This window comes from Bacillus sp. FJAT-29937, from assembly GCF_001509555.1.
Taxonomy (GTDB): domain Bacteria; phylum Bacillota; class Bacilli; order Bacillales; family Cytobacillaceae; genus Cytobacillus.
On the sequence record NZ_LMAS01000015.1, the window covers coordinates 1 to 57671 of the forward strand.

The 57671-nt window shown below is 40.6% G+C and carries 50 protein-coding genes and 1 riboswitch (1 of these 51 running past the window's edge); of the genes, 15 read left to right on the forward strand and 35 right to left on the reverse strand.

Features of this window, described 5'->3' with window-relative positions; translation table 11 throughout:
• Positions 1 to 52: 52 nt before the first annotated feature.
• The 3 genes from AR328_RS23205 to AR328_RS20460 form a co-directional block, all read right to left on the reverse strand.
• Complete coding sequence (locus tag AR328_RS23205; RefSeq protein WP_231735058.1) at positions 53 to 265, reverse strand: hypothetical protein; 213 nt, start codon at positions 263 to 265, stop codon at positions 53 to 55.
• Between the two features lie 119 nt (positions 266 to 384).
• Positions 385 to 1464: a hypothetical protein gene (locus tag AR328_RS20455; protein WP_066301133.1), complete on the reverse strand. Its 1080-nt coding sequence runs from the start codon at positions 1462 to 1464 to the stop codon at positions 385 to 387.
• A gap of 369 nt (positions 1465 to 1833) precedes the next feature.
• A complete protein-coding gene (locus tag AR328_RS20460) occupies positions 1834 to 2055 on the reverse strand; it encodes a hypothetical protein (RefSeq protein ID WP_066301141.1) in 222 nt (73 codons plus the stop codon).
• A gap of 384 nt (positions 2056 to 2439) precedes the next feature.
• A riboswitch (SAM riboswitch) is annotated at positions 2440 to 2546 on the forward strand.
• A gap of 120 nt (positions 2547 to 2666) precedes the next feature.
• Here AR328_RS20460 and AR328_RS20465 point away from each other — a divergent pair.
• Entirely contained in the window at positions 2667 to 3872 is a 1206-nt protein-coding gene (locus AR328_RS20465; RefSeq protein ID WP_066301150.1) for a homoserine dehydrogenase, read from the forward strand.
• Positions 3873 to 3880: 8 nt separating this feature from the next.
• Here AR328_RS20465 and AR328_RS20470 read toward each other — a convergent pair whose 3' ends face one another.
• The 6 genes from AR328_RS20470 to AR328_RS20490 all read right to left on the reverse strand — a co-directional run bounded on the left by AR328_RS20470 (position 3881) and on the right by AR328_RS20490 (position 10624).
• Positions 3881 to 4243 (reverse strand): hypothetical protein, encoded by a 363-nt coding sequence (locus AR328_RS20470; RefSeq protein WP_066301158.1) that lies wholly within the window; start codon positions 4241 to 4243, stop codon positions 3881 to 3883.
• A 60-nt stretch (positions 4244 to 4303) separates the two neighbouring features.
• On the reverse strand, positions 4304 to 5434 hold the full coding sequence (locus tag AR328_RS20475) for a plasmid pRiA4b ORF-3 family protein (protein WP_066301162.1): 1131 nt from the start codon (positions 5432 to 5434) through the stop codon (positions 4304 to 4306).
• A gap of 157 nt (positions 5435 to 5591) precedes the next feature.
• The gene (locus AR328_RS22720; protein WP_156422761.1) at positions 5592 to 5735 is read right to left on the reverse strand and encodes a hypothetical protein; all 144 of its coding nucleotides are present in this window, start codon (positions 5733 to 5735) and stop codon (positions 5592 to 5594) included.
• 63 nt (positions 5736 to 5798) lie between these two features.
• Positions 5799 to 7613, reverse strand: coding sequence for an ABC transporter substrate-binding protein (locus AR328_RS20480; RefSeq protein WP_082677341.1), 1815 nt, complete (start codon positions 7611 to 7613; stop codon positions 5799 to 5801).
• Positions 7614 to 7641: 28 nt separating this feature from the next.
• On the reverse strand, positions 7642 to 9156 hold the full coding sequence (locus AR328_RS20485) for an ABC transporter permease (protein ID WP_066301175.1): 1515 nt from the start codon (positions 9154 to 9156) through the stop codon (positions 7642 to 7644).
• Positions 9157 to 9172: 16 nt separating this feature from the next.
• A complete protein-coding gene (locus tag AR328_RS20490) occupies positions 9173 to 10624 on the reverse strand; it encodes an ABC transporter permease (protein WP_066301178.1) in 1452 nt (483 codons plus the stop codon).
• A gap of 231 nt (positions 10625 to 10855) precedes the next feature.
• Here AR328_RS20490 and AR328_RS23365 point away from each other — a divergent pair, with 231 nt between their 5' ends.
• A complete protein-coding gene (locus tag AR328_RS23365) occupies positions 10856 to 12562 on the forward strand; it encodes an ABC transporter ATP-binding protein (RefSeq protein WP_442854474.1) in 1707 nt (568 codons plus the stop codon).
• Positions 12563 to 12968: 406 nt separating this feature from the next.
• On the opposite strand, the gene AR328_RS20500 is transcribed toward AR328_RS23365, so the two are convergent.
• Positions 12969 to 13496 carry a hypothetical protein gene (locus tag AR328_RS20500; protein WP_066301183.1) on the reverse strand — a complete coding sequence of 176 codons (528 nt, stop codon included), beginning with the start codon at positions 13494 to 13496 and terminating at the stop codon, positions 12969 to 12971.
• Between the two features lie 92 nt (positions 13497 to 13588).
• On the opposite strand from AR328_RS20500, the gene AR328_RS20505 reads away from it, so the two are divergent.
• The 3 genes from AR328_RS20505 to AR328_RS20515 all read left to right on the forward strand — a co-directional run bounded on the left by AR328_RS20505 (position 13589) and on the right by AR328_RS20515 (position 18118).
• The gene (locus AR328_RS20505) at positions 13589 to 13804 is read left to right on the forward strand and encodes a hypothetical protein (RefSeq protein ID WP_066301190.1); all 216 of its coding nucleotides are present in this window, start codon (positions 13589 to 13591) and stop codon (positions 13802 to 13804) included.
• Between the two features lie 267 nt (positions 13805 to 14071).
• A complete protein-coding gene (locus tag AR328_RS20510; protein ID WP_066301198.1) occupies positions 14072 to 16633 on the forward strand; it encodes an Ig-like domain-containing protein in 2562 nt (853 codons plus the stop codon).
• 213 nt (positions 16634 to 16846) lie between these two features.
• A complete protein-coding gene (locus AR328_RS20515) occupies positions 16847 to 18118 on the forward strand; it encodes an erythromycin esterase family protein (RefSeq protein WP_156422762.1) in 1272 nt (423 codons plus the stop codon).
• A 250-nt stretch (positions 18119 to 18368) separates the two neighbouring features.
• Here AR328_RS20515 and AR328_RS20520 read toward each other — a convergent pair whose 3' ends face one another.
• Complete coding sequence (locus tag AR328_RS20520) at positions 18369 to 18563, reverse strand: hypothetical protein (RefSeq protein ID WP_156422763.1); 195 nt, start codon at positions 18561 to 18563, stop codon at positions 18369 to 18371.
• 90 nt (positions 18564 to 18653) lie between these two features.
• Here AR328_RS20520 and AR328_RS20525 point away from each other — a divergent pair, with 90 nt between their 5' ends.
• Positions 18654 to 19409, forward strand: a complete 756-nt coding sequence (locus tag AR328_RS20525) for an IclR family transcriptional regulator (RefSeq protein WP_066301221.1) — start codon at positions 18654 to 18656, stop codon at positions 19407 to 19409.
• Positions 19410 to 19447: 38 nt separating this feature from the next.
• Here AR328_RS20525 and accC read toward each other — a convergent pair whose 3' ends face one another.
• The 4 genes from accC to pxpB are packed head-to-tail and all read right to left on the reverse strand — an operon-like array spanning position 19448 to position 22999.
• Positions 19448 to 20791 carry an acetyl-CoA carboxylase biotin carboxylase subunit gene (gene accC / locus AR328_RS20530; RefSeq protein ID WP_066301228.1) on the reverse strand — a complete coding sequence of 448 codons (1344 nt, stop codon included), beginning with the start codon at positions 20789 to 20791 and terminating at the stop codon, positions 19448 to 19450.
• On the reverse strand, positions 20792 to 21259 hold the full coding sequence (gene accB, locus AR328_RS20535; protein ID WP_066301239.1) for an acetyl-CoA carboxylase biotin carboxyl carrier protein: 468 nt from the start codon (positions 21257 to 21259) through the stop codon (positions 20792 to 20794).
• Between the two features lie 4 nt (positions 21260 to 21263).
• Positions 21264 to 22268: a biotin-dependent carboxyltransferase family protein gene (locus tag AR328_RS20540; protein ID WP_066301244.1), complete on the reverse strand. Its 1005-nt coding sequence runs from the start codon at positions 22266 to 22268 to the stop codon at positions 21264 to 21266.
• On the reverse strand, positions 22265 to 22999 hold the full coding sequence (pxpB, locus tag AR328_RS20545) for a 5-oxoprolinase subunit PxpB (RefSeq protein WP_066301247.1): 735 nt from the start codon (positions 22997 to 22999) through the stop codon (positions 22265 to 22267). Before pxpB ends, AR328_RS20540 begins: the two co-directional genes overlap by 4 nt.
• Before the next feature lie 256 nt (positions 23000 to 23255).
• Here pxpB and AR328_RS20550 point away from each other — a divergent pair, with 256 nt between their 5' ends.
• The 4 genes from AR328_RS20550 to AR328_RS20565 all read left to right on the forward strand — a co-directional run bounded on the left by AR328_RS20550 (position 23256) and on the right by AR328_RS20565 (position 27476).
• A complete protein-coding gene (locus tag AR328_RS20550) occupies positions 23256 to 24026 on the forward strand; it encodes a LamB/YcsF family protein (protein ID WP_066301250.1) in 771 nt (256 codons plus the stop codon).
• Positions 24027 to 24042: 16 nt separating this feature from the next.
• Positions 24043 to 25257, forward strand: a complete 1215-nt coding sequence (locus tag AR328_RS20555; protein ID WP_231735069.1) for an NRAMP family divalent metal transporter — start codon at positions 24043 to 24045, stop codon at positions 25255 to 25257.
• Positions 25258 to 25286: 29 nt separating this feature from the next.
• Entirely contained in the window at positions 25287 to 26078 is a 792-nt protein-coding gene (locus AR328_RS20560; RefSeq protein WP_066301256.1) for a putative hydro-lyase, read from the forward strand.
• A gap of 483 nt (positions 26079 to 26561) precedes the next feature.
• Complete coding sequence (locus AR328_RS20565; RefSeq protein WP_066301258.1) at positions 26562 to 27476, forward strand: DMT family transporter; 915 nt, start codon at positions 26562 to 26564, stop codon at positions 27474 to 27476.
• 445 nt (positions 27477 to 27921) lie between these two features.
• Here AR328_RS20565 and AR328_RS20570 read toward each other — a convergent pair whose 3' ends face one another.
• On the reverse strand, positions 27922 to 29292 hold the full coding sequence (locus AR328_RS20570; protein WP_442854475.1) for a sigma-54 interaction domain-containing protein: 1371 nt from the start codon (positions 29290 to 29292) through the stop codon (positions 27922 to 27924).
• 184 nt (positions 29293 to 29476) lie between these two features.
• On the opposite strand from AR328_RS20570, the gene AR328_RS20575 reads away from it, so the two are divergent.
• The 3 genes from AR328_RS20575 (at position 29477) to brnQ (ending at position 32937) form a co-directional block, all read left to right on the forward strand.
• Complete coding sequence (locus AR328_RS20575) at positions 29477 to 30463, forward strand: proline racemase family protein (protein ID WP_231735060.1); 987 nt, start codon at positions 29477 to 29479, stop codon at positions 30461 to 30463.
• 50 nt (positions 30464 to 30513) lie between these two features.
• On the forward strand, positions 30514 to 31461 hold the full coding sequence (locus tag AR328_RS20580) for a proline dehydrogenase family protein (protein WP_066301392.1): 948 nt from the start codon (positions 30514 to 30516) through the stop codon (positions 31459 to 31461).
• 129 nt (positions 31462 to 31590) lie between these two features.
• Positions 31591 to 32937, forward strand: a complete 1347-nt coding sequence (brnQ, locus tag AR328_RS20585; protein WP_066301262.1) for a branched-chain amino acid transport system II carrier protein — start codon at positions 31591 to 31593, stop codon at positions 32935 to 32937.
• Positions 32938 to 33885: 948 nt separating this feature from the next.
• Here brnQ and AR328_RS20590 read toward each other — a convergent pair.
• The 19 genes from AR328_RS20590 to AR328_RS20680 all read right to left on the reverse strand — a co-directional run bounded on the left by AR328_RS20590 (position 33886) and on the right by AR328_RS20680 (position 54734).
• Positions 33886 to 34671, reverse strand: a complete 786-nt coding sequence (locus AR328_RS20590; protein WP_066301267.1) for an SDR family oxidoreductase — start codon at positions 34669 to 34671, stop codon at positions 33886 to 33888.
• Positions 34672 to 34734: 63 nt separating this feature from the next.
• Positions 34735 to 35154 carry a hypothetical protein gene (locus tag AR328_RS20595; RefSeq protein ID WP_066301277.1) on the reverse strand — a complete coding sequence of 140 codons (420 nt, stop codon included), beginning with the start codon at positions 35152 to 35154 and terminating at the stop codon, positions 34735 to 34737.
• Between the two features lie 383 nt (positions 35155 to 35537).
• Positions 35538 to 35696: a hypothetical protein gene (locus AR328_RS22725; RefSeq protein WP_156422764.1), complete on the reverse strand. Its 159-nt coding sequence runs from the start codon at positions 35694 to 35696 to the stop codon at positions 35538 to 35540.
• Positions 35697 to 36334: 638 nt separating this feature from the next.
• Positions 36335 to 37027 (reverse strand): SDR family oxidoreductase, encoded by a 693-nt coding sequence (locus tag AR328_RS20605; protein ID WP_066301289.1) that lies wholly within the window; start codon positions 37025 to 37027, stop codon positions 36335 to 36337.
• 18 nt (positions 37028 to 37045) lie between these two features.
• Positions 37046 to 38263: a M20 family metallopeptidase gene (locus AR328_RS20610; protein WP_066301293.1), complete on the reverse strand. Its 1218-nt coding sequence runs from the start codon at positions 38261 to 38263 to the stop codon at positions 37046 to 37048.
• Positions 38264 to 38268: 5 nt separating this feature from the next.
• Positions 38269 to 39174: a carbohydrate kinase family protein gene (locus tag AR328_RS20615; RefSeq protein ID WP_066301296.1), complete on the reverse strand. Its 906-nt coding sequence runs from the start codon at positions 39172 to 39174 to the stop codon at positions 38269 to 38271.
• A 17-nt stretch (positions 39175 to 39191) separates the two neighbouring features.
• Complete coding sequence (locus AR328_RS20620) at positions 39192 to 40031, reverse strand: BtpA/SgcQ family protein (protein WP_066301299.1); 840 nt, start codon at positions 40029 to 40031, stop codon at positions 39192 to 39194.
• Between the two features lie 9 nt (positions 40032 to 40040).
• Positions 40041 to 41045: an ABC transporter permease gene (locus tag AR328_RS20625; RefSeq protein ID WP_156422765.1), complete on the reverse strand. Its 1005-nt coding sequence runs from the start codon at positions 41043 to 41045 to the stop codon at positions 40041 to 40043.
• Positions 41038 to 42540 carry a sugar ABC transporter ATP-binding protein gene (locus AR328_RS20630; protein WP_066301398.1) on the reverse strand — a complete coding sequence of 501 codons (1503 nt, stop codon included), beginning with the start codon at positions 42538 to 42540 and terminating at the stop codon, positions 41038 to 41040. Before AR328_RS20630 ends, AR328_RS20625 begins: the two co-directional genes overlap by 8 nt.
• A gap of 59 nt (positions 42541 to 42599) precedes the next feature.
• A complete protein-coding gene (locus tag AR328_RS20635) occupies positions 42600 to 43538 on the reverse strand; it encodes a substrate-binding domain-containing protein (RefSeq protein ID WP_066301303.1) in 939 nt (312 codons plus the stop codon).
• A gap of 33 nt (positions 43539 to 43571) precedes the next feature.
• A complete protein-coding gene (locus AR328_RS20640; RefSeq protein ID WP_066301311.1) occupies positions 43572 to 44852 on the reverse strand; it encodes a M20 family metallopeptidase in 1281 nt (426 codons plus the stop codon).
• A gap of 22 nt (positions 44853 to 44874) precedes the next feature.
• Positions 44875 to 45609 carry a glutamine amidotransferase gene (locus AR328_RS20645; protein ID WP_066301318.1) on the reverse strand — a complete coding sequence of 245 codons (735 nt, stop codon included), beginning with the start codon at positions 45607 to 45609 and terminating at the stop codon, positions 44875 to 44877.
• Between the two features lie 55 nt (positions 45610 to 45664).
• Entirely contained in the window at positions 45665 to 46594 is a 930-nt protein-coding gene (rbsK, locus tag AR328_RS20650; protein ID WP_066301319.1) for a ribokinase, read from the reverse strand.
• Entirely contained in the window at positions 46584 to 47603 is a 1020-nt protein-coding gene (locus tag AR328_RS20655) for a LacI family DNA-binding transcriptional regulator (protein ID WP_066301320.1), read from the reverse strand. The genes rbsK and AR328_RS20655 overlap by 11 nt, the downstream gene beginning before the upstream one ends.
• 845 nt (positions 47604 to 48448) lie before the next feature.
• Complete coding sequence (locus AR328_RS20660) at positions 48449 to 49147, reverse strand: type 1 glutamine amidotransferase (protein ID WP_066301321.1); 699 nt, start codon at positions 49145 to 49147, stop codon at positions 48449 to 48451.
• Positions 49148 to 49635: 488 nt separating this feature from the next.
• Positions 49636 to 51003, reverse strand: coding sequence for a glutamine synthetase family protein (locus AR328_RS20665; RefSeq protein WP_231735061.1), 1368 nt, complete (start codon positions 51001 to 51003; stop codon positions 49636 to 49638).
• A 6-nt stretch (positions 51004 to 51009) separates the two neighbouring features.
• A complete protein-coding gene (locus AR328_RS20670; RefSeq protein WP_066301330.1) occupies positions 51010 to 52197 on the reverse strand; it encodes a M20 metallopeptidase family protein in 1188 nt (395 codons plus the stop codon).
• A 15-nt stretch (positions 52198 to 52212) separates the two neighbouring features.
• Positions 52213 to 53568: an APC family permease gene (locus AR328_RS20675; protein ID WP_066301332.1), complete on the reverse strand. Its 1356-nt coding sequence runs from the start codon at positions 53566 to 53568 to the stop codon at positions 52213 to 52215.
• On the reverse strand, positions 53553 to 54734 hold the full coding sequence (locus AR328_RS20680; RefSeq protein WP_066301334.1) for an amidohydrolase family protein: 1182 nt from the start codon (positions 54732 to 54734) through the stop codon (positions 53553 to 53555). Before AR328_RS20680 ends, AR328_RS20675 begins: the two co-directional genes overlap by 16 nt.
• Before the next feature lie 323 nt (positions 54735 to 55057).
• Between AR328_RS20680 and AR328_RS20685 the strand changes: the two genes are divergently transcribed.
• Positions 55058 to 56815: a sigma 54-interacting transcriptional regulator gene (locus AR328_RS20685; RefSeq protein ID WP_066301341.1), complete on the forward strand. Its 1758-nt coding sequence runs from the start codon at positions 55058 to 55060 to the stop codon at positions 56813 to 56815.
• A 636-nt stretch (positions 56816 to 57451) separates the two neighbouring features.
• Positions 57452 to 57671, forward strand: partial view of an aspartate aminotransferase family protein gene (locus AR328_RS20690; RefSeq protein ID WP_066301346.1) — the 5' end (the start) only. It continues 1109 nt past the right edge of the window; only the first 220 of its 1329 coding nucleotides appear in the window; it begins with the start codon at positions 57452 to 57454; the stop codon falls past the right edge of the window.

Sequence of the window (57671 nt, forward strand, 5' to 3'; positions counted from 1 at the left end):
GTACCCCCTTCCCCCAGAAAAAAATCAAACAGAGGTATCAACTATACTAAGGTTAGCATTGTTGATTTGATTTTACACAAAAATAAGGACTTGACTCACTTTCATAGATTCCTGTCCAATAAACTACTTTTCTGAACAACTTTTCCATACTCTTTTCTATGCCGAGATATTTATCAGCCAAATTTATTGATTTGTCAGCCAATTTGGATGGTTTGTCAGCCAAATCTAATGGTTTGTCAGCCAAATTGGATAGTTTGTCAGCCAATTCTAGATTTTCGCCCAGCAAGCACCCAATAAAAGGCCCCCCCGAATAGATTCCTCTCTACAAGGATAAGCCTGAACCAAAAAAAACGGGTAATGACATAAAGTCACCACCCGCCTACATTATTGCACATCTAAAATATCAGCTAATTTCCAGTTTCCACTTTCATCTTTTTCTAAATAATAGACATACGTATTTTCAAGTTCATCCACTTGATCGATATTTGCCTTTTGATCTAGGATAACGATGGCTGTTCCATCAATAATATATTGAACTTCAAGCCCTGTCGTTTCATATTTAACATCAAAATCTTTAAATGTCGTTTCGATTTCATCTTTTAGATTTGCATATTCAGGGAATTCTTCGCTGTATAAGCTCATCATCCCTTCTACATCTTCAGCATTTGCATAGTCATCTGCTTTTTTGAAGAACTCAATAATTTCCTTTTCTTGTGCTAGGAAGTTCGCATCTTTTCTGATACTTTCTTGGTAAGCAGCGTACAGTTCACTTGTGATTTCTTCATCTTCAATGACGTCAAGCAAGTCGAAGAAGCCAGCAACATGTGCCTCTACTGCTTTTTGATCCGCATTTTTAGTAATCATCTCGTCAAGTTTATCTAATGACATCTTTGCAGTGATGACATATTTTGCAGATTGAAGCGCCTTTTCACCAGGAGTTTTGTATTTGGCAAGGATTGCATCACGTGTCGACTTACCGTACACACGATATAATAAAATGGCTTGTTTGCGGATTTCACTTGATAATTCATGATAACTTTTTTCAGTTACATCTGATGTTGGATTTTCTGAGTATAAAGCATTGAATTGATTTGCTTTATCTACAATTTTCTTTCCGGAAGTAATCGCATCAATATATCCCATTGCACGGCTATAATGAATGCCAACATTGTCTTCCAGACGCTTTTCTAAAATAACTTTATCCTTCACACTTACTTTAGCAATCTCTTTTTTTGCATTAAAATAAGCATCTTTTGTTAAATTAAAAATCTTCATATCCGGATTTTTAATTTCTTTCGTCAACTCATAAGAAATTTGCCATTTTAATGATCCAGCATATTGTTCTGCTGTTTTCACTAAAGATTCAGCTTTAGTGGTTGATGCCGCTTCTGCAGTACTAAAAGGCGTAAGAGCACCAGTCCCAGCAATCCCAGCCGCTAATAAAATAGATAATAATTTCTTCATACAGATTCTCCTGCAAATCATTAGTCTTATAAAAGTAATCTTTACATAAGCCATATTTAGAATATGGTATATTAAAATTTTCATCTAGTATTATATTATGGATGGATATCCATAATTTGGATTACTGTGTTAGGTCTAAAATAAAGGAATATATTAGTAATAAGTGAGTCTATCTATTTCTTTATATTATTGGTTTATTTGCGAAAGTAATGGGTTTATTTGTAATCTATTTGCGACAAGTGTGATGATTGCTTTTTTATAGGATCCCGCAGTATGATCCAACTATCAAGCTTTAATTTTCTATATGGTCAACCAAAACGAAATATGACTATGAAATAAGTTTATTCGAGGGTGATGGGCACGAAGAGTTTATGTGGATTCATTGCTGGTGTTGAAGTACACTTTATAGTTATCGACTAGAATTCGATAGTTTCCTTGCCATTCAGATTCATTGGCAGGCATTGATTCCATAATCGCAAGAATTTTTATCAGCAATCTTTTTTTATATTCCTTTGTTTCACTGGGACTAAAATAGGGGCTAATTATTCGAGTGAAGCTGCTCCTTGCTTCCGCTGTCCATTTCAATTCCATTTAAAAATCACCCCTCTCAATTGCTTCCAATAACTCATCAGAGGAATAAAGTCTCCCATTCACAATATCTTTATCTGCTCTTTCAAGCATTTCTTTTAACTCAATATCTGTTTCAATATCCGATAAAATCGTATCTTCTTTTAATTTCTGAATAACAAAAACTTCCCCTTCAATATCAATTACTGCTTTTGACTTTTGATTTAGTATTTTTTTTATGATTACAGCTTCAATACCCTCAATTTTTTAATTACCTCCTTTTATTTACCTATTATACATGGAAAACAAGGAAATTCTACAACCCATTCCAGCATGTGCCCAACTCATTTGTATTGACGCAGCCCCCAGAAACCGATATGATTATTAATAATTTCATAATTGCTAATCTTCTTATCAAGAGAGGTGGAGGGACTGACCCTGCGAAGCCTCGGCAACCAGCATACTTGTGCACGGTGCCAATTTCAGAGGAATGATCACCATTCCGAAGATGAGAAGGTGGAACGGATTTTGTTAGGTCATTCGTGTCCCCTTCTGTCTTTATATGCAGAGGGGGTTTTTTATTTTTACACGAAGCCAATCGACCTAAAACATAAGATAACAGGAGGAATGCATGCATGTCAGCCATTCATATTGCATTATTAGGATTTGGTACCGTTGGGAAGGGCGTCTATCAGACTGTCCAATCACATCAAAAAAAGCTTCAGGCTCTACTTGGAAAAGAAGTGAAAATCGTTGGCATTCTTGTGAAAAATTTAAATAAGCACAATAAACCGGATGAAGAGGTTCTTTTAACCGATGATTTTGAAAAAATTCTTTCACTGGAACCATTGGATGTTGTAATAGATGCCATTGTTGGTAAAGATCCGTGCTTCTCCTACTTGCAGCAAGCAATTAAACGGGGCTGCCATGTGATTACGGCGAACAAGGAAATGTTTGCCCATCACGGCGCACAATTAAAACAATTAGCAAGTGAGAATGGTGTTTCTCTCGGCTTTGAAGCAACGGCTGCTGGTGGAATTCCTGTAATCCAAACAATAAACCAATTGCTGAATGTCAATAATATCGAAAAAGTTCAGGGCATACTTAACGGAACCTCTAATTTTATTTTGACGAAAATGAGAGAAGAAAACCTACCATTTGTGTCAGCCTTGAAGCTAGCTCAGGAAAAAGGCTATGCCGAAGCTGATCCGACTAATGATGTTGACGGCTATGATGCCTTCTACAAAGCGGTGATCCTAAGTGAGCTTGCATTTGGGGAGGCGCCAAACTGGGATGACTCGATCAGGGAAGGTATTCGGAGAATCACCCCTGAACAAATTGAAATTTTTACATCATTAGGGCTTCGGTTTAAGCATATCGCTTCGATCGAACGCACTGCTAGTGGAATTCTTTGCAGCGTAAAACCTGTGCTTGTGAATGAGCAGCACCCCTTTTACCATGTAGAAGGTGTCCAAAATGCGGTTTCCATTGACGGGGATATTGTTGGGAATATCAGCCTTCAAGGTCCAGGGGCGGGAATGCTTCCAACAGCAAGCGCGATAATCGAGGACTTGGCACACATTAATCGAAAAAGTGTGCCTCGGGCATTCACCGAAAAAAAGCTAGAAGAAAATGAGGCATCTACTCACTCCTTTTGGGCAATCGGTGGTGATATCAATGCCTCGATTCTGCCTACCCCTATTGAAGTGATTGAAAGAGTTCATCCGAATGTGTTAATCGTTCGAGCACCGGAAGAGACCATGTACGCGATTCATTTACCGAATGTGCGTGTTTATCAAATTCTTGGAGATGTGGCGTTCAAGGGAGTGGTTGTAAGTTAGCAATAAAATCAGGAGGAACAATACCATTCTTGCCTAACCCCTCCTCTTACAAAAAATGTACTTTTGTTGGATAGTTTTTGAATTTGCTTTTTCCTGTTCAGTAAATCGCTTTGCCGGACAGGTTTTTCTGATTTCACAGATTCCTGTCCAATAAAGCTACTTTGTTGGACAGGTTTCTCCGATTTCATAGATTCCTGTCCAATAAAACTACTTTGCCGGACAGGTTTCTCCGATTTCACAGATTCCTGTCCAATAAAACTGCTTTGTTGGACAGGTTTCTCCGATTTCATAGATTCCTGTCCAATAAAACCATTTTGATGGACAAGTTTTTCCGGTTTCGCAGTTTCCTGTCCAATATAACCACATTCCAAGAATAACCCTAGCTACCCTTCGAATTAGCCAGCAAGCCCATAAAGGATGCTAATAACCCATCATTTATTTTTAAGGTCTCTATTTACTCCCTTAATATCAAATTCCTTATAGCCTTGCATTCTTCCCCACTCGACCATATGCTTGTGCTCAGGGTGCATAGGATCAGCAAGGATTTTTAAAAACTCCTCAAAGCCATAGGTCCCCCCAACATCTTCCGGAGGTGTATTGCCTCCTCCTTCAAGGCAAACAGGATAGTTGGCATCATAATTGTCAATTACTTCCTCCACCTCGATATCATGCTGCCAGTTATCACCGAAGTCGTAATTATATTTCAGCCTCTTGTATGCGGGGATATATTCTGATAACTTAATATCGGTATCGAGCTTCATCTCCACGTCATTCGGATAGGAAAAAGCTTCTTCGTGACTAACCAGATTCACCATTGGTTTAAGCCCGTCCTTATGATAAGCCGAATGATTTGGCGATAAGACTTGTTTAGATAGTGCATTGTCATAAATATAAAATTCATGGAGATGATAGTTCCGCCATCCGAAAGCTATCTGAAGAATATCATGCAAATGATTAAAGGTCCTATTTATCGGAACAAGTATACGTCGCCAAGTATTACTTTTTTCCAGCCTTAGTGTGACTTTCAGTTGTACCGCCTTCGTCATAAAAATTGGTTCACCAGCAAATTCTTCGAGATCCTTATACATCTCTTCATTCGGCAAAATATAATCATTTTTCCCATTCCCTACAAGAAAGCGACTGACCCGCATACTCATCCTTGTATTGAAGATAGAATCGTTTTCCAATAGTTCCTCGAAAAAATAAACATTTTCACAAGCCTTATTCATTCTTGCTACAGAGGTGCGGTCTTTTGTTTTGGTATAGCTTATTTCATTAGATTGGGAGAGAAATTTTTCTATTACCTCATCCTTCATTCCCTCTTCCATAAAAGTCTCACGTATTCCTTGTAGTAACACTCTATCGAGATTTTTAAAATCCTTCGCTTTTAGTCCATGCAAAACGACCACATACCTATTTTGATCATTTACAAGTACAATCGTTTTTCTACGGTTTAGGGTAATCAAATTGGCATGCCATGAAAAAAGCGGTTCTTCCTTTTCCTCTGTTGCAGGTTTGATTCCAAACTGATCTAATAGTTTTTTTGTACATTGAATGAGCATTTATTGGACTCTCCCTTACAGATTTCTGCAATTATTAACTTTGATTATACAGGAATCTATTCATTTAATAAAAAACGGAAACATTGTAGCCTTTCTCAATCTTATTTAATGATAAAAAGTAGTTTGTCAGCCAAACTGTGGCGGCCATCAACCCAATTTAACGCTTTATTCGCGAATCATGGGGTTTGTCAGCCAATTTCAACACTTTGTCAGCCAAATCATGCGGTTTGTCAGCCAATTTCATCACTTTGTCAGCCAAATCATGCACTTTGTCAGCCAAATCATGCACTTTGTCAGCCAATTAGCTTTTGTCCCTCAAAAAAAACGGATCAGCGCCCACGCACCGATCCGTTCTCTCTACTAATTATTTACTAGACTGATATTTTTCCAAGAACTCTTTCACTTTAGCTGGATCTGCTTTCAGCTCGAGTCCAGTTTTGACAAGCGGGCTGACAGTGGATACCGCTTTGACTTTCTTGCCATGGTAGTAGCTTAGAATTTCATCTTGGTTGATCGAGTGCAGGACGGCTTTTCTTAGGTCTTCACTCTTAGCGATTTCACGATTAGCTGTGTTGAAAAGCAAGTAAGATACGCCATTGCTTTCCATGCTTTGAAGTTTTAATTTGCTGTCGCTCTCAACGGTTTCTTGTTTGTTTTCCGGAATACCGTATAATACGTAAGTTTCACCGTTACGCAGGGCAGATAGTGAGCTATCCATATCTTTGATGAAGCGAAGTTTAAGAGTTTCAATTTTAGCCTCGTGCTCTGTTCCCTTCATGTAGCCAGGGTTTTTGTAGAAAATGGCTTCATAATCGTTCTTGTGTGAAAGGATGTATGGGCCGCTTGCGAATAAAGTGTTGTTGTATTTGTCGCCTTCCGTTACTGTGTTTTGGTCACCGTACGGAATGTCTTTGTTTACATCAAAAGTGGCTACATCGTAAGTGTTAATGCTTTCGACTTGCTTTTTAGAAACAATCCCAGCTGATTGGTGTGCTAAATAGTTAAGCACTTGCGGGAAAGGTTCAGTTGTTGTTACTTTTACAACTTGGTATTTACCTTCTTTATTGTTCGCTTGTGTTTTATCAGCAACAAGTTCAGAGATTTTCGTATCTAGACCATTTTCAAGTGCAGCTTTAACAGAATCGCTGCCGCTAGATTGTTTTACTTGGTCAAGTGCATTTAAATCAGTTACAACTTCAATATTCTTAATATGCTCGTGTAAGCTGTATGTGCGGTGATCAGGCACGGAATCTTTATTTTTCGCACGGTCTAAAGAGAAAATAACATCATCTGCACCAACGCGTTCGCCTGTATCCACTGCTTTTTTATCAGTGATTTTTGCAAAATTAATATCATCTCTTAAGATGAAATAATACTCTTCATTTCCTTCTGCAATACTATGGTTAAGAGACAGTGAACCGTCAGATGTAATTTTGTCATCATCTGTTAAGTTAATTAAACGGACATACATATTTGTATTAATCTGATTGATGGAACCATCATTTCCCTTGATTGGGTCAAGTGATGTTAAAGTCGACATCGTTTGAGACAAAATTAGCGGCTCTGTTGCACGCTTTGATTCGTCAATAAAATCAATCGGCTCCCATGCAAGGGCACGAGATTTAGAAAGTCTAACAGATTCAGGCTTTAAGACATCTTTGTTTACAGCCTGTGATTTTAAAGAAATGTACAATGGTGCTATATAAGCCTTGTCAAATACTAGACGCTGTTCTAATTGCTTATAAGTGTCTGCGTATTCTTCAGGTGTTTGCGTGCTTGCTTTGTCAATTAGGTCATCAATTTCAGAATCAGCCAAAATGCTGTAATCTCCACCTGTTTTAAATAGTGAGCGGACAGCGTAATCTGGATTTCCTGTTACTGTTGTCCAGCTGGATAATGCCGCATCAAAGTTGCCGGCATCTTGTTGAGCTTTAAAGCTGCCATAGTCAGGTTGAATATTAAGCTTTACTTTGAAGCCATTTTTTACAAGCTGGTCGCGAAGAATGTTAAGATCTTCCTCCCCGCTAGTCATTCCAAGCAATTCAATTTCAACTTGCTCACTTGCTGTACCGCCGGATTTAGAATCAGATCCAGCTTTTTCATTCACATCTGATTTAGTTTTCACACATCCTGCCAGCATTAAAACGAAGGCAAGGAGCAGTGGAATCATTTTTTTCATCATCTTTCCTCCTAAAAATTTTATTATATTAATCAAGCTTCGGGTCAAGAGCATCCCTAAGCCCATCTCCCAAAAAGTTAAAGGATAAAACGAGGGCAATAATAGCCAGCCCCGGATAAATGGCTAAATACGAATGGGATTCAAGATAGGTACTGCCAATCTTCAATATATTTCCCCATTCCGGAATATGCGGCTCAACACCTAGTCCCAGATAGCTTAAGCTGCTTGTAGCAATGACTGCGCCGCCGATCGTTAGTGTAGATTTCACAATCATCGGAGCAAGTGAATTTGGAACGACATGCTTAAAGATAATCGCTAGATTGCTAGTTCCGAGCGCTCGTGCAGATTCCACATATTCAAGGTTCGAAACCATCAGAACGTTGGCACGCATCGTCCTCGCGTACGTTGGAATGGACCCAACACTCAGAGCAATTACTAGAGTTACCGCATTAGAACCAAACGCAGCGATGATAACAATCGCCAGCAAAATACCCGGAATCGCGTACAATATATCAAGCAAACGCATAATAATATTGTCCGTGCGGTTTCCATAATAGCCAGAAATCGCTCCCAAGAATCCCCCGATCAAAAACGGAATTGCGGTTGATAATACCCCGACAATAAGAGAAATCCTTGCCCCGAAAACAATCCGAGAAAATAAATCCCTGCCAAAATTGTCTGTTCCAAGCGGATAAGAAATACTCGGAGTCTGCAGGATCGCACTATAATCGTTATCCACTGCCATGCTGTAATCGAATGTCAAATAGCTGCAGATCGAGATCGAAAATATAAATGTGATAAAAAACAACCCTAGCATGGAAGTCGTATTCACTGATATTTTCTCCCAAATTTTAACCCACTTACCTATGCTAGTTTCATTGTTTCTCCATTTTTCTCTTATATAATGAATGCCAATTACGAGTGCAAAAAGATTGCCCGTAACAGCAGTCAATACTAATGGGATGCCCAAAAAGAATTTCAATTTTTCCTTTCCACTGCCTCCCTGGTCCTTTGCGGTAAAAATAAGGACTGCCAAATAGAAAACCGCCGCAATCATTAGGAAGCCCATGGATGGCAGAAAGGTATCAGAGACATATGGTTTGAATAGATTAAGTGCGGACACCGCAATAATGAAGAATTGAGTGATCAGCATGTAAACAGCAAATATATATTCGGGTGATTTTTCTTTTTTAATGAGTTGAAAGGCAAAAGTCGCCACGAATACATTTGCCGTTAAAATACTTAAAACTTGAAAATATCCTAGAACTCTAGTTGACTTTCGTATTTCGCCAGACTTCTTAAGATCCTGCTTAATTTTCAACGTAATGGCGATTTGTACAAGCGTAAACAGCGCATATGCGATGAAAACGCCAAACACAAACGGCTTGATCGTATTTGTCGCAAAGTTCAAGCTGCTATATAGAAATATGACAGTCAAGGCAAGCGAAGTGATCGACGTAAAACTTGCCTGCCTGTATTCCGGCGAAATTTTCAGTGCGTACTGCTTAAAATAGCTTTCATTTTCCCTCATATGAGTAGACATCTTCTATACACCTGCTTTAATATTGTTTCATTTTTGATCGGATCCGCGGGTCAAAAAACGCATACAGAATATCGATCAATAAATTAATTAAAGAAATGGTAATCGCAATATAGACAACTCCACCCATAATACTCGGGATATCAGGTATAAATTGCTTATCAACAATATAGCTTCCAATTCCGCTAATATTAAATACCTTTTCTGTAACGGCCGCTCCGCCAAGCATGCCGCCAAACATGAGGCCAATAACTGTAATAACAGGAATCATCGCATTGCCCACTGCATGCTTCCATAATACTTGGCGCTTGTTTAGCCCTTTGGCTTTCGCCGTAATAATATAATCTTCATTAATCACTTCGAGTGTAGCCGAGCGGGTCATCCTAGCGATGGAGGCAGTTAAGCCCGTTCCTAGAACAACGGCAGGCATAATAATGGACAGCCAGTTTTGCGGATTGAAGGTGGCTGGCAGCCATTGTAATTTAATCGAGAAATTCAAGATAAAGATAAGCCCTTGCCAAAAGTTAGGGATGGATAATCCGATAAGGGCAATAAACATAAACGTATAATCAAAGAAAGAATTCGGTCTTGTTGCTGAAATAATTCCGATTGGAATGGAAATCACAATCGCCATGATCAAGGCTATGAGCGTCAGCGTTAACGTGATTGGGAATTTTCTAGCAATACTTGCAGCGACCTCTTCATTACCAGAATAAGAGGCTCCTAAATCAAAGGTGAATATCCCTTTCATCGCATTCCATAATTGTGTCAGATAAGGCTGATCAAGACCGTAAATCTGATTAAAGGCTGCAATTTGTTCCTTTGTAGCGGTCTCTCCGAGTATGTTAGCTGCCGGATCGAAAGGCGAAATATACAAAATAGTAAATACGAAAAACGCGACCCCCACAATAACGAATATACTCATGACCAATCTTTCAAATATATATTTCAAGTATGGGTTGCTATGTATTAAAATTAATAGATACATAGGCAATCCGGGTAAAAACGTTAATAATAGAAACAGCGGATGGTTGATGAGCGATTGAAAAGTCGATTCATAAGACAATCTTTCATGCCCTTTTTGTTTTAAGAGCTCAACGGTTTTTTCATCAGCTATTTTTCGAAACTGTTCTTCAGCCCAAATTGCCGCAAGCTGATCCGTTTTGGCTTCCTCTTGCTTTTGTCCAAAAAACGCTTGTTTCCGTAATATCTGTTCCTTATACTGCTGCTTTAACTGTTCCTTAAGGCCGGATTGGGCAAGTTCGTTTTCTATTTCCTTAAGCAGGGAGGAATAGGAATCTATTTTTCTACTGTTAAGGTAAATAATAAAAACAATGAGATGCACCGGAAGGCCCAGAATATATATAAGCCATTTATAGGCTGGATGTGGCTGCATTTTCTTATAGGATTGGCTTAAGGTTTCTGAAAAACTCAAGCTTTTATTTGCGTTCGCACCCTTGCTCACTTCCATGGGGATTTCCTCCTCCCGTTTATATTGCATTATTCCGACCAGTATAGTATATTTTAATTCGAATAGTAAAGTCAACATTAAGTTATTATGCAAAAATAGCTATTCTCACTAGAAGAAGACAGAATATATTTATTTTACTAAAAACATTCATTTATATAAATAGCAATTTAAAATGGGCAGGTGTGAAGTGTGGAACAAATATTGAAGATTAACAACTTAAGAGTATCCTTCATGTCCCGAGATCATGAGTTTGAAGCAGTAAAAGGCGTGAGCTTTGAAGTCAGAAAAGGTGAGACTTTAGGAATTGTAGGGGAATCTGGTAGCGGAAAAAGTGTAACAGCAAGGTCCATAATGCGACTGCTCCCTTCTCCGCCCTCATTTATGAAAGAGGGAGAGATCTTTTTTCAAGGAGAAAATCTTGCGCACAAAACAGAAAAGGAAATGGAACAAATTCGCGGCCGCGACATCAGTATGATTTTTCAAGACCCAATGACTTCCTTAAATCCAACCATTCGTGTTGGCAAGCAAATAGCCGAAAGCCTGATCAAACATCAGAAGTTATCAAAAAAAGAAGCGAAGAATCAAGCAATCGAATTATTAAAATTAGTGGGCATTCGCGATAGTGAAACACGCTATAACCAGTACCCGCACGAGTTTTCAGGAGGAATGCGGCAAAGGGTTATGATTGCGATTGCACTCGCCTGCCAACCAACGCTGTTAATCGCGGATGAACCGACGACCGCGCTAGATGTAACCATTCAGGCGCAAATCTTAAATCTGATGAAAAATATGCAAGAACGATTTGGCACATCCATCATCTTAATTACTCATGATCTTGGTGTCGTTGCGGGCATGTGTGATCGTGTTGTCGTCATGAAAAACGGAGAAATTGTTGAGACCGGAACAACTGAGGAAATCTTTGAATCGCCAAAGCATCCTTATACACTGAAACTGCTAAATGCATTGCCTAGACTGAATGAAAAAAAGAAACCAAAGCCTGCTCCGCTCATCTTGCCTGGCATTGATTCTAGTAAATCATTACTGGAAGTAGATGGCCTGAAGCAATACTTCGATTTAGGCAAAGGAAATGTTCTGAAAGCTGTAGATAATATTAGCTTTAAAATTAAACCAGGGGAAACGTTGGGGCTTGTAGGGGAGTCCGGATCTGGCAAGTCAACAACAGGCCGAGCGATTTTGCGGCTTCATGAGCCTACTGGCGGCGAGGTGTTATACCAAGGGATTCCCGTTAATCGGCTAACTCAGGGTGAAATGAAAACCATGCGCCGGCATATGCAAATGATTTTTCAGGATCCATATGCGTCATTGAATCCACGCTTTAAAGTTCTGGATATTATCGGGCAGGCATTGGATATTCATAAACTGGCGCCTAGTAAAGAAGCAAGGAAGAAAAGAGTGGAAGAGCTGCTTGATATGGTGGGGCTGGAGCCGTCACACGCTTTGCGCTATCCTCATGAATTTTCAGGCGGTCAGCGGCAGCGGATTGGTATAGCCCGAGCACTGGCTGTAGAGCCGAAGTTCATCGTATGCGACGAACCACTTTCTGCACTCGATGTGTCCATTCAATCACAAGTCGTCACCTTGTTAGAAGATTTACAGCATCGACTGGGCTTAACCTATTTATTTATTGCTCACGACCTTTCAATGGTCAAGCATATTAGTGACCGCGTTGCCGTTATGTATCGAGGAAAAATTGTTGAGTTAGCTGAAAGTGAGGAGCTCTACTCCAATCCTCAGCACGCCTATACAAAGTCCCTGCTCTTTGCCATTCCGATTCCGGATCCGAAAATCGAAAGGCAGAAAAAGAGAGTATTGATGGAAGAGCAAACTGAGGAAGATAAATATCAATTAAGCACATCGGAGCTTGTTGAGGTATCAGATGGCCATTGGGTGGCTATGCCGAAAGTTCCGGTTATATAGTAGAGAAACATTATGAATAGGATAGTAATTAGGAGACCAAATCGTTATTTTGATTTGGTTTTTTTATATGTGGTGATTATTCCTATTGTTTTTCGGGTTGGAGAAATTTGCGGACTGTGGATCCGTTATTTCTCGAAATAGCCCTCATTTCTAGTCTGATCGGACTTAGGTTCCGCTAACAGGGGTTAAAAGGGTTATTTTAGGATGAATTTCATCGATTAACGGAACCCGTGTCCTCAAACATTGGAAAGTGGGGGGATTTTAAGCCAATAGCGGAATGTGAGTCCGTTGAGTGGACGACAATCCTTTTAAAATAATGATGCTCAGAACCATTTCTGCTAATAAAGGATTCAAAGCAATGAAATAGGAAAGAGCAAGAATTCACCTTCCCTTCTTGCTCCTGAATTTACTTATTTGCGCTAACTTTATATTCAGATCCAACGATTAAATGAATGTTTACTATATCTTCGGCCAAATTTGAAAAAGCAGCATGGTCATCCACTAAAGCTTCACGGCCATCAGCTGATATGAGCATGACCCAATTCCCCGCTAATACACTGAAAAGAACTTCGGCCCGCTCAACGGATAATTTCAATTGAGTAAAATTTCCGGGGCTAAAGAGATAATCACGTTCAGCCTCTAGACCAAATCTCTCTTTCAGCCAAGTCTGGATGCCGCCATTTGTATTAAACTTCATGATGTAGCCATTTTTTATAGCGGACTCTAGATCCTCCCCATGATTTTCCGCATAGGTAAAGAAATCATCATAATGATAATACTCTTCCTCGGCCACTTTTAACGGAGTGGGGTCTCCTTTTGCCTTACTGGCGAGCAACACATCATCAGCCACACCAAGTCTCCGTGCACGTTCTAGTAAAATAGCCGTTTTTTGTGAAATTTTTGCCCGTTCACTCATAAGATTACCTTCTTTCATTCCATTTTATATACTCCTAGTAAATTATAAAGCAAATATTGAAGTTTTTTCACTATTTTCACCTGATTTTAAGGGCGCGGGAGTCTGATTAATTGTTAAAAGTGAATTTGTCAGCCAAATTGATTGGTTTATCAGCCAGTTTGGGTAGTTTGTCAGCCAATTCTGGTGGTTTGTCAGCCAATTTTAGCACTTTGTCAGCCAAATGGAGGTTTACCAGCAACAATGCAATTTACCAGCCAAATGAAAATTTACCAGCAACAATGCAATTTACCAGCCAAATGAAAATTTATCAGCCACAATGCAATTAACCAGCCAAATGAAAATTTATCAGCCACAATGCAATTTTTCAGCCAAATGAACGTTTATCAGCCACAATGCAATTTTTCAGCCAAATGAAGTTTATCAGCCAAATGAAGTTTATCAGCCAATCCACCACTTCCCCTCTAATTATGGTGATCTGCCAACATACAAAAATTCACATCTAAATTCCCCCTCCCATCATGCCTTTTTATCTATTTATCTATCATTAATAATCTTTTAAAATAGGAATATATTTACAAGAAGGGGGCAAATGAATGAGGAAAAAGAAAGTTATCTATACAGGAAGTGCTTCTATATTAGCTGTTTCTGCGATCATCACGACAAACCCAGCGGAGGCAGCATCCGTTAGCGAAGTGGAAAAGCTCGTGAAGGTGGCGAGGGATGCGGGGACGATTTTAAAATGGGCGATTTCGATTGAAGGAAGTGCAGATGGGAAAACCCGGCCATGGGCAGCCTATAATAATGCAAAAGCTGCTTATGATCAAGCAGTCAAAGCCGCAAACACATTACCGACAGCACAGAAAAATCGATTCCTCGCTGAGCTTGACGAACATGTCAAACTCCATATTAACCGGACGATGTATTATATTGATGCCATTACAGCCGGTGAAAAAATTAAGGCCAAGCAGCAGGCATTAACCCATCAACTAAATATGAACCTGATTAATGATCAAACAGAATTGGCCTATCATGAGCTTTCAAGAGAGATCCGCAAGCAAGCGATTATGTTAGACCGTGTTTACGGAAAATCCACCCGTGACCTGATCCGCTCCCACTACAAGCAATCTGCTGAGAAGGTGCGGGATAGCGCGATATATGCGGTTACGGTGAAAATTGAACTCGATTTAGCACAAAGATCTATCGCCAGCGGTAATTTTTCAAAAGCAGAAATTCACCTCAGTGAGGCTCGAACCTACCTGCCATTTGTCAGCAATCCAGTGATTAAAAAAACATTAACCGATCGCCTAAATTCCATCTCTGCCACATTCACGCCAAAAGTCGATAAAGTCAGTGCCGCCGAGCCAAAGCGGATTAAGGTCACCTTCAGCAAAGCGATGTTAGCTGGAACAGGATCAAACGGAGCAGAAAATTTGTCTAACTACTTCGTTTCTGGCAGAGCGATTAAAAGCGTCAACCTTTCTGCTGATAAAAAAACAGCCGTTATCGAACTTCATGAACCACTCTATCCTAATTCTTCTTATACGGTAACAGTGAAGAAAAATATCCAAACAACCAACTACGAATCTCTAGGGCAAAACGATTATGTCACGACTTTCACATTCTCTGACAAAATTAAACCAACCATCACGACAGTGAAAACCCAATCTAACGGGAATGTCGAACTAACTTTTTCCGAGCTAATTGCCTATAATTCACCTGTTTCGATTACAATTGACGGCAAAGCAGTTAAATACAATCAGCTGAATAGTGATACAGACACGATCGTGGTCCCTAAATCTGAGCTTGACCGGATCAGCCTGCGAAAAGGGCGCTCCTATTCGTTGGTAGTAACCGGCGCAAGAGATTTAGTGATCAATACCCCAAATACAATGGACACCTATAGAAGCAGCTTCCTTTATAACCCAGCAGCCGACACCACACCACCAGAAGTGAAATCTCTACAAGTAAAAGACGAAAAAACATTCACCGTTGAATTTACTGAAACACTTGCAAGCTTCACAGCGTCAAGTCATCTCACCATCAAAAAAGGCAACACAACGATTAAACCTGCTTCTGTAAAAGATATTTCAGACGGCAGCAAGACTAAATTTGACGTTGAATTGCAGGCATCTGTTTATGGAACGAATGAAATATCAGCCAGACTAAACATCTCGGTCAAAGGCTATAAGGATCTAGAGGATAATACCGGAAAAACATATGACCGAACGATTACGATCAACAAGGATCTATCACCGCCGCAATTTGTTCAAGCCGCTTACGATAAAAACAAAGATGAAATCCATATCACTTTTAATAAAACGTTACTAACAGGGCTTCCAACTGCCAGCAAAATTAAAGTAACCGACCAAAACAATAAAACCGTTCAGGCAACAGTCAGATCAAACATTGATAACAAAATGATTTTGGATGCAAATGGGCTGCTAGACGGAATCCTAACCATTTCAGTCGCAGAAGGAGCTGTTAAAGACAATACCATTTCCCAGAATAACAATCGCGCTTTTACTACATCTATTACGAAAAAGTCCGATGAAGATAAGCCAACTGTCACTTTTATTGAAACATCTGCAAATGGGCAATTCAAGGCGTCATTTAATGAACGTGTCCAAGCACAGTCAGCCACTTCTGCAGCAAATTACTTGTTGAATGGCAGACCGATTCCGCTTCAATCTGTGTTAACGATAAGCAATGATCTTACGCAAGTCACCATAACATTCCCGGAAGGCACAATCCCTTCCACAACGAAATACAATATTACAGCAAGCGGCATAAAAGATTTATCTGATAACACGATGAATCCTTATACAGCCACAATCACCATTGGAGATAATACAGAACCCGTCTTAACCGGAGCCGTCAAAAAGAAGGACAATAAAATTTATCTTAGCTTCTCTGAATCCATTTACTTAGAAAACAGCCATTCGGATTTCATTATTATGTTAGATAAAAAGCAGGTTCCATTAGAAAAATACTCAATTACTAGAGGGGACAATCAAAAAGAACTAATCATTCTTCCGAAAAAAGAAACAACATTTGCAGGTGACAACCTCACTATTCAAACAGCTGCCAGAACGACAATTAGAGATGAAGCCTTTAATACACTTAAATCCGGTACAACAATTACTGTGAGTCAGTAAATAGATAAAGGGTTTGTTCATTATGATGAGCAAGCCCCTTTTTTTTTTCGCAAAAATACAAGAAGAGGAACGGCACCTTCGAATCAAAGGTAGTGTGAACGAAATTCAAAACGTTTGATTTAACCTTTTCAGCCTTTATTCCCCTCCCCTCAACGTAATAGATCTTAACTTTTAGGAAACAATATCCCTATCATTAGATATCGAGGGATGAAAATGAATGAACAACTAATTAAAGCCATTCAAGAGCACGCACGTCCATTTAGTGAGCTAGGGGATTTAGATATTTTTTTAAAAAGAGTCAACGATGAAAAGTATGTCCTGCTTGGGGAATCGTCACATGGAACGTCAGAGTTTTATAAAATTCGGGCTGAGCTTACAAAGAGACTTATTGTGGAAAAAGGATTTACTTTTATTGCCGTTGAGGGTGACTGGCCGGCATGTCAGCGGGTGAATGAGTATATTAAAGGCTGGGACAACACCTATTCCCGTGCGATAGACGTTTTGCAATCCTTTAACCGTTGGCCGACCTGGATGTGGGCGAATGAGGAAATGATCGATCTCATCGAATGGGTAAAGGACTACAATCGAAAGCAGCCTCGGGAGAAGCAAGTCGGTTTTTATGGCATTGACCTGTACAGCCTTTGGGAATCGATGGATGAAATGATGAAGTATTTAAAGGAAACGAACTCCTCGGATCTTGAAGCTGCGCGGGAGACTTTCGCCTGCTTCGAGCCATTCAACCGGCAGCCCGAAAAATATGGCGTATCGGCCGCTTTTTACGGTGAAAACTGTCGGGAAGAAGTCATCAAGCTGTTAACCGAAATCTCTTCAAAAAGAAATATCTTTTCAGATCATGAGGAGGTCGGATTAAATCTCGAGGTGAATGCCCTCATCACGGCAAATGCAGAGAATTATTACCGGACGATGATTGTCCATGACAATGAATCTTGGAATATTCGCGACCGCCATATGGTTGAGGTTCTGAATCGAATGATGTCTTTCTTCGGAAATCAGGCTAAGGGAATCGTCTGGGAGCATAACACTCACGTCGGTGATGCCCGAGCCACAGATATGGCGGATGCAGGAATGGTGAACGTTGGGCAGCTCCTGCGAGAACAGGAAGGCGAGGAAAACGTTTATGTTGTTGGCTTTGGCACACATCGCGGTTCCGTCATAGCTGCTCATCGCTGGGGTGACCATTTCAAAAAAATGATGACTCCTCCAGCTAAGGATGGAAGCTGGGAGGATCTGCTGCATAAGGCCGGAGCACAAGATAAAATACTAATGTTTAATGACGAGAATAGGCATTTATTTAATCAAACGATAGGTCATCGTGCCATTGGCGTGGTTTATAGTCCGATGAATGAACATTATGGGAATTATGTGCCGTCAAGGATGTCGGAGCGGTATGATGCGTTTGTTTATTTGAATAATTCGAATGCGGTTACTCCGCTGGAAATTGGAGCGGGTATTGTGTCGTTGTAGATGGGGGTTTTGAGGTGGACTGTGGATTGGTCCACCTTTTTCAAATTGAAAATTCCACGCTCACTCAAAATTTTGACTCAATTATGCTTTTTCAAGGAGTTTGGATGACCTTTAGGCAAATTTAGCAACTCATTTTCATGTTAGAGTTGTTTATCAGCCAATTGAGTCATTTATCAGCTAGTTTGGACTGACTTTTAAGCAAACGAGGCTGCCTCTTCCCTTGTCCGATGTATTTGTCTGCCAATTTGAGTCATTTATCAGCTAGTTTGGACTGACTTTTAAGCAAACGAAGCTGCCTCTTCCCTAGTTCGATGTATTTGTCAGCCAATTTGGGTCGTTTGTCAGCCAGTTTCATCAGTTTGTCAGCCAATTCGGATCGTTTGTCAGCCAAATCGACCTGTTTGTCAGCCAATTGAAGAAAATGGCAACATATAGCCAAAGACAACACTGCCCCTCCCCCTCTTGTCCCATTGACTAACTACCTGTAAAATACTGAATAATGGGACACGGTGAATAGGAAGGGGCTGCACTGCAATTGAATAACAAAAACAAAACGGTTGTCCGGTCGATGGATGTGTTAAATTTATTTATTGAACATTCTGAATTGTCATTCCAAGAAATTATCAATCTATCAGGGATTCCGAAAACGTCAGTCTATCGAATGCTCCTATCGTTGGAGGAAATGGGGTTTTTGGAAAAAGGAAGAGATGCGAAATACAGACTAGGACTTTTGTTTCTCAAATTTGGCCATCTCGTTTCGGCAAGGCTTGATTTACGTCAGATTGCCTATCCATTAATGAATGATTTACATAATGATGTAAAAGAAGCCATTAATTTGATCGTGAAAGAAGGCAATGAAGCCATCTATATCGAAAAAATTGATACGAAACAAAAGGTTCGTCTGTATACAGCGATTGGAAGGAAAAGTCCGCTGTATGCGGGGGCTTGTTCGCGTTCTATTTTGTCATTCTTACCTGATTCGGACATACAAGAATATCTTGATTCCATAGAACTCAAATCGTTTGCGCTCGGTACGATTACTGACAAAGAAAGACTTTATGAATCCATTAAACAAGCGAGAATCAATGGATTTACAATCAGTCATTCCGAATTGGAAAATTATACATCTGCTGTTGCCGTTCCTATTTTTAATCACAAGGGCGAAGTGATTGCAGGGATCAGCATTGCGGGGATCGAAGCAAATTATCAGGACGGGAACATCGAGTACTTTGCCAATAAAGCGAAGAAAGTGGCAGAAGAAATATCGATGCGTTTAGGGCATACGAAATAGAAAAAGAGGGTCTCCATCAAATGGAGACCCTCCGCTATTTATATTTTATATGTCTCAAGAAAGTTTGTGTTAAAATCGCCGCTCAAAAACACTTCGTCTTGCAGCAAGCCTATGTGAAATGGAATGGTCGTATAGACGCCTTCCACCGTAAATTCGTCAAGGGCACGGATCATTTTGCGAATGGCTTCATCCCTTGTTTTACCGTGCACAATTAATTTTGCAACCATCGAATCATAAAACGGCTGAATAGTATATCCAGAATAGACAGCCGAGTCAATACGGACGCCCAACCCTCCCGGAGGAGTATATTCTGTGATCTTCCCAGGTGACGGCATAAAGTTATTGGCCGGGTTTTCAGCATTGATTCGGCACTCGATAGACCAGCCAGAAAGCACAATATCTTCCTGTTGATATGGCAATGGGAAACCAGAAGCAATGCGTATTTGTTCCTGAACCAAGTCAATTCCTGTGACCATCTCCGTAATTGTGTGCTCCACTTGAATACGGGTATTCATTTCCATGAAATAGAATGTGTCATTTGTATGGTCGTAAATGAATTCAACCGTACCAGCCCCCGTATAGTTGACTGCTTGACTGGCTCGAACAGCCGCTTGTCCCATTTTTTCACGTGTCTCTGATGAAATGGCTGGGGACGGCGTTTCCTCAATCAGCTTCTGCATTCTTCGTTGAATCGTGCAATCACGTTCGCCAAGATGGATGACCTTACCAGCCCCATCAGCCAAAATTTGAATTTCAACGTGGCGAAAATCCTCTATAAATTTTTCCAAATAGACTCCTGGATCGCCGAAAGCTGTTGCGGCCTCCTGCTGTGTAATTTCAATCGCTTTTTTCAAGCTGTCAGCGTCACGTGCAACACGGATACCCTTTCCGCCACCGCCTGCTGTTGCTTTAATAATCACTGGAAATCCAATCTTTTCAGCAATCTGGAGGCCTTCCTCATAATCCTTTATAATTCCGTCAGAGCCTGGGGTGATGGGAACGCCCGCAGCTTGCATTGTCTGCCTGGCAACGTCTTTAATGCCCATCTTTCGAATGGAGTCAGCTGATGGGCCGATAAAGACGATGCCAGCTTCTTGACATAGTGCAGCAAAATCAGCATTTTCAGCAAGAAAACCGTAGCCGGGATGGATGCCGTCAACACCTGTCAAAGTGGCGATATTAATAATATTTTCGGTGTTTAAATAACTGTCTTTAGAAGGGGCAGGTCCAATGCAATACGCTTCATCCGCTATTTTTACATGGAGCGCATCCCGGTCTGCTTCCGAAAAGATGGCAACTGTTTGGATGTTGAGCTCCTTGCACGCCCTGATGACTCGAACAGCAATTTCTCCTCGATTCGCAATTAATATTTTTGTAAGCATTTATTCACTCACCTTCACGGTAAACAATGGCTGGCCATATTCAATAATTTGTCCGTCTTCTACTAGAATCTCAATAATTTCTCCATTAACTCCAGCCGGAACTTCATTCAATAGTTTCATAGCCTCCAAAATACATACAGGCTCATTTTCGGCAACAATGGAACCAACTTGTACGAATGGCTCTGCTTCTGGATTTGGACGGGCATAGAAAGTTCCAATCATTGGTGCTTGAATGACATGGAGACCGCTTTCTTCTTTAACAGCAGCCGGACTTTCTGTCTTCTTCTCTGCGGCTTCTAATAAAGCTTGTGTATCCTCCACAGCTTTTCGATTTTCTATGTTTGCAGAGATATTTTCTGCGCCTTGTTTTTGGTAATAAAGCTTGAAATCCCCTTTTTCTAGCTTCAGCACGTCAATTGAAGATTGTTCTATGATTCCCATTAATTCTTTTAATTCATCGGTTTTCATCTCTTTATGCCCTCTCTTTCTTTAATGCTTTCATGCGAATACCCATCGCTAATTTGCGGAGCATTCTCTCTTGCTTAATCAATTCCGTTTCTGCCTGTTCAAGCGAAACTTCCTTGAATTGGATAGTAGAGTTTGGCTGCAATTGAGCCAAACGAGGTAAATCAGCGGAAATGACTTGTCCGATTTTTGGATAGCCTCCTGCCGTTTGTCGATCCACCATTAAAATAATCGGCTGGCCGTTTGACGGAACTTGAATCGTGCCATATGTGACACCTTCTGACAGTAGCTCAAACTGCTCAGATAAACTAAGCTGTTCCCCTTCTAACCGGTAGCCCATCCGATCCGCTTGTGTTGTTAATGTATAAGGATTTGAAAAAAACTTTTGCAGACTAGCTGAATCGAACCGCTTGTATTCAGAACCTTGCACAACCCGAATCGTTTGTTTTTTATTCAATGAAAGAAATTCTGAATAGTTGACGGACCATGTAAAATGAGCATCCATTTTTTCTAATTGATGAACGAATGACTGACTGATTGTATTAGGGGTTCCACATGTAAACACATCGCCTTTTTGCAATGCCCTGCCCTGAAACCCTCCGATTGCTGCTCGTAGATACGTGCTCTTACTCCCCATTACTTCGGGAATATCTATTCCGCCGGCGAAAGCCAAATAAGCCCGGCACCCCTTAATGGCGGATTTAAATTGTAAAATAGAACCTTTACGAATGAGAATCGGTCTCCACAACGGCACCTTTTCTCCGTCAATGGTTGGCTGCAAATCACCGCCCGTGATGGCAATTAACTGATCGCTTTCAAATTGGAGAGTTAACCCGAAAAGAGTAACTTCAAGCGCTCCCTCCCCTTCATTATTGCCAACGAGCAAATTGGCAATCTTTAGTGAAGTGGCATCCATTGCCCCGCTGACGAGAACCCCAAATTTTTGCGAACCGAATCTCCCTAAGTCTTGAATGGTAGTCATTAATCCAGGATGAAGTACTTTCACGCTCATTGTTTCATCTCCTTATAGGCAGCATACTCTTCAAGAGGAATGGGTTCAAAGCGGATTCGATCGCCAGACTGCAACAGCGTTGGCGGCGAGAGCTCCGGAAGAAATAAATCAAGCGGAGTCCGGCCGATAAGCTGCCAGCCTCCTGGTGTTTCAAGCGGGTAGATGCCTGTTTGTTTCCCTGCAATTCCAACAGTGCCAGGCGGAATGGCTAGCAGCGGAGATTCTTTACGTGGAGTGGCAATTTTTTCATCCATTCCCCCCATGAACGGAAACCCTGGCGCAAAACCAATCATATAGACTAAGTATTCATTTGACGAATGAATTTGAATGACCTCTTCAGCAGAAAGTCCGTTATATTTCGCCACATACTCCAGATCTGGGCCAAACTCCCCTCCATAGGCAACAGGGATTGTGACAAGCCGTTTTTCGGATTCTCCACTTTCACCTAATTTCTCCAATAAGTCAGAAATGTAAGTGCTTACTAGTTTATAAGGACTTGAGGCTTTTTTATCCGTATTGGATCGATAGACAGCAACAGGATCATAGTAGACTGTCAAGCTATTATAGGCCGGCACAGATTCCATTAATCCTGTAAACGCATATTTTTCTAATAAGTTTGATAGACCTTTCACCTTTTCATGGGTGGCAGGGCAGATTCCTTCGCCTAACTGAATCACTAGCGCAGAATCTCCTAGAGGCCTGATGTTTATATCTTTTTTGTGGTGGGCCATAGGTAACAGCTCCTCGAGGTTTCGAATTTCGGTAACGCCGTTCTGTTAAACGGATACTATTCACATTATAATTTATTTCAATCGAAAAACAAGTGAGAAAATAGGGAAAACCGCAACAGTTTAACTTTTCATATAATTTCATCTTTTCAAGTAAAAAATAGTATGCTAGAATTGGTTTACGTTTCAAAACTCAGGTTCCGAATATCGAAACAACAACATTGGAAACGCTTACCAAACAAAAAGTGGAGGGGAGAACATGTTTCAGGTCGATTTGAATTGTGATTTAGGAGAGAGCTTCGGACGGTACAAGCTCGGAGAACAGGAAGAAATTTTGAAGTACGTGACTTCTGCCAATATTGCTTGCGGTTTTCATAGCGGAGACCCAACAGTAATGAGAGAAACCGTGAAAATGGCTATTGCCAATGGGGTCAAAATTGGCGCTCACCCTGGTTTGCCGGATCTTAACGGTTTCGGAAGAAGAGAAATGGCCATTACCCCTCAGCAAGGATATGACATGGTCGTGTACCAAATTGGGGCATTGCAAGGATTCTTGTCAACGTTTAATGAACAAATGCAGCACGTCAAACCCCATGGTGCTTTGTACAATATGGCTGCAAAGGATCAAAAGCTTTCCGAAGCCATCGCACAAGCCGTTTATGATGTATCACCTTCATTGATATTATTCGGCCTGGCTGGAAGTGAATTAACGAAAGCGGGAGAAAAGATCGGACTAAAGACGGCCCATGAAGTATTTGCTGATCGTACGTATCAAGCAGACGGCTCTCTAACTTCACGATCTCAGTCTGATGCACTGATTACAGATCAAGAACAATCTGTCGGACAAGTTGTGAAAATGGTGACAGAAGGAAAAGTCGTTTCTCAGCAAAAAACAGAAGTTTCGTTACGCGCAGATACCATTTGTATTCACGGAGACGGTGAACATGCACTAGATTTTGCAAGATATATTAACGAAACATTAGAAAAAAATAATATTACAGTATCAGCAATCTGTAACTGGGAGGCATAATATGGGAGTTCCTAAAGTGGAAGATACACAAAAAACTTCGGTGAAGAAAAAGGCAAGTAGAAGTGTTTTACTCGGTGCAGCCTTTTTAATGGCAACTTCATCCATTGGACCTGGATTTTTAACACAAACAACGGTATTTACACAGCAATTGGCGGCAAGCTTTGCTTTTGTTATTTTAATTTCATTATTATTAGACGTTGTTGCCCAAGTAAACATCTGGCGAATCATTGCGGTTTCAGGACTGCGCGGACAGGAAATTGCCAACAAAGTGTTGCCTGGACTTGGCGTTGTTTTAGCCATCCTAATCGTTATAGGCGGTTTAGCATTTAACATCGGGAACGTAGCCGGTGCTGGATTAGGTCTGAACGCGATGCTCGGCCTGGATCCAATTATGGGCGCTATTATTAGTGCTGCGGTTGCAATTTTTATTTTCTTAGTAAAAGAAGCGGGTAAAGCGATGGATAGATTCGCCCAAATTGCAGGGGGAGTCATGATTCTTCTTATGCTTTACGTAGCTTTCTCAACTTCACCGCCTGTCGGAGAAGCAATCGTGAATACGTTCGCACCGGAACAGATTAGTATATTCGCTATTGTTACGCTAGTTGGTGGTACAGTAGGGGGATACATTACATTTGCCGGCGGACACCGTCTATTAGATGCGGGAGTCAAAGGTATTGAGTCATTGCCAGAAGTGACAAAAAGCTCTGTTTTTGGGATTGCCGTAACTGGCGTTATGCGTGTCGCGCTTTTCTTAGCTGTCCTAGGGGTTGTTGCAAAAGGTTTAACGATTGATCCAGCGAATCCGCCAGCTTCTGTTTTTAAACTAGCTGCAGGTGAAGTCGGATTTCGCATGTTTGGTGTAATCATGTGGGCGGCGGCCATAACATCTGTTGTCGGAGCAGCCTATACGTCTGTTTCTTTTATCCGCTCGTTTCACCCAACAATTGAAAAACACAAAAACTGGATCATTATTGGATTTATCTTAGTTTCAACATTAACATTCGCCCTTGTCGGAAGACCAGTTACAATCTTGCTTCTCGTTGGTGCGTTAAATGCTCTTATTTTACCGTTAGCATTAGGAACTCTATTAGTTGCGGCATACAAGAAAAATATTGTTGGCGCATATAAGCATCCGCTATGGTTGACGATTACAGGTGGAATTGTTGTGATCATCATGAGTTATTTGAGTATTAGAACATTGATCGAGCAATTACCTCAGCTATTTAAGTAATCTATAGAATAAATCGGGGGAATGGATAAATGGGAAACTATGAAACTATGAATCCGCAAGAAATTAGGGAATTGATTCGAAAGCAAGAAATCACAGGGCCGACAGCCGGAATGTCAAAAGGGAATACACAAGCGAACTTGGTCATTTTGAAAAAAGAGCATGCCTTTGACTTCTTGTTATTTTGCCAGCGTAATCCGAAACCATGTCCATTATTGGATGTGACGGAGCCCGGCTCTCCTGTTCCGGCTGCGATTGCAAAAGAGGCAGATATCCGAAAAGACATCCCGAAATATCGTATTTATCGAGACGGGGTATTTACAGAGGAAGTCACAGATATAACGGAGTACTGGGAAGATGACATGGTTGGCTTCCTGCTGGGATGCAGCTTTACATTTGAAACACCTCTCCTCGAGAATGGGATTCCTATTCGCCATATCGAGGAAAACTGTAACGTTCCGATGTACAAAACGAATATTCAGTGCAATAAAGCTGGGCTATTCGAGGGGCCGACAGTTGTTAGTATGCGTCCAATGACACCGGAAGACGCCATCCGTGCTGTCCAGATCACAACTCGTTTCCCTGCTGTACACGGTGCACCTATCCATATCGGAGATCCAAGCCAAATTGGCATTGCCGATATTTCAAAACCTGATTTCGGAGACGCTGTGACTTTGAAAGACGGAGAGGTTCCCGTATTTTGGGCATGCGGCGTCACCCCTCAAGCGGTTGCCATGGAAAGCAAGCCTTCCATCATGATTACACATGCACCAGGATGCATGTTCATCAGTGATATAAAGGATAAAGACTTGAGCGTATTGTAATAAGCAGCATATCATGAGACGATGCCTCCATACATCGTCTCTTTGGACTTTTTAGGTTTGATTGTCGTGTTTTCGAGTAGGTATTAGAATTTATAGGCGGAGAATTTCCGGCTATTGTATATGAGAGAGGCTTAAGAGGCAGATATAACCGGAGATATTCCGGTTAATGTATGTAAGTGGGGCTTAAGTGGTGGATATAACCGGAGATATTCCGATTAATGTATGTAAGTGAGGCTTAAGGGGTCGATATAACCGGAGATATTCCGATTAACAGCTCTAAATCGGGCAAAATTCAAGGATTTAAGGAGAATAGGCGGAAAGCCTCCCCTTATTTTTAGAGAAATATGAGTATTTTCAAATTTAGACGGAATTTATCCGTTTATTTTTCAAACACGGTAAAATCTTTTAAAAAAATTTCGGCAACTCGCAACTGCTGGTGATCAAGGCTTCCAACGACTATTTAGTTTTACTCAGAAAAAGGGGATGGATAACGTGTTTACAAAATCAAATGCTATGCTGCTAGTCCTGATTTTGATCTGGGGAGCAAGCTGGCCCATCAATAAAGTAGCTGTACCCTATTCACCGCCGTTGCTTTATGCCGGATTACGTGCACTTATAGGCGGAATTTTGCTGACCCTATTTATTTGGAAAACACGGAACGCGATCAATTGGCGGACTAACTGGAAAAAATACTTAATAGCGACACTCTTCAACTCCATCCTTTTTTTCGGGCTTCAAACGGCAGGATTACTCTTTTTACCTGGCGGATTGTTTTCGATCCTTGTCTATTTCCAGCCAATTTTACTCGGCTTTTTCGCTTGGCTCTTACTCGGCGAACACTTATCCCCCATCCGAATATTCGGGTTGATGCTTGGATTTGCAGGAATTGCAGTCGTTAGTGTGGATGGATTAACCGTCCATATATCAGCCATCGGAGTGACGCTCGGGCTACTAACAGCCATAAGCTGGGCGTTCGGTGTCATCTATGTAAAAAAAATCAGCAAAGAAGTCGACGCATATTGGATGGTCGCGATTCAATGTATCATCGGGGGCATGTGCCTTGTTGGGATCGGATCCATTTTTGAAGATTGGTCTGCCATCCAATGGGGCCAACCACAATACCAGCTTGGGCTCGGCTTCGGCACGACCATTGGCATCCCATTTGCCTACATCCTTTACTACAAACTTGTCAGCGCCGGTGAAGCAAGCAAAGTTGGATCCTATACCTTTCTCATCCCCATAGTGGCCGTTCTCCTCGGAGTGATTTTTTTAGGAGAAACCGTAACTTATCGACTGATAGTTGGCCTTGTACTTGTCGGGATGAGTATTCGGTTTGTGAGTTTGCAGAATAAGGGGCAATTTAAGAAGCAAGGGGAGAATGGGACTCGTGCTTCGTAGGAGGTGCCGGGTACCCTTCTACTTAGGATGGACGTTTTAAAAATGGGAAGGCCCCATGTGAACGTACGTGTTAATTAAACGTTTGATTAAATTGGCTTTAGCCCTTGTGTGGCAAGGGTTTGCGGATGTTTAATCAAACGTTTGGTTAAGGACTCTCCTCAAGATATTAGGATTGGGGTCACAATGCGAACATATATATCAATCAAACGTTTAATTAAAGTCCCTCTATCCCTTGTGTGGCAAGGGTTTGCGGCTATTTAATCAAACGTTTGGTTAAGGATATTTTTCTCGTTATTAAAAGGAAGTAGTGCTGTTGCAACACAAAGTGAGAAAATTGCACAGTAAAACTAAGCGGAAATCCGTGAAGGAAAATGGGTCAAGTCCAGTGCCCCAATTTCATATATAAACTGGGACACAGTTCCTGTCCCCTCCCCCCTTTCCTCATTCAAAGCTTGATATCATATTGTTTTATTTTATTGTAAAGACTCACCCTTGAAATCCCTAATTTTTTCGCGGCGGCGCTTTTGTTGCCGTATGTTTCAATAAGGACTTCCTTTATTCTATCCTTTTCTAGCGAAGCTTTCTCCTGGGTTAAGCCTTCTTTGTTCATATTTCCGTTTTGGATAATCGGAAATATATTGATTACATCCTCTGCAGTAATCGCAGATTTATCGATAAAGATGATCATTCTTTCTACAACATTTCGAAGTTCTCTAATATTTCCAGGCCAGTGATAATTCGTAAACACTTCCAGGGCGCTATTTGTAAGTGTTGGAATCTCCTTTTGGTATTTGGCAGCAAACTCCCCGGCGAAATGATCGACCAAAACGGGAATGTCATCAATTCTCTCCCGAAGCGACGGAATTTTCAATGTCACAACATTTAAACGGTAATATAAATCCTCTCGGAATGTCCCCTGTTTAACCATATCCTCCAGATCACTATTCGTCGCGGCAACGATTCTAATATCCACTTTGAGCGAAGCATTTCCGCCAATACGGTATACTTCTCTTTCCTGAAGGACTCTTAGTAATTTCACTTGCATATCAAGTGGAAGCATCCCTATTTCATCTAAGAATAATGTACCGCCGTCAGCCATCTCCACTTTTCCCGCTTTCCCATCCTTATAGGCACCCGTAAAAGACCCTTTCTCATAGCCAAATAACTCACTTTCAAAAAGAGCGTCGGGAATTGCGCCGCAGTTAATCGGAATAAAAGGCTGATTCTTTCTTGGGCTTGCTTCATGAATACCTTGGGCAAAAAGCTCCTTCCCTACTCCGCTTTCACCTTGAATTAATACGGTGGCATCCGTTTTTGCCACCTTAAGAGCTAATCCCTTTGCATGTTGTAAAGCATTACTATGTCCTTTAATTTCTGATAATGGGCCTATTTGTTCCTGCAAATGAAACTGCTGCTTTATTTTTTGTAATTGGGTTGTCGTTAACGTTAATTTCTCATTTAATTTCACAATATTGGTTATGTCCTGATCGATCGAGATGGCTCCTATTAAATTCCCCTTTTTATCAAAAATAGGAGATGAACTAATTAACACATGCACATCTGGTTTTGGCTGATGATACACGTTCGAAACAGCTTTCTTCGTTTCCAATATCTCTAGTATTTTTAAATCTTCTATTTTAAAAAACTGGCTAATTTTCTTCTGTTTAATAGCTTTAAGCGGGACTCCATAAATTTGCTCAGCCTGCGCACTCCAATACTGCACTTCCCCTAATGCATTGATAATCGTTATTGCATCAGAGCTTGTTTCCATTAAAGCATTTAAATAGTTGAAGGAAAAATCACTCATTCCTTGCACCTCCCGCTGTCATACTGTAAATGTAAAGTTGTATTTACAATAGTGTAAACTTTGTGAACACTTCTTATTGTACAGCGACTATAAAACGTTTGCAATAATAGAATTTCACTAACTATTCAAGTTGGCACAAGATTTGCATATTAACAACATAATCACAATTAATATCATCAGGAGGTATGCAAACATGATGTTAACTATGGAAAAGTATATTGAAACCATTGATGCTCATACGATGGGAGAGGCAGCGAGAATTATTGTTGACGGGCTTCCGGTGATTCAAGGAAATACAATGATGCAAAAGAAGCAATATTTAGAAACCGAATTGGATCATATTCGAAAACTTCTTATGCATGAACCAAGAGGTCATTTAAATATGTTCGGTGCCATCCTAACACCTCCTTGCAATCCAAACTGTGATCTCGGTGTGCTTTTTATGGATAGCGGCGGTTATCTGAACATGTGTGGTCATGGGACGATTGCCTCTGTCACAGTTGGAATAAATAATGGCCTCATCCCTAAAAAGGACAAGGTATTTCTTGATACCCCTTCTGGAATAGTGGAATGCCATGTAGCGTACGAAAACGATAAGGTGAAGGAAGTTTCCTTTATTAATGTTCCAGCATTTTTATTTAAAAAGGATGTAAGCGTTTTAGTAGAAGGCTTAGGGTTAATTAAGATGGATATTGCGTTTGGCGGAAGTTTTTTTGCCATCGTGGATGCTGAACAATTTAATTTAAAACTAAATATTGATGAACAAGATCAGATTACTGCAATGGGCATGGCCATTAGAAAAGCAGCAAATGCGCAATTGGTGATCGAGCATCCCGAAATTCCCGAAATCAATACCATCGACCTTGTTGAATTCAGTCTTCAGCTAGATGAAAACCATTTTAAAAACACCGTTGTTTTTGGAGATGGCCAAATCGATAGATCCCCTTGCGGAACAGGAACATGCGCAAAACTAGCAACCTTGAATCTTGAACGCAATGAGCAAATTATTCAAGAAAGTATCATTGGATCTCAGTTTAAAGGGGAAGTTGTTGATTTTACGAATGTAAAAGGATATGAAGCTATCATTCCAAAAATCACAGGATCAGCATGGGTAACAGGAGTTCATAAATTCTTATTAGATGCGACAGATCCTTATGCGGAAGGATTTCTATTAAAATAATTTATTAAAAAACGGAGGTCATTACTTTGAGTTTAACGAGAGACTTTTTTATGATGCTATCACAAAATAAAGCTCTAAATAGCGGGGCAAAAAAATGGGGATTAAAACTAGGCGCACAGTCCGTTGTAGCCGGAACGAATATTAAGGAAATGGTAGAAAGCGTCAAGGAATTGAATAAGGTTGGAATTTCTGCAACAATCGACAATCTAGGTGAGTTTGTTTTTGAAAAAGCAGAAGCAACCGAGGCAAAGAATCAAATTTTAGGCGTTATTGAGGCTATCCATGAACATAAATTGGATGCCCATATTTCCTTGAAGCCTACTCAGCTTGGCTTGGATATCGAATATAGCTTCTGCCTGGAGAACTTAAGGGAAATTGTTGCAAAAGCATACGAGTATAACATCTTTATTAACTTTGACATGGAGGACTACGGCCATCTGCAGCCATCCTTTGACATAATCGATGAGCTTTCGAAAGAATATGATAATATCGGAACCGTTATTCAAGCATACTTCTTTGAAGCAGAAGAATTATTGAAGAAATATGAAAACTACCGCTTAAGAATCGTGAAAGGTGCATATAAAGAGCCTGAAAACTTAGCTTACCAAGACAAAAACGATATTGACCAAAACTACATCAAGTTAATTGAATATCACTTGCTAAACGGGAAATTCACATCGATCGCAACGCATGACCATCGTGTTATCGATCATGTGAAGAGTTTTGCGAAAAAGAATCATATTCCACAGGATAAATTTGAATTCCAAATGCTATATGGATTCAGAAAGGATTTACAGCTTAAGCTTGCAAAAGAAGGATATAATTTCTGCACATATGTCCCGTTCGGAAATGATTGGTATGGCTATTTCATGCGCCGCTTAGCGGAACGCCCACAAAATCTCAATCTCGTAGCAAAACAGATGTTTACCAAAAAAACAAACACGCTTATTGGACTTGGAGCGGGTGCCTTTCTATTAGGAAGATTAAGTAAAAAATGAATTGCATAAAAATTAAGATGACTGAAATGTTATAATACTACTATAATATTTTTAATAGAGTGGATGGTCCATATCCATCCCTCCTTATTAAATAGTCATCCTCGAATTGTATATTAAGGAGGAGAAACAATGGAAAAGAAGGTATCATTTTCACAGGTGATCGCAATTGGTTTTATGCTTTTTGCTATGTTTTTGGGAGCTGGAAACGTGATATTCGCTCCAATGGTAGGCCAACAGGCAGGAACAAATATTTGGATTGCCATGGGAGGATTTTTAATTACAGGCGTCGGTTTAGTTTTACTTGCAATCATAGCTTTAACCCGCGGAGGAGGAACCGTTGAGAAACTTTCAGGAAGAGTTCACCCCATATTCGCTACTATATTTTCAATTTTACTATTCTTATCGCTCGGGCCGATTTATGTCATTCCGAGAACAACTTCTGTCGTCTATGAAATTGCCATCAATCCATTAATTGAAACGAAATCAAATGGCAGTCTCTACTTGTTTATTTTCTCTGTTTTATTCATCGTTCTAACGATCCTGCTTTCATGGAATACAACAAAGTTTGTCGATCGTCTTGGAAAAGTCATCACTCCTATATTCGCAATATTACTATTATTGCTAATCGGAAAGTCAATTTTTACACCAATGGGAAGTATTGGACAGCCTCAAGGAGAGTATATTCAAAGTACTGAAGCATTTTTGAAAGGGTTTATACAAGGATACTACACAATGGACGTTCTCGCTGCGTTTGTATTTGGAGGAATTTTCATTAAATCCATCAGTTCCTTAGGGATAAAGTCTGAAAAGGAAGTATCCAAGCTATTTATTAAAGCAGGAATAGTGACCATTATCGGATTGGTCGGACTACAAATCTCAATGGCATGGATTGGCGCTTCAAGTGTTGATGCTATTGGATTTAAGGAAAATGGAGGACAAGTGTTAGCGCAAGGCTCTATGGTTCTATTCGGGCAGATCGGAATTTATATCATCGGTACCATTATCTTCTTAACAGGAATCACAACAAATGTTGCCTGTCTAGCAGCTGTTTCCGAATACTTCGAAAGAATTGTTCCTTCTATATCTTATAAAAAATGGTTAATTCTCTTTTCGATTTTAAGCTTAATCATTACAAACTTTGGTCTGAACAAAATTTTGGCAATGGCCTCTCCTATTCTACTATTGCTTTATCCTTTAGCCATCGCTTTAATCGTTTTAATTTTTACAAATAATTTATTTAAAGGTCATCAATCCGTTTACATTGGAACCATGATTGGCGTTGGGTTCGTTGCCATTCTTGATGCTTTAAAGGATGGCATTATTGCACCGGAAGCCATTAACAGCATCTTCGGATTCATCCCACTATTTGAAAATGGCGCCGGCTGGATTGTTACCGGCCTAATCGGATTTGTAATTGGCTTGATTGTAGCGAAATCAAGGAAAGAAACTGACACTTTGATTAAGATGGCTAGTTAGGAAGTTAATGACAATTAGTACAGACCCCCTTCTGTTTGTGAAGGGGGTTTTCTTAGGGACTGAGCCTCCTTCCTATTTTCTTGAATGGAAACTAATACGAACATACATATCAATCAAACGATTAATTAAATTACCTCTAGCCCTTGTGCGGCAAGGGGTGGCGCTATTTCAATCAAACGTTTGAGTAGGAATATTTTAAATACACTTTTGAGACTTCAAACGTTCATAGTATTCCAAATCCGGTAGAGGAAGAAATCTATGCGGACACTGAGTCCGTTATTTCAATAAATGACGCTAATTATTGAGTTAAGCGGACACAGAATACGTTATTGACGGAAAAACATATGAAAATCACTGCTTTTTTGCGAAATAACGGAAGCTCTGTCCTCAAACTTAAGGAATTAGCCCATTTTGTCGCCGATAACGGAACTGGTGTCCGCCAATTCCTCAGGAAACTCAAAAAGGCTTATTTCGTAGCTTGCCATTCTATGATTTTCCTAAAAAAGAGCAAATATTAGACTGCTAACTACATCAATCCCCTACAAAGTCTATTTGAACGTTATTTTCTTATTCTATGGGAAAACCTGTTGATATTTTGAGGGGGCTTTGAGATTGAAAATGGGGAAACTAAGTGGGAAAGTTGCCGAATTCCGTCATAAGCTTTAAAACGGGGAAACATTTACTAGTTAACTACTAAATTTGAATAAAATCAGGCGTTTTTCAATCATATTATGCACCTTTTTACGCTGCCCTCATGTTTGTCAGCCAAATGTGGGCATTTATCAGCCAAATCCACCTGTTTGTCAGCCAATTTAGGCAGTTTGTCAGCCAATTCTACCCGTTTATCAGCCAATTAAGAATTTAACACCATTTCTCGGACAAGCACAGAAGTTTCATTCCCGTGCTTTTTTATCCGAGTTGGCGCGAGGTACCGCGTCCCATTAATATTTATATCGATTTAATCATTCCGCCATCAACTAAAATCGAACTTCCAGTTACATAAGTGCTTGCATCGGAAACTAAAAATACGACGACATTAGCGAATTCCTCTGGAGTTCCATATCGTTTTAAGGGAATGGTATTTTGGGCTTCTTCTTTAATTTGCTCTTGAGAAACGCCCCGTCTATCAGCATTCATTTTGTCAAGATAGGCAACGCGGTCTGTTGCAATTCTGCCAGGGCTTACCGTATTAACTAAAATGTTATATGGCGCTAATTCTTCTGCCAATGTTTTAGCCAATCCTACAATTCCTGTCCGGAAGGTATTCGAAAGAATGAGCCCAGGTATAGGCTGTTTTACAGAGGATGAAGCAATATTCACAATTCGTCCGCCCGTTTCTTTTAAATCCGGAAGAACTTCACGAATGATTCTAATATAACTTAACAAATTTAACTCAAAGGCATTTTGCCAGTCTTGATCGGAGAACATTTCAAATGTTCCTCCAGGAGGGCCGCCGGCATTATTAATTAAAATATCGATTTTTCCAAAGACTTCTCTCGTCTTGCGAACAAGGAGTGAAATATCTTCAACCTTTGTAATATCAGCTGGAAAATAGGAAACTTTCCCTTTGCCCAGGGCATCTAATTCACTTTTAACAGCAGCTAGCTTTTCAGCATTCCTGCTCGTTAGCATGACATTTGCCCCTTCTTTTACAAGTCTCTCCGCCACTGCTTTTCCTAATCCTTGACTAGAGGCGATAACAAGTGAAACCTTATTGTTCAAATTAAGTTCCAAATCTAACACCTTCTCTTTCTATAAGAAATTCCCCTATCATGGGGTGTTTTGAATCCACCGACGTTATTTATATAACTCCTTATAGGCGATTACTTTCAATGCCATGATTTCTTCTTCTGTTAATTTCCCCTGGATTTCCTGAAGGATTTCTTCTTTCGAAACAGATCCATTCTGCACTTGCACCCTAATATCATTAAGTTCGGAAATACCAACCTTTTGAATCAAAACTTTAGTGGCCTCTTCTTTTGTTTTAAAAGGCAAGTTGCTAGTGTCAGCCGTTTCAGCCTCTTCTATAAATGCCAGTAACTTAGGATCGCTTTCAATTGTTTTCTTTATTTCCTCCAGTTCCCCACTGTTCTCAAGTTCAGAGGAAATCGTCTCTACTAACTTATCAGAGGCAAACTTTGTACCAAAGTGATAAACACCAAACCCAATGCCACCCAGTAAAATAACCGTAACTATTAAAAATTTAATCAATCTCATCATTTCACACTCCTTGGGTTAAATAATACTACAAAATGAAAGGGAAGGTAGAAATAAAACTCTCTCCACCTTCCCACTGTCAAAAATCTTTTAGTAATACCTTTTAAGCGGACATTGAATCCGCTATTTATATGAAATGGCCCTATTTTTAGGGCTATACGGTCACCGGGTACGTTATTCGCAAAAAAACACAGGGAATACACTGCTTTTTTCATATTAACGGAACCAATGTCCACAAACATATGATTTAACCCGTTTTATTAATAATAGCGGCACCTGTGTCCGCTTAACCTGATGTCTGTGGTCGAACAGCTTTCCCTTTTAACAAAAAAGGTCAAGGAGTTAACTCTGTCCTTGACCTATCAATTCACGTGTTCCTTTTATTACCCAAGCGGATACCTCAACACCGGTTTAGAGTTTTTCTTTTCGATTTCTACATTTTGGGGACGTCTAGGAAAGGATCCCTTCCCTTCGTCAGGGCCTGTTAAAGTATTTCGCTCATCAAGCTGATCCCCTGTTACCTCAATTGGTCTTTCATCCATTCTAATTTCCTCCTTAGTTGTGTTACTGCAATTTTTAGTATTCCATTAACAACAGGAATTAGTACATGGATTGTAAATGAGAATCCCTTGAAGTATTTACTGCGGACATCAGGTTCGTTATTTTCATTAAATGCCCTCGTTTCAGGGGTTAAGCGGACACAGAATACGTTATTTGTCTAAAATAGCTCTTTTTTAGGGCTATACGGACACCAGGTACGTTATTCGCAAAAAAACACAGGGAAGTCACTGCTTTTTAGCAAAATAGCGCATCCTGAGTCCGCAAACACAGGGAATTAACCCATTTTGTCGCATTTAACGGAACTGGAGTCCGCCAAGTTCAGTTAGGTAGACTTCGAATATGTTTTTTCCTAATTTAAATTTTTACCCATTGGTTTATCGCAGCATGACGTAGGTAACTAGGCAGGAGATCAAGGGAGCACATTTTTCCAAGCAATTTACTAAGTCTAGGAAACAAAACACCGGAACATTCCGGCATTTCCTCAAAGAAATACGGAACCGTCCCGATGTTTTATGTAGATTACGTTACGTGGGTTTAAGGCCAAATTAGAAAACTAAAATGGCCAGCCACCTAACGTAGTATGGAACTTACAAAAACCACTCCACACCCAACCGCCCTACTAAAATTTATTTTTAATAACAACTTCAGTTACAATCAGATTTTTTCGAAGTTTAGCATTATCAATGATAATATCCGCTATATCATCTGGATCCATGAAATCCTTCATTTTCACTTCTGTGAGAATGCCGTCCCAGAAAGGTGATTTCATTCCACCCATATAAGCACCGAACACGCGAATGCCCGTGTCATTTAGTTCCTTGACAAGGCTCTCTGTGAATCCCCGCACTCCGAATTTACTCGCACAATAAACGGACTCGGTAACTTTCCCTTCAACTCCAGCCGTTGACACAACATTTACAATAATGCCTTGGTTGCGCTCTTTCATGCTCGGCAGGACTTCTTGTGTGCAAAAAATCGTTCCCTTTAAATTTATATCGATCATATCATGCACATGTTCTTCCGATATATTTTCTGCCAAATCAAACACGCCGAGTCCAGCATTATTGATTAATAAATCAATGGGCCCCACTTCTTCCTTAATGGACCACATTACCTTTTCTACCGCACTTTTGGACGTCACATCCAACTCGTAAATAGAGTAGCTGTTAGTTAATTGTTTAGCGGTTTCTTCAAGTTTTGAAGCTCTTCTTCCTATTAAACATACATGGCAGCCCATATTAGAATACTTTTTAGCCAGAGAAGCACCTAGTCCGCTGCCGGCACCTGTGATAACAACAACTTTTAGTTCCAAATCATATTCTCCTCCTTCTTAGTCCAAAGCGCCATTCGCACCCTCTTGAACCCCTAAATAATCAATGGCCAAGGCAATGTAGTATTTTATGGAGTCGAGGTATTTTTGAATTTCAACCCATTCATCAGGCTGGTGGGCTTGTTTAGGTTCTCCCGGTCCATATATTAAAATAGGAACTTTAGGAAGGTGTGCCTTGTAAATGGATCCATCTGTATAATAATTAACCCCGCCTGGCTTTAGGCTTTCCTTACTATTCAAGCTTTGAGCTGTTCCAATCCCTAAATCAATAAAAGGATCGTCTGCAGGAGTATAGACACAGCCCATATCATTCAGTACTTCTATTCCAAACGACACATTCATTTTTTCAGATACCTTTTGTGCCAGCTGGTTGATATCCTCAGTAATTTCTAGATGTGATTGTCCTGGCACAGTACGAATATCAATAGTCATAGAACATTCGTCTGGAACGACATTTGTCCCAACTCCCCCATTGATCATTCCAATATTCAATGTAGAGCCTCCTAAGATTTCATGCTCATCATATTGGAGAATATAAGTATTCAATTCATTCATAAATTGATTCATTGCCAATATTGCATTAATTCCTTCCGAAGGCATGGAACCATGTGCTGTTTTTCCAAACATAGAGATTTTTAACCACAATACACCCTTATGGGCAATAACGGGTTGATTTGAAGTGGGTTCGCTAATAACAATCGCCGAAGCTTGATTAATTTGACCTTTTTTCACCACTGTTTTAGCACCTAGGCAATCCACTTCTTCACCGACAGTACCTACAAATTGAAGAATACCATTCAATTTAATTCCCGCTTTTTGGATACATTCCATTGCGATAATCATGGCGGCTACACCACTTTTCATATCTGATGAGCCCCGCCCATATATCCGGCCATCAACCTGTCTTCCTTCAAACACTGGATAGGTCCATTCTACATTCCCGACTGGGACGGTATCGAAATGTCCGCTGAATATTAGCCTTTTTGAATGGTCAGGTGCGATTTCTTCATTTACATATGAAACGATTAAGTTTTCTCTATCCTTTTCCACTAAATCTGGCTGTACCAATAATCCTGTTTTTTCAAGGCGCTGACTAATCTTGTCCGCTAGCGCTTTTTCCCCACCTGGAAGATTGATCGTATTGATCTGGATTAATGACTTTAAAAATTGAATAGCATCATCTTTATCTAGATGTTGAAATACCTTTTGAATATCCATAATAGCTACACTTCCCTCTCTAGAAAATGCGGCAGGCCTTTTCTCGCACCAACTTCAGATACAGCACTAGACCCCAATTTAATTCCGGCCCGCAAGATCTCCTCTTGCGACCAATTTCGAATGATTCCATATAGGGCACCTACAGCAAAAGCATCACCTGCACCAGTTGAATCAACTGGATGAACCTTTATAGATGGCAGGGCTAGCTGACTATAGCCTCTTCCTTCTGTGATAAAACTAGACAGTGCACCCTCTTTACCTAATTTAACAAATATATTGCCCACTCCTAAATCATGGAGTGATTTTATCGAATGATCCAGATCTTGATTCGGGAATAGATCATTTATTTCGGAGCGATTGACGAATAAAATATCTGTTTTTGACAGCAATGGCTCCAAAAATGGCAAACCTTTCTTTGTCAATAAAGTACTTGGATCAAAAGAAATTCTCAAGTCAGGACATTCTTCTTTCCATCTAAATAGTGAGGGCGCCAGATTTATGACGGGACTGCTTATATGCAATAAGCTAATACTTTCAAAAAATCCCCGCGGGACGAGATCAGCATCATAATGTGAATTAGCCCCTGGGAAAGTGTACATCGTTCGTAATCCCGCATTGTTTACAAGCACCATAACAGTGCCAGAGGTTTTTCCTTGTATTTTTTGAATATAATCAAGCTTAACCTTTTCAAGGCTATTTAATAGAAAAGAAGTATACGATTCTTCACCGACTGCCCCTAAGAAATATACTTCTTCCCCTAAACGCGAAAGACCGACAGCAACATTGGCTGCCGATCCACCCGGGGCTATTTGTAATTCCTTGCCTTCCACTTCTTGATCGATTTCTGCAAATCCATCAATCAGTCCAATTAAGTCTGCATTAATAAATCCATGTACCGCAACTTTTACCATGTTAAAAACTCCCTATTCTATCGGAGTGAATTTACTTGGTCCATAAACTGTTTTACTCTTTCAATATCTACTCTTTCCCACCAGTTTCCGTTTTCCTTAAGGAAGCTTCCAACAATCGCACCATCTGCAATAGATAGAATCTTCTTGGCATTGCCAGTAGTCATTCCGCTTCCAATAATAACTGGTAAACTAGCAGACTCCTTAATACCGATGAGTTCATCTAGTGAAGTTTCATCCCCGGTTCGGTTTCCAGTAGCAATTAAAATATCAGCATCAAAGAATTCATTATCCCGTGTTTGTTCTGCCAAGCTGCGGTCAGCAACGATGGAATGACTGCCATGCTTTACATGAACATCGGCCATAACCTTTATATCATCACCGAAGAGGTTTGCTTTATATCTCATAGCTTTTGCTGAGGCCCCTTCGACGATTCCTTCATTAGCTACGTAAGCATTTACCCATTGATTTGATCGAACCCATTTAGCATCACATGCTTTGGCAATCGCAATAGCCGGGACGACTGCATTAGCTAAGCAGTTTACACCTAGAGGCAGCTTAGATGCTTTACGAATTTCGACCCCTACTGCCGTCATGGCTGCAACCGTTTCAAAGCTGAAGTCCTCTGGCTTTGGAAAAGGAAGGTCCCATGCATTTTCTATTTGTAAGCCATCTACTCCGCCCTCTTCCATACGGCGGACATCCTCAAGGGCAAACTGGATGATTTCATCCATACTTTCGCCTTTATAATGAGGAGCTCCAGGAAGTGGTTTCAAATGAACCATACCTATAATTGGTTTTGATACATGAAATAAATTTTCTAATATATGCTTCTTTTCCGGAAAAATACCGCCACTCATAATATTCACCTACACACTCGCATTTTTTCTTGCTTTAATCGAATTAAGCCAAACCGCTAATAAAATAACAACACCCTTAATCATCAATTGATTATAGGAAGAAACATTTAATAAATTTAACCCGTTGTTCAGAATAGAAATAATCGCTACACCCATTAAAGTTCCAGCAATTTTCCCTTCGCCTCCGAATAGGTTAGTTCCGCCTAATACAACAGCGGCGATTGCATCTAATTCAGATCCTGTACCTGCATTCGGTGAACCAGAAGACAGACGAGAGGCAAGGACGATACCGGCGATAGCCGTAACAGCTCCCCCTAAAACATAAACGCCTGTCTTCACCCATTTCACATTAATACCGCATAATCTTGCAGCCTCTTCATTGTCACCAATCGCATAAACATTTCTGCCGAAACGAGTATGTGATAACAAAACATGCCCAATAATGGCCACAACAATCATGATAATAATCGCTGTTGGAATAGGGCCAAGATACCCGCGTCCAATTTGTCTGAATCCAGCATCAGTAATAACAACCGGGGTTCCTGCTGTATACACAAAAGCAATCCCGCTTAAAATGGTCGTCATTGCTAGAGTGACAATAAACGGCGGGATATTCTGTGTTGAAATAACAGTTCCCATAAAGAGACCAATTAGTCCGCCCACTAAGACGGTAATAAGAATCGCAAGCGGAATCGGTACACCCGCTACAATAAGCCCGCTCACTACTACACCACTTACAGCTAGCTGGGATCCTGCACTTAAGTCAATTCCTCCCGTAATAATAATGAAGGTCATTGCTACAGCCATAATACATAATACAGCGGATTGACGCATGACATTAAGCAAGTTATCAACTGTCAAAAAGTCAGTAGTAATAATAGACATAATGATAAATAGTAAAGCTAGACCGATAGTCGTACTACCCTTGTCGAAAAGGACATAAAGCCTTTGCTTCCAGTTTGCTTTCTGTGTGTTTTGATCCAAATTCATGTTTGTTGATGTATTATTAAGCACCTATTCCACCTCCAAAGGCTAATTTTAATATATTATCTGAGGTTATTTGTTCTTTACTAAGTTCGCCGGCAATAGCCCCTTCTCTCATGACAATTGTTCGGTCACTCATCCCAACAATTTCTGATAGCTCGGAAGAAATCATGATGATTCCAACGCCCTGCTTGGCAAGATTACTGATCTGGGCAAAAATTTCGGCCTTTGCACCTACATCAACCCCGCGGCATGGTTCATCTAGTATTAGGATTCTTGGTTCTTGGATCATCCAGCGTGCGATAATGGCCTTTTGCTGATTTCCTCCACTTAACGTAGATACTTTCTGTTCCATCGTGCTCGCCTTAATATTTAACCTTTGTTTATAATCCTCTGAAACTTCTTTTTCTGTCTTTTTGTTAATAAGGAGACCCTTTTTAAACTTGCTGAGGCTTGGAAGAGAAATATTTTCTCTTACAGTCTGCTTTAGAATCAGGCCAGTTTCTTTACGGTTCTCTGTAACAAAGCCAATTCCCATCCTGATTGCATCGCTGGGATTATTAATTTTAGCTATTTGATTGTCAATCAATATTTCACCACTATCTATTTTTAACAGGCCGAATAATGCCTGAGCGATTTCCGTCCTTCCTGAGCCTACCAAGCCGGCTACTCCGAGAATTTCACCGCTTCGTAATTCAAAGTTAATATCCTTAAGCACTCCTGATTTTGAAAGGTTTTGCACCTTTAATACAGGCTCTCCGATAGGAACTTCCTCTTTATTAAAATAATCGTCCATCTTCCGGTTAACCATCAATTCAACGAGCTGGTCTACATCCTTAACCTCATCCATTGGAAGGGTTTTAATATGAGTACCATCTCTTAGAACAGTAACAGTATCACAAACCTTGAAGATCTCATCCATTCTATGGGATATATATAAGATGCTGACACCTTTATTTTTAAGTTCGGTTACGAGAGACAGCAGAATCTCTGTTTCTCTTTCAGATAATGATGAAGTAGGTTCATCCATAATCAATATTTTAGCTTCCTGAGAAATCGCACGTGCAATTTCAATCATCTGTTTTTGTGCAATACTAATTTCTTTTGCCAATTGTTTCGGATTAAGATTAATTTGAAGCGATTTAAAAATTTCTGCTGCCTTTTCATTCATGTAATTCCAATTAATTAAACCCATTTTCTTAGTTGGCTGACTGCCAAGAAAGACATTTTCTGCAACCGTTAAGAAATTGGCTACATTTAATTCTTGGTAAATACAATGAATCCCGATTTTCTTTGAGGATTTAGGATCCATATTGTCAATGATTTCGCCTTTATAACGAATTTCCCCACTCGTTTTTGAATAGGCGCCTGTTAGAATTTTCATTAAGGTAGACTTGCCTGCTCCATTCTCTCCAACAAGCGCATGAACACTTCCAGGATAAACAGTCAGAGAAACACCCTTAAGTGCTTTTACACCGGAAAATTCCTTTGTAATATTCTCCAGTTCTATGATTGGTGAGTTCACTTCCATACTCCCCCTTTTGTTTAGTGAGAAAACAGGGAGAAAATCTCCCTGTTCTACTATTAGAAATGTTCGTCTACATTCGATTTGTCGATTAAAATAACTGGTACACTAATATTTTTATCTAGTTCTTTTCCATTAATAGCATCAAGGGCAGCCTTGATAGATTCTTCACCAATTTTGAAAGGCTGCTGCTGAATCATAGCAAGAATAAAGTCACTGCGAACTCCTTCTGCTGCTTCTTCTGTTACATCAAAACCTATGATCTTTGTATGCTTGTTGTTCGCTGATTCTAGAGCGGCTAACGCACCCAGCACACTATTTTCTGCAGTAGCGTAAATATAATCAACATCTGGATTAGCTTGAAGAATATTTTCTACTGTTGCCATTGACTTTTGACGGTCGTAACCTGGTTGGCTATTTAGGACTTTTACATTTCCCATATCCTTTAATACTTCTTTAAAGCCTTCTAATCTTTGTTTTTGAACGAAAGATTGTTCATGTGTAACAACTGCGATTTGTACATCCTTGCCTTTAGCTTCAATGTCTTTTTTTAGATACTCACCAAGTTGTTTACCGGCTTCAAGGTTCTCAGTTCCAATGAAAGTATCTACACTTCCACTTTCTACTACTGCATCTGCCGTAATAATCGGAATGCCTTTTTCCTTTGCCTCTTCAACAACTGGAACAACCCCAGCATTATCTACTGCTAAAACGACTAGAGCGTCTACACCCTTTTGCATATAATCTTCAATAGAAGATACTTGCTTTGCTAAGTCGAGGTTCGGGTCATTAACTAACAATTCTACTCCCGCTTCTTCTGCTGCCTTTTTCATTCCATTATCAATATCAATAAAGAATTGGTGGCGAAGCGTAGCTGTTGAAACCCCAATTGTTATTTTTCCATCATCTTTTTTACCAGAGTCTGCTTTTTCCCCTGAATTACAAGCTGATAAAACTAGTAACATGGACAAACAAATTAGAAACAACGTTTTTTTCATAAAATTTTCCCCTCCATTTAAATGAATAGTTTTTTAATTTATAGCTTCAACGCCACACCATGAGATGATGAATTGAACATAAATCTCGATTAGTGATAAAAATTGGGAAATTGACACGGACTCGTCCACACAATGACATTGTTTCGGATCACCGCACCCAAGAATAATTGTTGGTATGTTAGCAAACCCTGCAAGCAAACGGGCATCGCACCCTGCCGGCATTCCTTCGATTACTGCATCTTCCTTTAATGCTTCCTCTATGACTCTCTTCATCTCGTGAACAAGAGGATGAGTAATCGGCGTTTCAAAAGGATACCCCTCCTGATAGACGCTCACCTTAGGAGGATGCTTCTCTAACCATTCATCCCCTTTTGCCACTCTTTCTATTGCTTCAATCACTTCTCTGTTCACACGTTCTCTCGTTTGTTCATACGTTTCAGATTGTCTAGGCTGATAGTGAAGACATGTTTTTAATGTGCAAGAGCCCGGAACAACAGACCCGGCTATCCCACCTTTTATTTCTCCCAGATTGATTGTAGGACCTGGCAAGAGCGGGTGCCTTTCTGTCATAAGCCAATGGTGCTCTAAGTCCTTTAACCCTTGATAAATCTTGAAAGCTTTGTCGATCGCATTTACGCCTTCCCAAAGCTGACTAGAATGAAGACTGTGTCCCTCTACAACAATCTCGTGGAACAGGAACCCCATATGTGCAGGCTGTATGTGTAATTGCGTTGGCTCTCCAACTATTGCAGCATCAGCCGTATAACCGCGTTCTACACATGCAAGCGTTCCGTTTCCTCCACCTTCCTCATCGACTACCGATTGGATGATTAAGTCGCCTTTCAGTTGATAGCCCATGTTTTTAATGGTTTGTGCCGCCATAACCATTGCGGCTAGTGATGCTTTCATATCCGTAGATCCCAGTCCATATAGCACACCATCCTGAACCTGTCCTAGGAAAGGGTCATGGGACCATTTTTCTCGATCTCCATAAGGCATCGTATCAATATGACCATTTAAAATGAGGGATTTACCACCTCCTGATCCTTTTAATGTTCCGACAATATTGGGACGATCTGCATTATTGTGGCCTAAATTGGCTCCGGGATATTTATTGATCTTTTCATCTTCTACTAAAAATTCATCTACTTCAAAACCAAGATTCAATAGCTTCCCTTTAATGATTTCCTGCCCAGCCTTCTCATTTCCGCCTAACAGCCCATGTCCAATGACTTGGGTATCTGTCTGCACCAATTTAGACAAAAAATCGATATATTCGTCTTTGTTTTCCCGAACGACTTCCTCCACGGTCATGTCCATCACCAACTTACTGTTGTTATTTTTTAATGTGTTCTAAAATCCGTACCCATAACGGCTGATAGTGCTCCCACTCCATGAATTCCTTTGGACCCCAATGAGGTGCGCAATCACTGGCAAAGCATGCTGTTTTCCCGTTGCCATATTCACCAACTACAAGAAGGGGATCCTCTTGAATGTTAACTAGAACCTCTGCCCCGTCCTTCGCTTTAAACTGGTTGTATCCTAGGAAGTTTGGCCAATTTTCCATACCCTTTGTAATCGCATGTTCTTTAACCGTTTCAGCCCGTACTCCTTGTGGCATTTCTACGCGGTCATCTCTATCAAGCATTTCAACTGGAAGGACATCTGCAAGAACAGTATTTTTGTAATTTGCTTTAGCTTCAATGCCCATGAATGATAGATATCCTCCGATCATCAGTAAGCCCCCGCCAAGAGAAACATATTCTTTCAGCAGCTCTAATGCATTTGGAATAATCTCCATTTGATAGAATGTAGAGTTTTGCAGCAAGAATGTATTTGCCCCAATATCACTCAGAACAATCGCATCATATTGCTGAAGCACTTCTAGTTTCTTTGGAAAGCGTACCTGGACTTCGTGAGCAGGCATATAATCTACTTCTACATTTGCCTCTCTTAAGCAATTAAGTAAGTATGTAGCACCCTCTTCATATTTAGTGGATTCAAAGGAATCGTACCCCTTCACATGAACCATATGAACCATCCAGGATTCCCCGATAAAAAGAATTTTCATTTGTAACACACTCTCCTTAAAAATTAATTGATTGATAGTTTTATATATAGTTTAATTATTGAGAACTACATGCCTTTTCCTGAAAGCTTAATACCTCTGTTAAGCTCGGCATACCTAATAATGCACCTGATTTCCCAATAGCCAATGCTGCTGTTTTATTGGCAAATTCTATTGAGTCTAAAATGGTTTTGCCTTGGCCAATTGAATAGGCTAACCCCGCATTAAATGCATCACCAGCTCCAGTTGTATCCTTGACCGGCACCTTATAGCTTGGAATCCTTTGGAAGCTTTGCCCATCCCCCTTAAATGCAACCCCTTCTGAACCTAGCGTGGTGATTACATTCCGAACCCCCCTCGAAAGCAGCGCGTCCATTTTATTTTCTAGATCATTCCCCACTGCCCAATTATTTGTAAGAATGTCCAGCTCAGTTTCATTTGGTGTAATCATGTCCACACATGCCAATATATCTTCCGGAATAGGCTGGGCAGGAGCAGGATTTAAGATAACAGTCTTATTTAGGAGCTTTGCAACCTTAACCGTATGACAGACGGTTTCCATAGGAATTTCCATTTGAATCAGAACAATATCTGATTCCATTAAGACATCAATGTTACGATCAATATCCTCCGGCAGACATTTTCCATTTGCACCTTGGATGACGATAATGCTGTTTTCCCCATTAGCTAACAATATAATTGCTGTTCCAGTAGAAAAGCCTTCGATTTCCTTAATTGAAGAAACCTTTACTCCATTTGAGCTTAGGCATGAAATTAGCTCTTTGCCATACAGATCCTTGCCGACACTCCCGATCATTCGAACTTCAGCCCCAAGTCTGGAGGCAGCTGCCGCCTGATTTGCCCCCTTCCCCCCGGGTAAGTAGCTAATATCTTTACCTAAAAGCGTCTCCCCTTGGATTGGAATCCTTTCCGTTTGAACAACAAAATCCATATTAATGCTGCCAACGACTGCAATTTTAGATATCATTCTTCTCCTGCACCTTCTTTCTCGTTGAATCTCTTACAATGAGGGAAACCGGTAATTTTATTACCTCCTTCCCAGTTTTAGAATTATTGATTCTGGCAATTAAATTCTCAGCTGCTAATTTTCCTGCCTCATAGATGGGCTGCGCGACTGTAGTGAGTTCCGGCTGAGTAATTTCAGTTAGGTTGATTCCATCAAAGCCGCATACAGCAATTTGTTCAGGGACTTTGATATTTACATTGTGTAATTGCTTTAGTACTCCAATTGACATAAGATCATTACCTGAGAAAATGCCGTCAACATCCGGATGTATTTTAAGTAATTCATCTGTTGCCTTCTTTCCTCCGTCAATTGTGAAATCCCCAGGTACCAATAAGGTTGGTGTAAACCAAGGAAGCTTTTTCACAACCTCCTCATAACCGGCAAGCCGTTCGCGGGCTGTACTATATTCAAGGGGACCGTATATATGGGCGATCTTTTTGCATCCTACATCCAAGAGATGCTGTACTGCTTTTATTGCCCCACCAAAGTTATCGACCCGTATAACACAATTGGTTTCAATATCTTGTGCCCTGTCCAATACGACCAAGGGAATATTGGATTGTTCCAAATCCTTGATCTCCTTTAATCCCAAATTATTTGAAGCAATAATCATCCCATCTACATATTTTTTTCTGAGGATATCGATATAGGATTTCTCCTTAATGCCAGAGTCATCTGAATTGCACAAAATTAGCGTAAATCCATGCAGCTTCGTAACATCCTCAACCCCTCTTGATAAAACAGGGAAAAAGGGATTTAAAATATCCGGTACAATTAAAGCGATCGTTTTCGTCTTTTTTGCTGTTAATCCCCTAGCAAGCTGGTTTGGTTCATAATCCAACCTTTTCATCACTTCTTGAACCTTTGCCTCAGTTTCAGCACTAACATATCCTGTTTTATTAATAACCCTTGAAACTGTTGCCACAGATACACCTGATAATTTCGCAACATCCCTTATTGTGGTAGTCAAACGTAGTCACCTTTCCTCATGAAGCCGGTACCATATTATGCAAACATCTCCATAAAAATATATGTAACCGTTTACCTATTAAGTAAAAAAAATTAATTTGTTTAGTAATTTGAATGTCTATATGTCTTTTCTTAAGATGTGTAACCGTTTACCTAAAGGATAAATAAAATTACCACTAATGTCAATATTCTAATTTAAAGTAATCGTTAGTTTATTCACTCTATTCATAGGGTAAATGTTGGAAAGTTAAATGAAGAAATCCAAAGTGAAGCGCAGAAAGTGGTAGATAGCATAAGGAAAAGAGGGGGGATTTTCTTGCCTGAACGGTTTCAGACGGTTAGGGCCCCCTTTTGTCAAATACTGAGAGTAGTAGTGTTTTAAGCGTTATTTTTACACTTTTGAATATTATGCGGACATTGAGTCCGCTATTTTTAAAAAATGACCATATTTTTAGGGTTGAGTGGACACTGGGTACGCTATTTGTCTTAAATAGCTCTTTTTTAGGGCTATACGGACACCAGGTACGTTATTCGCCAAAAAACACAGGGGATCCACTGCTTTTTAGTAAAATAACGGATCCAGAGTCCGCAAACATAAGGAATGAACCCATTTTTGCACAAATAAAGGATCTGGTGTCCTTTCGGTGCATATGTATCCGGAAGCCAAATTTCCTTTTCTAGACAATTGTAAATAAAAGTCAAAGTGCTGCGAAAGCGACCTTTGTTCCTAGGACAAAAATCAAAACTCCCCATCAGGCAAACAGATTAATCCGTCTACCTAATAGGGAGCACAGTTCCTCCAGCCCAGCCAAGGGAAGGGCACTTTTCAAATCGAACAAGACAACGCTATACTTCCAAACTACCCGCCATATTCTCCAATATAGTTCGAATAATGCTTTCAGCCCCAACCAGATGCTGCTGGTCAGTCCACTCCAATGGGTTTTGGATAAACGTTTCGGGCTGCAGCTTAGGTCCGAATTTTTCGGCAAAGGTGCTTACCATTCCACCTGTGAATTCGGGGTGGAATTGCAGGCCGACTACTTTGTCTCCATAGGAGAAGGCTTGGTTACGGCATGCTTCATTTGTTGCCAGATGGGTGGCGCCTTCCGGAAGGTCGAAGGTGTCACCGTGGAATTCGAAGACGGTAAAAGTTTTTGGAATCCCATTAAAAAGTGAAACTTCCCCCGCCTCTGCTGTTAATTCAATCGGCCACCAGCCAATTTCCTGATGCTTGTGCGGGTAAACGTTCCCCCCTAGGGCCTTGGCAATCATTTGTGCCCCCAGGCAAATTCCTAATACTAATTTTTTCTTGTCAATCGCTTCCTTGATGAATTCTTTTTCCGTTTCAAGCCACGGAAATTTTTCCACTTCGTACGCACCCATTCTGCCGCCTAAAATAATTAATAGGTCAAAATCATCAACCGAGGGCAGTGGATCGTTCTCGAACATTTGCGTCCTTGTCACCGTAAAGCCTTTTTCTGATACCCATTTTTCAATAAATCCTAATGTTGCCAATGGGTCATTTTGAATATAATGTATTTTCACTGAAAAAATCCCCCTCTCTTTAAAAAGGTTAACAAAAAATGGAGTTCCAAAAAAAGCGTAAATCCCTTTAAGAATGAGTTAAGCCGGAAGTTCTCCAAAACGAGCGTAAATCTCTTTAAGATAAGTTGGTACAGCAAAAAACGCGCACTATGAAGAGTTCATGACGATCATTTTGATAAGCAAAAGCAAAAAACACGCACTATAAAGGGTTCATGATGCTCGTTTTGATGGGGTACATCAGAAAACACGCACTATAAAGGGTTCATGATGCTCATTTTGATAAGCTAAAGCAAAAAACGCGCACTATGAAGAGTTCATGACGATCATTTTGATAAGCAAAAGCAAAAAACACGCACTATAAAGGGTTCATGATGCTCGTTTTGATAAGCTAGAGCAAAAAACACGCACTATAAAGGGTTCATGATGCTCGTTTTACGTCTGAAATTCCCCCAAAACAAAGCAAAGCCCCCTTAAGAGGCTCCACTCCACTAAAATCTAGAAGAAAACAGCTGTCGTTCCCATTCACTTACTATCTTAGAATATTTACTCCATTCTGTCCGCTTAATATTAATAAATTCTTCCCAAATGGTACGGCCGATTGTTTGCGCCAAAACAGAGTCTTCTGCCAAAGCATTGATCGCTTCATTTAAGCTTCTCGGCACCCACTTGATGCCTCTTTCTTTTAATTGAAATTCGCTTGCCGTGCTGACATCGAATTCAATGGGTTCACCAGGATCGATTTGGTTTTGAATGCCGCGAAGCCCTGCTGCTACTAGACAAGTGGCCAGCAAATAAGGATTACATGTGCCATCTGCACCCCTGAACTCAAATCTTCTCGTTCTTCTTTTTTCCGGGATACGGACGAGAACGGAACGGTTGCCGGAGCCGTAGCAAATATGAGCAGGCGCCCATGAACCTGGCTGCATTCTTTTATAGGAATTAATGCTCGGCGCTCCGATTGCAATCAAGGATGAACCGTGCTTTAACAATCCGCCAATAAAATGGTAGGCTTTTTCAGACATATCTAGCCCGCGCTGGTCAGTCGTATCCTCAAACAGGTTTTCCCCTTCATCAAATAAGCTGATATGCACATGCAGGCCACTTCCGGCATGCTCTGCAAAAGGCTTTGGCATCAAGGTGCCAATTAAACCTTTATCGCGCGCGATTTGCTTATATAAATGCATAAATGTAACCTGGTCATCAGCAGCCTTCAATGCGTTCGTATATTTCAGGTTAATTTCCAATTGCCCTGGACCGTATTCACTTGATAATTGCTCTGTCTCCACACCCATTGCTTCTAATGAATATACAAAATCCTGAATGAAATCCTCCTGCATATCCGCTCCCTCAATCGAGAAACAATGGCTGTTATCTGCAGGAACAAGCTTGCCGTCTTCTTCCTTCAATAAATAGGCTTCTTGTTCAAAGGCCATATTCATTTTTCCGCCTAGAAGGGTTTCTACTTCATTTAAAAGACGCTTTAGCGCGCCTCTTGGGCAGCCATGCCATGGGTCGCCATTAATATCTACCAAGTCGCAAAGCATCCGTGCGGTGTTTTTTCGGTATGGCAGAATAGCAAATGTGCTTGGATCTGGCACGGCAAAGAAGTCGCCGTCATTTGCACCAAAGCTCGGATTTGGAATATATTCATCAAACACATCAAAGCTCATAATCGCTGTACTAAAATTAATCCCTTTTTCCATTGCATCCATTAGCTGCATCGGACGGATCGTACGTCCTCTAGTAATACCGGCATAGTCCAAAAACTCTACGCGAATAAATTCGATTTTTTCACTTTTTACAATCTCAAGTACTTGTTCTTTCGTCATTGTTTGCTGCATTTCTTTTGTAATCATGATGAATTATCCCCTTTGCATTTTGTTTAGCACAACAGAAGTAAATAGTTCAATGCCAGTCAACATAACTGATTCATCGAATTTAAATTTCGGATGATGTAAATCAAAGGCCTCTTTCCCTTTCATAGCAGTCCCAAGCCGGAAATACGTGCTTGGCACCTTTTCAGCAAATGCTCCGAAATCATCCGCTCCCATTGATGGCTCATGTAAAAGAACCACTTTTTCCGGTCCAAAAAGTTCATTTGCCGTTCTATCAACAATCTGTGTGACCCATTCACTATTAATCACAGGCGGGTGGGCGTCCTCTTTGAATCGAACTGACGCCTTTCCGCCAAAGCTTTTTGCGATATTCTCACATAGTTCAGTAAGCTGTATTTTTAATTGAGTCCTAGTTTCAAAGGAAACAGCGCGTGTTGTTCCTTCTAAAATTACTTGGTCAGCGACAATATTACTTGCTTTCCCTCCGTTAATTTTTCCAATATGAACAACAACCGGCTCCACTGGACTATTCGCTTTCGTGACAAGTGTATGAAGTGCTTGGACAATTTGCGAACTAATAGTAATCGCATCAATCGCTTGGTGCGGCCTTGCACTATGTCCGCTTTTTCCATTCACTTCAATAATAAAATCATCACAGGATGCGGTTACCGCACCATATCTAATACCGATCGTTCCATGCGGCAAATGCGGCCATAAATGCAGGGCGAGCATACAATCAACCACCGGAGCCTCGAGGATTCCAAGATTGACTAATTGCTGTGCTGCCCCATCTGCCTCCTCACCCGGCTGAAAAATACAGCGAACCCTTCCAGATAGCTTACTTCTATGGTGATAAAGCTGGTACACCGTGCCGAGCAAAATCGTCGTGTGCCCATCATGGCCACAGGCATGCATCACTCCCGGATTAGCAGAAGCAAACGGCAGATCGGTTTGTTCCTGAATCGGAAGGGCATCAATATCTGCCCTTATTCCGACATGAGGCCCTTCCCCTTTTTCCCCAATAATGTCCACATAAATTCCCGTCTCACCAATCCGGTTAAAAGGAATTTCCCAGCCTGACAGCACACTCTCTAAATACTCGCATGTCTTAAATTCCTCAAATGATAGCTCTGGATTTTGATGAAGATGCCGGCGAATTTCGTATAGCTGATTGGCGAGCTGTTCATCTATCTTTATTTCAGTTACTGTTTCCATTCAATTTCACCCTTCCTACACTGCCTTTTTCTCACCGGAAGGCTTTTGATTTTTATTTTTGTTAAATACTTTAAACAGAATATATAACGCTCCCATCCAAATGACTCCGCGAAGAAGTGTCATCGGCGAGCCAATGAAGCTTCCGTAGAAAACGATGGCAATTCCAATGAAGCCGAGGATTGGAAATAACGGGTAAAGCGGCTGTTTCCATGATAATTGGCTGACTTCTTCCTTTGCATTTTTTCGGTAAAGAACAGCTGCAATTAAGGCAAGCGTCCATGAAATAAGCCATGCAAATACCATTTGATTCGATAATTCGATATAAAGGAAATCTGGATTAAATGTTCCTAGAATAATTAGAGCGACTGAAAGTGCCCACACAATGATAATTCCATAAACTGGCGTTCCAGTTTTTGGATGAAGCTTTCCGAAGACTGCCGGCATAAATCCGCTCTTTGCCTGTGCATAAAAGATTCGTGATGCAGCGTAAAGCGTACCCATCAAAATACATGTAGCAGCTGCAATCCATGCAGTCATATTCATGATGTATGCACCAGCGATTCCAAACACCATTTCAGCAGCAACTGTGAACGGTGAACTGTCAATTGTGATTTGATCCCAAGGAATTAGCCCTTGTAACACAAATTGAGCAGCTGAATAAAGCACAATAAATGTAATACTTGACCATAATAAAGCTTTCGGTAAATCTCTCGGATTCCTTGCCTCGCCGCCAGCCGTTGCAAGCGTAACAGCTCCTAAATATGCGTATGTACCTAACGGGATGGCTGCCCAGAAGCCATCAGATCCATGAGGAAGGAATGGAGTGAAGTTGTCTAAGTTAACATCCTTTAAACCAATAATGGAGAAAAGCGCCATAACGACAGTCATAATGACTACTAATAATAGCTGTGTTTTCGCAGCTACCTCAGCGCCAAGAATATTCAAGATAGCAAAAATCGTCAGGAACAGGATAGCAAAAAACGCTGGCCACATAGCCCCTTGAAGCTGCGGGAAAAACCACATCGTAATTCTTCCTAGGGCGATGCCGACACTTCCGCCGCAAATTACCCAACCGGCAGCAAACGTGAACCCGGCCAAAAACCCCCACCAGTTACCCATAAATCGTTCAACCCATTGGGACATAGCCCCGGCATTGGGCATCCCTACTGCCAATTCACTTAAAGCAACCATTAAAAATAATTGGGAAAACCCCGCAATTCCATAGGCTACGATGGCACTTGGACCAGCCGTAGCAATCCCTTGCCCCATTAAAAGAAAGATTCCATCTCCAATAACCGACCCGACTCCCAGCGCCCAAATCGCCCAGAAGCCAAGCTTTCTTTGCGGATTTAACTCTAATTGGTTGGACATACAGTTGCCTCCTTCATATATTTTTGATATACATTCTCATAGTTCCGATAGAGCACCATTTCCCCGATTGCCTGAGCAGTCTCAACATCCATATAGTTAGAATCGACCCATGAATTTAACACTTCCTCAAAGCACTCCTTAAATAAATGAACACCGAGCCAATTCATTTCAGGCACAGTAAAGGCGTCAGATCCATACATCACCTTTTCGAATGGCGCAAATTCAAATACTTGTGACAAAATTCGTTTGACCCCATGCCCGCTAAACGGATTTTGCAAGGAAATATCCATATATACATTTGGCAGAATGCTAACGATAAATGCCGCTTCTTCAATCCATGGATACCCTCCATGAACAAGATGGACTTTCGTATTTTGATATTTTTCATCACGAAGCATGTCGATCAGGAAGCTTGGACTTGCCTTAGGAAGAACAACCTCCCCATCGCCAATTCCCGTGTGGATATGCATGACCTTGTCAGCCTTCGTACACTCTTCCATCGCCACATGCAGGCAATAGTCTCGTAGATTCTTAACAATCGCACGGGAATCTTGTCTGAACTCTTCATATTCATCAGCTGCTTGCTTTTCATCCATTGGGGAAATTTCCAAACCGCTGCGGTAAGCAATAATCGACTTTAGTCCGACGACTCCTTCCGTCTTTAATGCATCTGCTAAATCCGCACGATATTTTTCATTGAATTCTGAAAAGTTTCCGCAAGTTTGACTGAGCTTAACCATCACTGGTTCAATTCGATAGATTTCCCAAATGCGCGCTCCGCTTAAATCAGCATACTCTTCCTTGCTTAAAGGCGGCTGTGGGTATCCAAAATCCCCTACTACACCAGTAAGCTTCGCATCCGTGAAAAGCTTCCGTGTATATTTTTTAAAATCAGCTGCATGTTCGTTCCGATGCTTAGTCACTTCTTCAAGGGTTGGTTCACATGAAAAATATTTTGCTAAACGCTGTATTAAAATTTGCACCCACATATTGCTTCCCGGAAAAGGCTGTTTAGGCAATCGCTGATAATTTTCCGGTATTTGAAGCGGAATAACCGCTAAGGATAATTGTCTTAAAAATTCCTCAGCTGTATATGGTTTTTCATTTGCTACATATGGATGCGCATGGACATCAATGGCTTGTACGTTTTTTAATGAAACTTTCATCGTTCATTCCTCCTTCAGTCTTACAGGAATTTATCTAGCAAGTTCCGTGCCAAATTATTCAGATCATAAAAAACGGCACAAAGATGCCTTAATTGTCGAAAAAGTGTGAGTGTTTTTGAGAAATCCATCCATTAATAACCGAAAAAAATTCATACACCGAAAAATATTTTTCTATTCTGTTTTTTCAATTTATCTAAATAAAATGAATATCCATTTAATTCCGTTGACAGTTATGTTAACATTCCAAATATATAAAGAATTGCTCAATAGGAGGAAAATATATTTGCAGCAAAATATTTTTCAAAAGAGGCAGGTGATTATCGATGGACCAATCTCATTTGGCCTTACGGGAAGTATGGAATCATTCCTACGAATCTATGATTCTATTTAGCGGAGATGGATCCATTCTTTCATTAAACCGTACGGCTGCACGCTTATTCCTAGAAAGCCCGTCCACCCTTATTGGTTCTTCTATTTTTGAACTGATCCCATCAGATGATTTCAGAAAATGTATTCAGGGAAAAGCGAAGACAGGCGTTTCGATCTTATTAGGTGCAAAGCAATTGCTCGCCAACATCGCCTTTTTCGATAACGGCCAATTCGGTACGTATCTTTTATTTTTAAAGGATCTTTCACAAGTCCAGCAGCTTCATCACCAAATCCAGGAGATGAATAAAACAAAGCAATTATTTGATTTAATCTTGGATCAGCTGGATGAGGGAATTGCTGTTATCAATGATAAGGGAGAAGTCCTTTTCTATAATCGAAAAGCAGGCGAAGTCGAAACAATGGAGCCGGAAACGGTAAGAAATAAACGGGTAACTGACGTATGGAGTGTGGACGAAAACACGAGCACCCTATTAACCTCTCTCAGAACGAGAAGAACGCTTAATCATCGGGAAACCCAATTTTCAACAAATGGAAAAGCAATTACTACAGTTGTCCGGACAGTGCCTCTCGTGCTTGATGGGAATATTGCCGGAGCGATGGAAGTCTCACAGGATATTACTGAAAAAAAGCAGCTTTCAGAAACAATTATGAGGCTGCAAAAGCAGGTGAAGGGCGGTGTCGAGCCATTAAGCTCTCTCCCTTCACAAAAAAACAATACGCGCTTTCATTTTGAAAACATTGTTTTTTCCAGCAGAGAAATGGCTCAATCCGTTGAGCAAGCAAGAAGGTCTGCACGTTCGAAGTCCAATATATTAATCGTTGGTGAAACAGGAACAGGAAAAGAGCTTTTTGCCCAAAGCATTCATAATGAAAGCCCACGGAAAAACCAGCCATTTATTGCGCAAAATTGTGCGGCCCTCCCTGAATCCTTGCTCGAAAGCCTTCTATTCGGCACGAAGGCTGGCAGCTTTACTGGCGCCATCGACCGGCCGGGATTATTTGAACAGGCTCATAATGGGACCCTTATGCTGGATGAAATTAATTCAATGAGTATTAATCTGCAGGCAAAGCTTCTGCGTGTGTTGCAAGAACGGAAGGTGACAAGGCTCGGGTCAACGAAGGAAATGGATATTGATGTAAGAGTGATCGCCACGATGAATGAAGACCCGATGGAAGCCATTAAGCATGAGCGCCTTCGTGAGGATTTATTTTATCGCCTAGGGGTTGTGAATTTATGGATTCCGCCATTAAGGAATCGGAAGGAAGATATTCGCGTCCTAATTGATCATTGTATTGCGAAGCATGCGGAAATCCTTGACGTGAAGGTGGACGGCCTCGAACCGGATATTTTTGAGTTTTTCATGAATTACCACTGGCCCGGCAACGTCCGGCAGCTGGAGCATGTAATTGAGGGCTGCCTTAACCTAATGTATGACGAAAAAATGATTGGATACGACCATCTGCCGCCCATGCTCAAACATAAAATGCAGCAGCAGGAAAATCCAATCATCACCGGTGCTTCCGTACAAATCACTGGCACCTTGCCTGAACAAATCGAACGCTTAGAACGCACCATGATCCAACAAGTCCTAACCAGCACAAATGGAAACGTTACCAAAGCCGGAGAACAACTCGGGATTTCTAGGCAAAATCTGAACTATAAAATTAAAAAATATCAGATTTACACATAGAAGGCGGAATACGCAGGACTTAGTTAGTAGGCTGCCTACATAACACGCATTTTTGTAGAGCTACAGATAAAACGAAGAATCATAACTCGCATTGGGTGAAGATGCAGGTAAAACGAGCACTATGATAGATTCATAACTCGCGTTTTGCGGGAGTTACAGATAAAACGAGCACTATGATAGATTCATAACTCGCGTTTTGGCCGAGCTTCAGATAAAACGAGCACTATGAAGGCTTCATAACTCGCGTTTTGGAGGAGATACAGTTAAAACGAGCACTATGAAAGATTCATAACACGAGTTTTGGAGGAACTACAGGTAAAACGAGCACTATGATAGATTCATAACTCGCGTTTTGGGGGAACTACAGATAAAACGAGCACTATAAAGGCTTCATAACTCCCATTTTGATAAAGCTACTGTTAAAACGAGCACTATGAAAGATTCATAACTCGCGTTTTGAGGGAGATACAGATAAAACGCGTACTATGAAAGCTTCATAACTCGCATTTTGAAAAAAGCTACTGTTAAAACGAGCACTATGAAAGCTCCATAACAAACATTTTGGTGGAGATACAGATAAAACGAGCACTATGACAAAACAAATTCAATTATTACTATAACTAGGAGGGAATCAATTTGCAGAATCCATTTCTTACTGCTGAGGATCAAGTCATTGCCAATAGTTTAAAAATCCGTTTTTATCCGATCGCGGTTCAATCCGCTAAGGGAACGAGAATTACCGATCAATTTGGTAAAGAATACATCGATCTGGCAGCAGGCTGGGCAGTGGCCAATATCGGGTACGGCCACCCTCGGGTCAGCAGCAAAATCAAGGAAAAGTATGATTCATTGTCCT

Excerpts from the sequence above, each read along its gene's own strand:
- AR328_RS20455 (WP_066301133.1), bottom strand. The coding sequence starts at position 1,464 with ATGAAGAAATTATTATCTATTTTATTAGCGGCTGGGATTGCTGGGACT.
- AR328_RS20460 (WP_066301141.1), bottom strand. The coding sequence starts at position 2,055 with ATGGAATTGAAATGGACAGCGGAAGCAAGGAGCAGCTTCACTCGAATA.
- AR328_RS20465 (WP_066301150.1), top strand. The coding sequence starts at position 2,667 with ATGTCAGCCATTCATATTGCATTATTAGGATTTGGTACCGTTGGGAAG.
- AR328_RS20475 (WP_066301162.1), bottom strand. The coding sequence starts at position 5,434 with ATGCTCATTCAATGTACAAAAAAACTATTAGATCAGTTTGGAATCAAA.
- AR328_RS20480 (WP_082677341.1), bottom strand. The coding sequence starts at position 7,613 with ATGAAAAAAATGATTCCACTGCTCCTTGCCTTCGTTTTAATGCTGGCA.
- AR328_RS20485 (WP_066301175.1), bottom strand. The coding sequence starts at position 9,156 with ATGTCTACTCATATGAGGGAAAATGAAAGCTATTTTAAGCAGTACGCA.
- AR328_RS20490 (WP_066301178.1), bottom strand. The coding sequence starts at position 10,624 with ATGGAAGTGAGCAAGGGTGCGAACGCAAATAAAAGCTTGAGTTTTTCA.
- AR328_RS23365 (WP_442854474.1), top strand. The coding sequence starts at position 10,856 with ATGTCCCGAGATCATGAGTTTGAAGCAGTAAAAGGCGTGAGCTTTGAA.
- AR328_RS20500 (WP_066301183.1), bottom strand. The coding sequence starts at position 13,496 with ATGAAAGAAGGTAATCTTATGAGTGAACGGGCAAAAATTTCACAAAAA.
- AR328_RS20510 (WP_066301198.1), top strand. The coding sequence starts at position 14,072 with ATGAGGAAAAAGAAAGTTATCTATACAGGAAGTGCTTCTATATTAGCT.
- AR328_RS20515 (WP_156422762.1), top strand. The coding sequence starts at position 16,847 with ATGAATGAACAACTAATTAAAGCCATTCAAGAGCACGCACGTCCATTT.
- accC (WP_066301228.1), bottom strand. The coding sequence starts at position 20,791 with ATGCTTACAAAAATATTAATTGCGAATCGAGGAGAAATTGCTGTTCGA.
- accB (WP_066301239.1), bottom strand. The coding sequence starts at position 21,259 with ATGAAAACCGATGAATTAAAAGAATTAATGGGAATCATAGAACAATCT.
- AR328_RS20540 (WP_066301244.1), bottom strand. The coding sequence starts at position 22,268 with ATGAGCGTGAAAGTACTTCATCCTGGATTAATGACTACCATTCAAGAC.
- pxpB (WP_066301247.1), bottom strand. The coding sequence starts at position 22,999 with ATGGCCCACCACAAAAAAGATATAAACATCAGGCCTCTAGGAGATTCT.
- AR328_RS20550 (WP_066301250.1), top strand. The coding sequence starts at position 23,256 with ATGTTTCAGGTCGATTTGAATTGTGATTTAGGAGAGAGCTTCGGACGG.
- AR328_RS20560 (WP_066301256.1), top strand. The coding sequence starts at position 25,287 with ATGGGAAACTATGAAACTATGAATCCGCAAGAAATTAGGGAATTGATT.
- AR328_RS20565 (WP_066301258.1), top strand. The coding sequence starts at position 26,562 with ATGGATAACGTGTTTACAAAATCAAATGCTATGCTGCTAGTCCTGATT.
- AR328_RS20575 (WP_231735060.1), top strand. The coding sequence starts at position 29,477 with ATGATGTTAACTATGGAAAAGTATATTGAAACCATTGATGCTCATACG.
- AR328_RS20580 (WP_066301392.1), top strand. The coding sequence starts at position 30,514 with ATGATGCTATCACAAAATAAAGCTCTAAATAGCGGGGCAAAAAAATGG.
- brnQ (WP_066301262.1), top strand. The coding sequence starts at position 31,591 with ATGGAAAAGAAGGTATCATTTTCACAGGTGATCGCAATTGGTTTTATG.
- AR328_RS20595 (WP_066301277.1), bottom strand. The coding sequence starts at position 35,154 with ATGAGATTGATTAAATTTTTAATAGTTACGGTTATTTTACTGGGTGGC.
- AR328_RS22725 (WP_156422764.1), bottom strand. The coding sequence starts at position 35,696 with ATGGATGAAAGACCAATTGAGGTAACAGGGGATCAGCTTGATGAGCGA.
- AR328_RS20610 (WP_066301293.1), bottom strand. The coding sequence starts at position 38,263 with ATGGATATTCAAAAGGTATTTCAACATCTAGATAAAGATGATGCTATT.
- AR328_RS20615 (WP_066301296.1), bottom strand. The coding sequence starts at position 39,174 with ATGGTAAAAGTTGCGGTACATGGATTTATTAATGCAGACTTAATTGGA.
- AR328_RS20620 (WP_066301299.1), bottom strand. The coding sequence starts at position 40,031 with ATGAGTGGCGGTATTTTTCCGGAAAAGAAGCATATATTAGAAAATTTA.
- AR328_RS20635 (WP_066301303.1), bottom strand. The coding sequence starts at position 43,538 with ATGAAAAAAACGTTGTTTCTAATTTGTTTGTCCATGTTACTAGTTTTA.
- AR328_RS20640 (WP_066301311.1), bottom strand. The coding sequence starts at position 44,852 with ATGACCGTGGAGGAAGTCGTTCGGGAAAACAAAGACGAATATATCGAT.
- AR328_RS20645 (WP_066301318.1), bottom strand. The coding sequence starts at position 45,609 with ATGAAAATTCTTTTTATCGGGGAATCCTGGATGGTTCATATGGTTCAT.
- rbsK (WP_066301319.1), bottom strand. The coding sequence starts at position 46,594 with ATGATATCTAAAATTGCAGTCGTTGGCAGCATTAATATGGATTTTGTT.
- AR328_RS20665 (WP_231735061.1), bottom strand. The coding sequence starts at position 51,003 with ATGATTACAAAAGAAATGCAGCAAACAATGACGAAAGAACAAGTACTT.
- AR328_RS20670 (WP_066301330.1), bottom strand. The coding sequence starts at position 52,197 with ATGGAAACAGTAACTGAAATAAAGATAGATGAACAGCTCGCCAATCAG.
- AR328_RS20675 (WP_066301332.1), bottom strand. The coding sequence starts at position 53,568 with ATGTCCAACCAATTAGAGTTAAATCCGCAAAGAAAGCTTGGCTTCTGG.
- AR328_RS20680 (WP_066301334.1), bottom strand. The coding sequence starts at position 54,734 with ATGAAAGTTTCATTAAAAAACGTACAAGCCATTGATGTCCATGCGCAT.
- AR328_RS20685 (WP_066301341.1), top strand. The coding sequence starts at position 55,058 with ATGGACCAATCTCATTTGGCCTTACGGGAAGTATGGAATCATTCCTAC.